Annotated in this window: 43 protein-coding genes; 11 read left to right on the forward strand and 32 right to left on the reverse strand. The window is 42.2% G+C overall.

What is annotated here, in order from left to right; all coding sequences use genetic code 11:
- Positions 1–332: 332 nt before the first annotated feature.
- Both groL and AC1XUD_RS23800 read right to left on the reverse strand, forming a co-directional pair.
- A complete protein-coding gene (gene groL, locus AC1XUD_RS23795) occupies positions 333–1,964 on the reverse strand; it encodes a chaperonin GroEL (RefSeq protein WP_483363537.1) in 1,632 nt (543 codons plus the stop codon).
- Between the two features lie 55 nt (positions 1,965–2,019).
- Positions 2,020–2,316, reverse strand: coding sequence for a co-chaperone GroES (locus AC1XUD_RS23800; protein WP_483363538.1), 297 nt, complete (start codon positions 2,314–2,316; stop codon positions 2,020–2,022).
- A gap of 232 nt (positions 2,317–2,548) precedes the next feature.
- On the opposite strand from AC1XUD_RS23800, the gene AC1XUD_RS23805 reads away from it, so the two are divergent.
- Entirely contained in the window at positions 2,549–3,256 is a 708-nt protein-coding gene (locus tag AC1XUD_RS23805) for a hypothetical protein (protein ID WP_483363539.1), read from the forward strand.
- A gap of 57 nt (positions 3,257–3,313) precedes the next feature.
- Here the strand turns inward: AC1XUD_RS23805 and secG are convergent, their stop codons facing one another.
- The 6 genes from secG to tamL form a co-directional block, all read right to left on the reverse strand.
- Positions 3,314–3,673 (reverse strand): preprotein translocase subunit SecG, encoded by a 360-nt coding sequence (gene secG / locus AC1XUD_RS23810; RefSeq protein WP_483363540.1) that lies wholly within the window; start codon positions 3,671–3,673, stop codon positions 3,314–3,316.
- A 50-nt stretch (positions 3,674–3,723) separates the two neighbouring features.
- Positions 3,724–4,377, reverse strand: a complete 654-nt coding sequence (locus AC1XUD_RS23815) for a hypothetical protein (RefSeq protein ID WP_483363541.1) — start codon at positions 4,375–4,377, stop codon at positions 3,724–3,726.
- A 56-nt stretch (positions 4,378–4,433) separates the two neighbouring features.
- On the reverse strand, positions 4,434–4,970 hold the full coding sequence (lptE, locus tag AC1XUD_RS23820) for an LPS assembly lipoprotein LptE (protein ID WP_483363542.1): 537 nt from the start codon (positions 4,968–4,970) through the stop codon (positions 4,434–4,436).
- Positions 4,971–4,993: 23 nt separating this feature from the next.
- Positions 4,994–6,301, reverse strand: a complete 1,308-nt coding sequence (locus tag AC1XUD_RS23825) for a sigma-54 interaction domain-containing protein (protein ID WP_483363543.1) — start codon at positions 6,299–6,301, stop codon at positions 4,994–4,996.
- Positions 6,302–6,377: 76 nt separating this feature from the next.
- Positions 6,378–7,829 (reverse strand): tRNA (N6-isopentenyl adenosine(37)-C2)-methylthiotransferase MiaB, encoded by a 1,452-nt coding sequence (gene miaB / locus AC1XUD_RS23830; protein ID WP_483363544.1) that lies wholly within the window; start codon positions 7,827–7,829, stop codon positions 6,378–6,380.
- A 168-nt stretch (positions 7,830–7,997) separates the two neighbouring features.
- Entirely contained in the window at positions 7,998–10,463 is a 2,466-nt protein-coding gene (gene tamL / locus AC1XUD_RS23835; protein WP_483363545.1) for a translocation and assembly module lipoprotein TamL, read from the reverse strand.
- Here tamL and AC1XUD_RS23840 point away from each other — a divergent pair.
- A complete protein-coding gene (locus AC1XUD_RS23840; protein ID WP_483363546.1) occupies positions 10,463–11,215 on the forward strand; it encodes a TrmH family RNA methyltransferase in 753 nt (250 codons plus the stop codon). The two genes, tamL and AC1XUD_RS23840, sit on opposite strands and share 1 nt — an antisense overlap.
- A gap of 127 nt (positions 11,216–11,342) precedes the next feature.
- Here AC1XUD_RS23840 and AC1XUD_RS23845 read toward each other — a convergent pair whose 3' ends face one another.
- Entirely contained in the window at positions 11,343–12,128 is a 786-nt protein-coding gene (locus AC1XUD_RS23845) for a queuosine precursor transporter (RefSeq protein ID WP_483363547.1), read from the reverse strand.
- Between the two features lie 35 nt (positions 12,129–12,163).
- Positions 12,164–13,408, reverse strand: coding sequence for a pyridoxal phosphate-dependent aminotransferase (locus AC1XUD_RS23850; RefSeq protein WP_483363548.1), 1,245 nt, complete (start codon positions 13,406–13,408; stop codon positions 12,164–12,166).
- A 200-nt stretch (positions 13,409–13,608) separates the two neighbouring features.
- Between AC1XUD_RS23850 and AC1XUD_RS23855 the strand changes: the two genes are divergently transcribed.
- Together AC1XUD_RS23855 and AC1XUD_RS23860 are read left to right on the forward strand one after the other, a co-directional pair.
- Positions 13,609–13,872 (forward strand): type II toxin-antitoxin system Phd/YefM family antitoxin, encoded by a 264-nt coding sequence (locus AC1XUD_RS23855; RefSeq protein WP_483363549.1) that lies wholly within the window; start codon positions 13,609–13,611, stop codon positions 13,870–13,872.
- Positions 13,869–14,141 (forward strand): Txe/YoeB family addiction module toxin, encoded by a 273-nt coding sequence (locus AC1XUD_RS23860; RefSeq protein ID WP_483363550.1) that lies wholly within the window; start codon positions 13,869–13,871, stop codon positions 14,139–14,141. Before AC1XUD_RS23855 ends, AC1XUD_RS23860 begins: the two co-directional genes overlap by 4 nt.
- A gap of 138 nt (positions 14,142–14,279) precedes the next feature.
- Here the strand turns inward: AC1XUD_RS23860 and AC1XUD_RS23865 are convergent, their stop codons facing one another.
- From AC1XUD_RS23865 to AC1XUD_RS23900, 8 genes are all read right to left on the reverse strand, one after another.
- On the reverse strand, positions 14,280–15,185 hold the full coding sequence (locus tag AC1XUD_RS23865; RefSeq protein ID WP_483363551.1) for a DUF1735 domain-containing protein: 906 nt from the start codon (positions 15,183–15,185) through the stop codon (positions 14,280–14,282).
- Positions 15,186–15,195: 10 nt separating this feature from the next.
- Positions 15,196–16,761 (reverse strand): SusD/RagB family nutrient-binding outer membrane lipoprotein, encoded by a 1,566-nt coding sequence (locus AC1XUD_RS23870; protein WP_483363552.1) that lies wholly within the window; start codon positions 16,759–16,761, stop codon positions 15,196–15,198.
- A gap of 39 nt (positions 16,762–16,800) precedes the next feature.
- A complete protein-coding gene (locus AC1XUD_RS23875) occupies positions 16,801–19,974 on the reverse strand; it encodes a SusC/RagA family TonB-linked outer membrane protein (protein WP_483363553.1) in 3,174 nt (1,057 codons plus the stop codon).
- Positions 19,975–21,090: 1,116 nt separating this feature from the next.
- A complete protein-coding gene (locus AC1XUD_RS23880) occupies positions 21,091–21,942 on the reverse strand; it encodes a hypothetical protein (protein WP_483363554.1) in 852 nt (283 codons plus the stop codon).
- A gap of 29 nt (positions 21,943–21,971) precedes the next feature.
- Positions 21,972–23,690 carry a SusD/RagB family nutrient-binding outer membrane lipoprotein gene (locus tag AC1XUD_RS23885; RefSeq protein WP_483363555.1) on the reverse strand — a complete coding sequence of 573 codons (1,719 nt, stop codon included), beginning with the start codon at positions 23,688–23,690 and terminating at the stop codon, positions 21,972–21,974.
- 18 nt (positions 23,691–23,708) lie between these two features.
- Positions 23,709–26,864, reverse strand: coding sequence for a SusC/RagA family TonB-linked outer membrane protein (locus tag AC1XUD_RS23890; RefSeq protein WP_483363556.1), 3,156 nt, complete (start codon positions 26,862–26,864; stop codon positions 23,709–23,711).
- A 263-nt stretch (positions 26,865–27,127) separates the two neighbouring features.
- The gene (locus tag AC1XUD_RS23895; RefSeq protein WP_483363557.1) at positions 27,128–28,558 is read right to left on the reverse strand and encodes a SusD/RagB family nutrient-binding outer membrane lipoprotein; all 1,431 of its coding nucleotides are present in this window, start codon (positions 28,556–28,558) and stop codon (positions 27,128–27,130) included.
- Between the two features lie 8 nt (positions 28,559–28,566).
- Positions 28,567–31,836: a SusC/RagA family TonB-linked outer membrane protein gene (locus AC1XUD_RS23900; RefSeq protein WP_483363558.1), complete on the reverse strand. Its 3,270-nt coding sequence runs from the start codon at positions 31,834–31,836 to the stop codon at positions 28,567–28,569.
- A 479-nt stretch (positions 31,837–32,315) separates the two neighbouring features.
- Here AC1XUD_RS23900 and AC1XUD_RS23905 point away from each other — a divergent pair, with 479 nt between their 5' ends.
- The 3 genes from AC1XUD_RS23905 (at position 32,316) to AC1XUD_RS23915 (ending at position 35,699) form a co-directional block, all read left to right on the forward strand.
- Positions 32,316–33,575: an amidohydrolase gene (locus tag AC1XUD_RS23905; RefSeq protein WP_483363619.1), complete on the forward strand. Its 1,260-nt coding sequence runs from the start codon at positions 32,316–32,318 to the stop codon at positions 33,573–33,575.
- Positions 33,576–33,691: 116 nt separating this feature from the next.
- A complete protein-coding gene (locus AC1XUD_RS23910; protein ID WP_483363559.1) occupies positions 33,692–34,636 on the forward strand; it encodes a bifunctional helix-turn-helix transcriptional regulator/GNAT family N-acetyltransferase in 945 nt (314 codons plus the stop codon).
- A gap of 229 nt (positions 34,637–34,865) precedes the next feature.
- Entirely contained in the window at positions 34,866–35,699 is an 834-nt protein-coding gene (locus tag AC1XUD_RS23915; protein ID WP_483363560.1) for a hypothetical protein, read from the forward strand.
- A gap of 79 nt (positions 35,700–35,778) precedes the next feature.
- Here the strand turns inward: AC1XUD_RS23915 and AC1XUD_RS23920 are convergent, their stop codons facing one another.
- From AC1XUD_RS23920 to AC1XUD_RS23945, 6 genes are all read right to left on the reverse strand, one after another.
- Positions 35,779–36,945, reverse strand: coding sequence for a PepSY-associated TM helix domain-containing protein (locus AC1XUD_RS23920; protein WP_483363561.1), 1,167 nt, complete (start codon positions 36,943–36,945; stop codon positions 35,779–35,781).
- Between the two features lie 43 nt (positions 36,946–36,988).
- The gene (locus AC1XUD_RS23925) at positions 36,989–38,197 is read right to left on the reverse strand and encodes a hypothetical protein (protein ID WP_483363562.1); all 1,209 of its coding nucleotides are present in this window, start codon (positions 38,195–38,197) and stop codon (positions 36,989–36,991) included.
- 48 nt (positions 38,198–38,245) lie between these two features.
- On the reverse strand, positions 38,246–40,621 hold the full coding sequence (locus AC1XUD_RS23930) for a carboxypeptidase-like regulatory domain-containing protein (RefSeq protein WP_483363563.1): 2,376 nt from the start codon (positions 40,619–40,621) through the stop codon (positions 38,246–38,248).
- 159 nt (positions 40,622–40,780) lie between these two features.
- Entirely contained in the window at positions 40,781–41,983 is a 1,203-nt protein-coding gene (locus tag AC1XUD_RS23935) for a hypothetical protein (protein ID WP_483363564.1), read from the reverse strand.
- Between the two features lie 14 nt (positions 41,984–41,997).
- On the reverse strand, positions 41,998–42,669 hold the full coding sequence (locus AC1XUD_RS23940; protein WP_483363565.1) for a hypothetical protein: 672 nt from the start codon (positions 42,667–42,669) through the stop codon (positions 41,998–42,000).
- Between the two features lie 56 nt (positions 42,670–42,725).
- Entirely contained in the window at positions 42,726–43,295 is a 570-nt protein-coding gene (locus tag AC1XUD_RS23945) for an RNA polymerase sigma-70 factor (protein ID WP_483363566.1), read from the reverse strand.
- A 238-nt stretch (positions 43,296–43,533) separates the two neighbouring features.
- Between AC1XUD_RS23945 and AC1XUD_RS23950 the strand changes: the two genes are divergently transcribed.
- The 4 genes from AC1XUD_RS23950 to AC1XUD_RS23965 all read left to right on the forward strand — a co-directional run bounded on the left by AC1XUD_RS23950 (position 43,534) and on the right by AC1XUD_RS23965 (position 48,618).
- Positions 43,534–43,830, forward strand: a complete 297-nt coding sequence (locus AC1XUD_RS23950) for a Dabb family protein (protein ID WP_483363567.1) — start codon at positions 43,534–43,536, stop codon at positions 43,828–43,830.
- 165 nt (positions 43,831–43,995) lie between these two features.
- Positions 43,996–46,572, forward strand: a complete 2,577-nt coding sequence (locus AC1XUD_RS23955; RefSeq protein ID WP_483363568.1) for a TonB-dependent receptor — start codon at positions 43,996–43,998, stop codon at positions 46,570–46,572.
- 46 nt (positions 46,573–46,618) lie between these two features.
- Entirely contained in the window at positions 46,619–47,332 is a 714-nt protein-coding gene (locus AC1XUD_RS23960) for an outer membrane lipoprotein-sorting protein (RefSeq protein ID WP_483363569.1), read from the forward strand.
- An 815-nt stretch (positions 47,333–48,147) separates the two neighbouring features.
- The gene (locus AC1XUD_RS23965) at positions 48,148–48,618 is read left to right on the forward strand and encodes a hypothetical protein (protein ID WP_483363570.1); all 471 of its coding nucleotides are present in this window, start codon (positions 48,148–48,150) and stop codon (positions 48,616–48,618) included.
- Positions 48,619–48,703: 85 nt separating this feature from the next.
- Here the strand turns inward: AC1XUD_RS23965 and rfbD are convergent, their stop codons facing one another.
- The 8 genes from rfbD to rfbC form a co-directional block, all read right to left on the reverse strand.
- Complete coding sequence (gene rfbD / locus AC1XUD_RS23970; protein ID WP_483363571.1) at positions 48,704–49,564, reverse strand: dTDP-4-dehydrorhamnose reductase; 861 nt, start codon at positions 49,562–49,564, stop codon at positions 48,704–48,706.
- A gap of 335 nt (positions 49,565–49,899) precedes the next feature.
- Complete coding sequence (locus AC1XUD_RS23975) at positions 49,900–51,030, reverse strand: YjbH domain-containing protein (protein WP_483363572.1); 1,131 nt, start codon at positions 51,028–51,030, stop codon at positions 49,900–49,902.
- Positions 51,020–51,850 (reverse strand): YjbH domain-containing protein, encoded by an 831-nt coding sequence (locus AC1XUD_RS23980; RefSeq protein ID WP_483363573.1) that lies wholly within the window; start codon positions 51,848–51,850, stop codon positions 51,020–51,022. Before AC1XUD_RS23980 ends, AC1XUD_RS23975 begins: the two co-directional genes overlap by 11 nt.
- Positions 51,851–51,856: 6 nt before the next feature.
- The gene (locus tag AC1XUD_RS23985) at positions 51,857–52,888 is read right to left on the reverse strand and encodes a hypothetical protein (protein WP_483363574.1); all 1,032 of its coding nucleotides are present in this window, start codon (positions 52,886–52,888) and stop codon (positions 51,857–51,859) included.
- A 172-nt stretch (positions 52,889–53,060) separates the two neighbouring features.
- Positions 53,061–54,428, reverse strand: a complete 1,368-nt coding sequence (locus tag AC1XUD_RS23990) for a sugar transferase (protein ID WP_483363575.1) — start codon at positions 54,426–54,428, stop codon at positions 53,061–53,063.
- A 508-nt stretch (positions 54,429–54,936) separates the two neighbouring features.
- Positions 54,937–55,794 (reverse strand): glucose-1-phosphate thymidylyltransferase RfbA, encoded by an 858-nt coding sequence (gene rfbA, locus AC1XUD_RS23995; RefSeq protein ID WP_483363576.1) that lies wholly within the window; start codon positions 55,792–55,794, stop codon positions 54,937–54,939.
- A 72-nt stretch (positions 55,795–55,866) separates the two neighbouring features.
- Positions 55,867–56,937, reverse strand: coding sequence for a dTDP-glucose 4,6-dehydratase (gene rfbB, locus AC1XUD_RS24000; RefSeq protein ID WP_483363577.1), 1,071 nt, complete (start codon positions 56,935–56,937; stop codon positions 55,867–55,869).
- A 144-nt stretch (positions 56,938–57,081) separates the two neighbouring features.
- Complete coding sequence (gene rfbC / locus AC1XUD_RS24005; protein WP_483363578.1) at positions 57,082–57,633, reverse strand: dTDP-4-dehydrorhamnose 3,5-epimerase; 552 nt, start codon at positions 57,631–57,633, stop codon at positions 57,082–57,084.
- Positions 57,634–57,671: the final 38 nt, after the last annotated feature.

Consider the following 57,671-nt stretch of genomic DNA (forward strand, 5'->3'; position numbering starts at 1 on the left):
AATTGTATAGTATAATTGTCATTGTTTTGTCAATATTTATCATAACCGAAATATTACATTGATGAAAAACCTTAATTAATTTATCTAAATCAAATGGAAATTTTGACGGAGTATCGGACGGATTTTACGAAGAGATATAGAAGCATTCCGTGAAATAAGAGGCGGGGCAATATCTTATACTTCATTTCTTTTATAGACATTCGGTATTATTGAGCTGGCCCGGAGAAGGTCTTCTTGGGTCGTACTACACCAGGTAAATGGGAGGGGACCTAAAAGTAAAGTCCCGAACCTTTTGAGTCCGGGACTTTACATATTTCAGAAAGCTGAACGAATTACATCATTCCGCCCATTCCGCCGCCGTGGCTGTGACCACCGCCTGCTGGAGCTTCTTCCGGTTCGTCAGCGATAACGCACTCAGTTGTAAGCAACAAGCCTGCAATTGAAGCTGCGTTTTCCAAAGCCAAACGAGAAACTTTCTTAGGATCGATAATACCCGCTTCTAACAAGTCTGTGTAAACATTGTCTTTTGCGTTATATCCATATGCCCCTGTTCCTTCTTTTACTTTCGCAACAACTACAGATGGCTCCTGGCCAGAGTTAGAAACGATTGTTCTCAAAGGAGCTTCAAGAGCTACACGGATGATATTGATACCGGTTGTTTCGTCTTCGTTGTTTCCTGTAAAGCCTTCAAGAGCAGCAGTAGCACGGATATATGCAACACCACCACCAGCTACGATACCTTCTTCAACAGCAGCACGAGTTGCATGCAATGCATCGTCAACGCGGTCTTTTTTCTCTTTCATTTCAACCTCAGTTGCAGCTCCGATATACAGGATAGCTACACCACCTGACAATTTAGCAAGGCGTTCCTGAAGTTTTTCGCGATCGTAATCAGAAGTTGTATTTTCGATCTGCGCTTTGATTTGGTTTACACGGCTCTGGATATCTTCTGTATTGCCTGCTCCGTTTACCAAAGTTGTGTTGTCTTTGTCAATAATTGCTTTTTCGCAAGTACCCAGATAGTCAAGCGTAGCGTTCTCCAATTTGAAACCACGCTCTTCGCTGATAACAGTACCACCAGTGATGATAGCGATGTCTTCAAGCATTGCTTTACGACGGTCACCGAAACCTGGAGCTTTAACAGCTGCAACTTTCAAAGCACCACGGATTTTGTTAACTACCAATGTAGCCAAAGCTTCTCCGTCAACGTCTTCTGCCAGGATAAGCAAAGGACGGCCAGTTTGAGCAACCGCTTCAAGAACTGGAAGAAGTTCTTTCATTGAAGAAACTTTCTTCTCAGAAATCAAGATATATGGACGCTCCAAATCAGCTTCCATTTTCTCAGTGTTTGTTACGAAATATGGAGAAAGGTATCCACGGTCGAACTGCATACCTTCAACAGTTTTAACTTCTGTTTCAGTACCACGAGCTTCTTCAACAGTGATTACACCTTCTTTACCTACTTTTTCCATCGCCTCAGCAATCATGTTACCGATTTCTTCGTCGTGGTTAGCAGAGATAGTTGCAACCTGAGCAATTTCTTTTGAAGTAGAGATATTTTTCTTCTGACCCTCAAGATCTTTAACGATCACAGAAACCGCTTTGTCGATACCGCGTTTCAAATCCATTGGATTTGCACCAGCAGCTACGTTTTTAACACCGATTGAATAGATCGCCTGAGCAAGTACAGTTGCAGTAGTAGTTCCATCACCCGCCGAATCAGCAGTTTTAGAAGCAACTTCTTTTACCAACTGAGCACCCATGTTTTCGATAGGATCTTTCAAATCGATTTCTTTTGCTACAGTAACACCATCTTTAGTGATGCTTGGAGAACCGAATTTTTTGTCGATTACCACGTTACGACCACGAGGTCCCAATGTAACTTTTACGGCGTCAGCCAAAGTGTCCACACCACGTTTTATCTTGTCGCGTGCTTCTGTGTCAAAAAATATTTTCTTAGACATATGAATTAATAATTTGAATTAAACTTTTTAAAATAAAAGGTTGATTGACGGACGATTAACCAATAATGGCATAAATATCCGACTCACGCATAATCAGAACGTCTTTGCCTTCGTACGCAAGCTCTGTTCCTGAATATTTGCCATACAATACGGTATCACCTACTTTAACTGTAAGAGGCTCATCTTTTTTACCCGGGCCTACTGCCAATACAGTACCACGTTGCGGCTTTTCTTTTGCAGTATCAGGAATAATGATACCAAATGCAGTCTTTTCTTCTGCTTGGGCTGGCTCTACAAGAACACGGTCAGCCAAAGGTTGTACGCTCACTTGTATTTCTGCTAAAGTTGACATAGATATTAAACGTTAATTATGAATTGTCAGTAATTTAAGTTGACTGGCTTTTCCGTTAAACAATCTATGCCAGAATAGGCCGTCTGACATTTTTTCACTTCTATTCTGACAAATTTGGATCTATACAGGATCACGTGGTAATATTAAAGTATTAAGTGTGCCAAAAAAGTGACATTATTGACTTTCAGACATATTTTGTCTAACTTTTATTGAGCATCAAATGACTGATACTATGACCCCACTCAATAACGATTGGCTTACAGAAGGTATTTTTGACTTTGAATACAAAAAATATGTGCTGCTTTCCTACTTACAGCACGTTGACCAGCAGTTCACCCGCAACCGCTATTTTCCCCATTTCAACGAACTTCGAATCCATTTTCAGTCCTGTGTGGGTTTGAAAAGCAGCAAAGAAGCCATTAAAACTGCTTTTCCTAAAACTCTGAAAGCTGTGAATTTCCAGCAGATGAAGCTGGAGTATGAAGAAAGCGATCAGGATGGGCAGTATTTAGGTGAATTGAACTACATTCTGGACTTTGCTATCCCATTATTTTCAACCACCCTGGAAAAGGGAGCTGCCGGTATTGCTGAGATCAGCGAAAATATTTCAATTTCGCCAGTGGGAATTGTACCGTTACGGACAGATGAAGGTTATCTTTTATTTCTCAATCCGAGGGAAAAAGTGGTATCGATTTTTCAGTACGGAGTTACATTTTACAATGAGTTCAAGGAGCGACAGATAAAAACCGAGTTTCTTGTGAGAGAGCGCATCGGTTTGGGTAATACTGTTTCGCAATTGAAGGTAGATCTGACAAAGCGAAATAACCAGCTGCCTAATCCTGCTACGTATGTGGTGGAATCAAAATATGAGTATCCTCTGGAGGAGACACTGTTGCCGGTGACCCGTAAAATTATGTTGCAACATCTCAATATAGCCTAAAGAAAAAGCCCTTCATTTTGGCATCCAAAATGAAGGGCTTCAATATCTTTTAGAAAACTACTTTTTAGTTGAATCAGCAGGAGCTGCAGGAGCCGCCTGGTTTTGAGCAGGATTGATGTTTCCGCCCGGAATTACCGTATTTTGAGCCTTCTCGATGTTTACGCTATTGATGCCTTCAACACCAGTGTTGCCACTTACAAGGATGTAGGATCCCAAAGAAATAAGGATAATCGCCGACGCTAGGCCCCAGGTAATTTGTTCCAGTAAATCAGTCGTCTTTTTTACACCGAACATTTGAGCAGAACCCGCTCCACTAAACTCGCTTGACAAACCACCACCTTTTGAATTTTGAACTAAAACTACCAAAATAAGCAGGACGCCAACAATAGCAACTAAAATAATAAGACCCAGGTACATATAATTATATAATAAATGATAAACTCGAAATAGATTTAGAAATGAATGATTTACTTATACAAGTCACTCAATATTTTCGCAAAGTAAATTCTTTTTTCCGGATTCTTCAAAATCAATTTTTGGTATAGATCAATGGCTTTTTCAAGTTTTCCCTGCTTTACCAGTATTTTAGCAAAAGCCTCTGTCTCAATATCTCCTTTCCCTGACTCCGCTAATCTGCCCCTCAGGTCAATTTTTGCCGGTTCGATTGCGTTGTCCTGGCGAATAATACGCGGGTTCTTTTTGATAAAACCTTCAATGATTCTTTGCTGGATTCTTTGTTCTTCCGATTTTTGGGAAATCGCGGCCAGGATATCAATATGCTCGGTATCCATCAACAATTCCTCACCGTCCAGAGGTTGAACCTCTTCAACTACCGAAGTCGATATTGGTTGGGTCAATTCGCTCGCATCGAATCTGTTAACATCGTTTTCAACCAACTGTTGCAATGCTACCCGGCTCAGAGCATATGCCGCTGCCTTAGGTTTAGACTGATCCGTATCGATCGTTCCATTCACTGCGGAAGCCTTGGCAAGCAATGAATAGGCGATCTGGAAAAACGGAAATGTCTTGGTTGTTTCTTCCAGTTGAGCAATAATTTCAGGATTCAGCCGGGCCGGGTTTTTGACAAGGTCGCTGAAAATCTCTTTCTCTACGATTGGCATTAATCGTGCTTTAAATTGTTGGATTGAAACATGAAGTTACGCAAAAGCCGATTCTCTTACCAGTCAGCCGCCGATTTATTAAAAATTTGTTGAACAAGGTTTTCGAGGATAATTGGCAATAGTCTGGCTTCGTTTTGGTTAAGTGTTTCACTCTGAGGGAAGTCGCCATAGTATGTAAAAGATTGGTCGAAATTTTTGGTCTCGTCTTTCGCATTCGTAAAACGCACTTGCACTGTCACGTTCAACCTGTTCAATCCGGCCTGGTCATTAGCTGTCGGAGCAGCTGCAATAACGTCATACCCCGTAATGCTTCCTTCCACAACAAGGTCTCCTCCCGAAGGAAGTTGGGCAAGGCTGGTATTCTTCTGGTAATATTCCTTCAAATTTTCAGTCAATCGTTGCGGCAAATCGGACGGGCCACCCGCGACTCCCGCCGTGAAATTAACTATGCTAAATGTCTTGATATCAGGAGATAAGCTTGTTCCAGTGAATGAATATACTCCGCATCCGGACGTGAAAAGGACGGTGCAGAATAGAAGCGTAAGAAAAGATAACTTCACAACTTTGTTATTGATTTTTTGAATTCCGATCATTCTGTTTTTTGAAATCAAACGCATTATTCCTCGATATCGTATTGTTTTATCTTCCGGTACAACGTCCTTTCTGATATACCAAGTGCGTTGGCGGCGTATTTACGCTTGTTATTATTTTTGCGTAAAGCCTTGATGATCATCTCTTTCTCTTTGTCTTCCAATGACAACGATTCTTCTTCCGCCGATTCATGAATCACGTCTTCAATATTATCTCTTTCGTCGGTATATCGGTCATAACGATCCAGTTCAACAGTCCTCGCAGAGGCCGTTGGTGGCAATAATCTTGTAGGTTCAATAGTTTGCGCAGGAATTACCGTTTCCACGCTGCCAATCGAACTGAATAATTCCTGATGATCTTTGAGGATATCTCCCCCGTACTTTTCATTTTCAAGAACATCTCTAACCAATTTTTTAAGCTCAGTGACGTCCCTGCGCATATCGAAAAGAACCTTATAAAGTAGTTCTCGCTCGGAGAAGGAGGTTGACGATTCGTCAAGTGTACTTACCGGAACGAGCGCTTTACGACCTGCCGGCTGAACCGGATTCAGATAGTGGTTCATCTGAGATGCGTTGATAGGAACGTCTTTATCGGTCTCTAGGATGGTAATTTGCTCTGCAATATTTTTGAGCTGTCGTATATTTCCCGGAAAAGGATATTGTATCAGCAAATCTTTCGCATCGTTATCCAGCTTTACAGGCTTGCTTCTGTACTTTTCTGCAAAGTCGTTCGTGAACTTTCTGAACAATAACAATACATCTTCACCACGATCTCTAAGCGGTGGGACATATATAGGCACCGTATTCAAACGATAAAAAAGGTCTTCTCTGAACTTACCATTGTTGACAGCATCCAGCAAATTAACATTCGTTGCCGCTACAACACGAACGTTGCTCTTCATTACTTTGGATGATCCAACACGGATGTATTCACCGTTTTCCAATACACGCAATAGCCTCGCCTGTGTTCCTAATGGCATTTCACCTACTTCATCCAGAAATATGGTACCACCGTTCGTTGTTTCGAAATATCCCTTTCTGGCGTCAAGGGCACCTGTAAAAGCACCTTTTTCGTGCCCAAAAAGCTCTGAATCAATCGTGCCTTCTGGAATGGCGCCACAGTTGATGGCAATAAAAGGCCCGTGCTTTCTGGCACTAAGGCTATGGATAATTTTGGAAAAAGATTCTTTCCCACTGCCACTTTCTCCGGTGATCATCACGGTCAGATCGGTGGCAGCAACTTGTATTGCCACATTGATGGCATGATTCAAGACTGGCGACGTGCCTATAATCCCGAAGCGGTTTTTAATAGCTTGTATTTCCGAAGGATTCATTAATTTTTCCTTTTGGCTTATGGTCATATCATAAGAGGTCATTTCTGACCTCTATCTATCACTACAACGTATAGACTCAGGCAGTCACTTCCGTAACGGCGTGTCCTAAAAGCGTTGCTGTGTTGCATTCGGTAATCAGCACATTGACGTAAGTTCCAACCTCGAAATTCTCTCTAGGAAAAACGACAACCTTGTTTTGGTCGGTTCTTCCAGAGAAATCCTGATCCGATTTTTTGGATGTTCTTTCGATTAATACGCGCTGCACTGTACCAACTAACCGCTGATTACGCTCCAGTGATAGTTTTTGCTGTAATTCAATTATTTCTGCAAGACGACGCTGTTTTGTTTCAGGATCAATATCATCTTTGTATTTTTTGGCGGCCGGAGTGCCGGGGCGTTCAGAATAAGCGAACATATAGCCATGATCGAACTTGGCATATTCCATCAAACTGAGCGAATCTCTGTGTTCTTCTTCCGTTTCTGTGCAAAATCCGGAGATCATATCATGAGAAATTCCGCACTCATCGCCCAATATTGCTCTGATTCTATCAATTTTACCCAAATACCATTCGCGGTCGTAAGTACGGTTCATTAGGCTTAAAACCCGACTATTACCACTTTGGGCCGGCAAATGGATATAGTTGCAGATATTGTCGTATTTTTTGATGGTATACAACACATCGTCGGTTATATCCTTCGGATGTGAGGTACTGAATCGCACACGCAATTCCGGGCTTACCAATGCTACTTTCTCCAGAAGTTGAGCAAAATTCACTTCAACAGAATCTTCGGATGAATCTTCACTTTTCCACTTGTAGCTATCCACATTCTGGCCAAGCAAAGTCACTTCTTTATATCCATCGGCAAACAAATCTTCCGCTTCTTTCAAGATTGAATAAGGGTCACGGCTGCGTTCCCGTCCTCTTGTATAAGGTACCACGCAAAAGCTGCACATATTGTCACAACCCCGCATGATAGAAATCAAAGCGGTGATTCCATTGGAATTCAACCTTACGGGCGATATGTCTGCATATGTCTCTTCTCTTGAAAGAAACACATTTACACCTTTTTGACCCGTTTCTGCTTCTTCGACTAACCTTGGCAAGTCACGGTAGGCGTCTGGTCCGGTCACGATATCGACCATCTTTTCTTCCTCAAGCAATTTTGCTTTCAAGCGTTCTGCCATACAACCGAGTACGCCAATCAACGTTCCCGGCTTCTTCTTTTTTATGACATTAAGCTGACGCAGACGAGTACGAACTTTCTGCTCGGCATTATCTCGTATGGCACAGGTATTCAGGAAAATCAAGTCGGCATCATTGGCGTCTGACGTGGTAGCAAAGCCTGCATCTTTCATAACTGACGCCACGATTTCACTGTCAGAGTAATTCATCTGGCAGCCGTAACTCTCAATAAATAAACGTTTTTTTTCGGAAACAGGCTCATTTTCAGTTACTTTTACTGTTTCGCAAGCTTCCTTATCGCTGTCTGTTAGTATTTTTAATGTCTCCGCAATCCTGTGCTCCATTGGACAGAGTATTCTTATATATTGAAAAATAATTTCGCTTTCTGTGTTCAACGACTCCCTTAAGGGATGTTGACATTTTACAAAACTACGAAAAATTCGGCAGAAACTGACAAACTGGCAGTGATCAAAGGCTGCATTTGAGGGATAAACGGTTGGGGCGTTTGCCTGTCAGAAAGGATATCCAACGCCAAGGTTTACATTCAAAAAGTTAGGCTGGGAACGTTGGAAGAGGTGCTTAAGATCCAGTTCATCGAGTACAAACCGCTGCAAAGAAGGGTCGTATACTTTCACGCCGAAGTCAAATCTCAACACAAAATAAGAAAGGTCGTAACGGATACCGAATCCGGTTCCGATAGCAAGTTCTTTCAATAACTTCTCTGGGCTGAACTTCTGCGAATTCTCGGTGTAACTTTGTAGCATCCAAACGTTACCCGCATCAATAAACAGCGCATAATTGATATCACCAAAAAGGTGCGTCAAATGCCCGCGGTATTCGAGATTTCCTTCCAGTAAAAATTCTCCCGGCGATTCAACAGACAAGTTGTTGGAGGTAAGCCTAGGTTTAGAAGAACCTGGTCCCAATCGTCGTGGCAACCAAGCACGAACGCTGTTGGAACCTCCTGCAAAAAAGTACTTTTCATATGGAGGTACGTCACTGTCTCCATAACTATAAATAGCCCCGCTGTTGACGCGGGTGATCAATAACGAGTTTTTACCGACGGGCCAATATCTACGGAAATCCACATTAACACGAAGGTATTTGTAAAACTGAAGGCTGTCTCCGAAAACATTTTTGATCAGACTGACTTGTTTTGGAACGAGATTGAGCGAGGTTCCACCAGACTCTAGTCCGATTCTGAAGTAATGAGCGCGACGCGGCGGTCCCGTAAGTGGGTTGGTATTGTATACAAAATTGGCTGAGATGGCGGACACAAAAGATTTCTGAAAGCTGTTTTTTAGATTATTGCCTTGTTTTTGCAAGGTGTTCAGTAAAGCCAGAAAGTCCGGTCGGATATTCTGCGTATTTAGAATATTCAGGTCAACCAGCGACAAGTTGAAAAGCGTGGTGCTCTTTGGCTGCCATGAATATGTCATCAGCATTTTAACGTTCGTCCGGGTATATTCCGGCCGGTTTACATAGTTATAACCTAATCCAACCTGGGTTTTGGGGTTGTTAAACTGCGTTTTCTTTTGAAAATAAGTCCCCGGGAAAAGTAGACGCGGAAATATCAAAGAGGTATTCACTGCAATTTCCTCACTTCGATATACATCTCCATCTGATATGAACCCTGGCACCAGCTCAATTCCCCCCCGTACGTTAGCTTCAAAGTTTTCCAGTCCGTTAAAAACATTTCGAATCTTATACGACAGGTTGGCAAAAGGCCCCGGGGCGCCTTGCAGCTGGATCACGTTAAGACCTACGTCCGTTGAAATCTGGTATTTATCTAATGGAATGGCCTTAAAGTAGCTGTGAAGCCCCGTTCCGGACGAGTCCAGTTTGTAACTGTAGTTGATAAAGCGAAACTGGTCCGTTAGAGCTAATTGTTGCTGAGTTGCCCGTTCTTTATCCTGGCTATATAAGTCGCCAGGTTTCATCAATATTTTGGAATTCAATATTTTCTTCGAAAATCTTTTGTCAGAGAAGACGTACTCTGTTCCGCGATAATTGCTCGTGTCTTTACGAAAAAGGGAATCTGGAACTCCTGAAGGTGGTAGCACTTCAAAATTGACGGACTTGATCGTCAAAGGACGAATGGTATTATCCTTTGCCGGAATATCGACCCGAACTTGTACGTCCACGCGTTTGTAAAGACTGTCAGTTTTTGGATCAGATATCGTATCGTTGATCAGGTAGTTGACATATTTCCTTGAAAAACCATAGTAACCCGAATTTCGCAATATATTTTCAATCCGAATTCGTTCTAGTTCAAAGGCGTCGTCGTCATATCTTTTATCACTGACCAAATATGTATTCTTCTTTTGAGTAATCAACAAACTGTCGATTTGCTGATTTTTGACACGGTATTCAATTTTATTTAAATTGGTAGGTGTTCCCTCAGTAATCTGGTATATGGTTCGAATACGATTTTTCAGCGTGTCCGGTATAAACGTTACCTGACCATCAAAAAAACCGTTATTGCTGAGATAGAGCTTCATTTTCTCAGCATTCTTGACTACGTCTTTTTGATCATAGTACACAGGCTTTTCTCCCAATACACGCATCCAAAAATTTCCCTTGTCCACTCTATCTTGCGCTTTGGAAATTTTTTTGGCGAATTTACGGTCAATCTTTTCGAGCTTTTTGGGATTATTTTCGTTCTGCTGGCGTTCTTTCTGGTACTTTTGTGTCACGCCAAGGTAGTCACGCTGTCGTTCTTCCCGATTGTAAAACAATTCTCCAAAGCGGTACAAGCCCACATATGGAAAGAAGGGGAGACCAAGCAGACGACGATTAGGTTTTTGAGGTATAAGGGCCTCTAATTCACTATTCTTAATGGCTACATTGCCACGGAAAGCAGAGTTTCCGAGGAAGTAGTTTTTTTGTTTATTGGTTGACTTGCGGGCACACGAAAACGTCCCTGCTAAAAGGCCTGCAATTAATAAGAAGTATACGAAACTATATTTGATATTCAATGCTCTCTAAGAACCGGATAAAATACATTAACTCTTTAAAAATCAAGAAGTACAGACAGCTCTACCAGACTTTCGTCGTGGAAGGAGCAAAAAGCGTTCTCGAACTAGTCGACTCCGATTTTGAAATAGAACATATACTTGCCACCACTGATTTTCAGCAAAAGTACTCAACAAATTTAAGCAAGCATAGCGCCAACGTTGAAACAGTAACATTGAATGAGTTGGAAGGACTAGGCTCCTTCCAAACCAATGACTCCTGCCTTGCTGTGGCCCGGATGAAACCCAATGAGTTTACTTCCAAACGAAAAGGAGAATATATCATTGTTCTGGATGATATCCGCGACCCGGGAAATCTGGGTGCAATTATCCGTATTGCAGATTGGTATGGCATTAAAAATATCATTTGCTCCCCCGATACTACGGATTGGTATAATCCCAAGGTAGTTGCAGCCAGCAAAGGCTCATTTACACGAGTAAAACCTTATTATACTTCTTTACCCACGTATCTAGCTGAACACGCTCAAAACCAGATGATTGCCGGCGCATTTTTGGGCGGTAAATCGCTGTACACTTTTGAGTTTGCGAAGGAAGGTGGATTCATTGTCATGGGCAACGAATCGAATGGTATCGGTGATGAAGTAGGAAAATTGGTAACCGATCGAATTACTATCCCGCGATTCGGAGAGGCAGAATCGTTAAATGTTGGCATTGCCACAGCTGTGATTTTGGATAATTTGAGGAGAGGAGCGTAAAGTAGGTGTTTTTGATATGACAAGCACTTTGGCATAACTCGCACTAAAAATTCAACACCCAACATCTTTCATCAAAAAACCAATGACCGCTTCCTGACCACCCATTACAACAAAACCCTGACCACTCCTAATTATTATGCGCAGCATCATGCATCAGCTCTTCGGCATATTCTTTTCCAAGGTACTGGTCAATGAAATAATGAGCCACATACAGCAGAGGGGTCATTAATATAGCCACAATACCTTTATATAGATAGTTGATCGTTCCCACTGAAAATACCTGGCTTAGCTCCCAGTTCCCGAATACGTAAAAGGCTATTCCAATTACAACGAAACTGTCGACTAGCTGCGAGAATAGGGTAGAGCCTGTTGCCCGCAGCCAAATGAATTTGTTTCCAGTCCTTTTCCGCAGCCAGGAGAAAACGAAGATATCGAGAAATTGTCCGAGCAAAAATGCAGTGATAGAACCGATCATAATCCCAAGCCCCTGGTTGAAAATTTTGCCAAAAGCGAAGTTGATATCAAATTTTTGGCCATGGTCGTCAGTACCATTCACGTCCAGCCAGAACTGTGCCGGAGGGAGCTTGGTAGCGATAAATATCGTGATGAAAGTATAGACAATAAAAACGGCGGTAAGGTATGAGATACGCTTCACACCTTTCCGGCCGAAATATTCATTAATGATATCCGAAGTCAGGAAAACAATGGGCCAGTTCACTACACCAGCCGTCATGTTGAAATCCATTTTCTGACCGCCAATCGGAATCTGCACCGGGGCAATCCCAAGGAGCGCCTCTACTGAGAATATTTTCGCGCCCACAATTTCAGCGATCAGGGCGTTGGTCAAAAAGATACCACACAATACTAAAAAAAGGCGTTGTCTTTTTCTCTCAGTAACAGGGAGCTCCAGCATATGACGTTGATCAGAGGATATCTTTATGGTTTAAATTAGACAATTACATCTTCAATCATTCTGTTTGACAGCACTTTACGGTTTTCGAGGAACAGTTGGATCTTGTTCATCGCCATATTAAGTTCGTCAACAGTAGGTAATATTACGATCCGGAAGTGATCATCCGATATATAGTTAAAGCCTGTTCCAGCCACAACCAATACCTTTTGTTCGGCTAAGAGATCATATACAAATTGCTCGTCGGTATGGAGGCCGAATTTCTTCAGATCAATTTTCGGGAAGACGTAAAGTGCGCCTTTGGGTTTAACGCAGGTTATTCCCGGAATCGCAGTCAGCCTGTCATATATCAAATTCATTTGCTGGTGCAGTCTTCCACCTGGAACTACCAACTCGTTGATACTCTGATATCCACCTAACGCAGTTTGAATACCGTATTGAGTTGGAACGTTTGCGCAAAGTCGCATACTGGCCAGCAAAAGAATGCCTTCAATATATGACTTCGCTTTTTGCTTTGCTCCGCTTAAAATCATCCATCCTCCTCGGAAACCGGCAGAACGATAATTTTTAGACAAACCTCCGTAAGTCACACAAAGCGTATCGTTTACCAGCGTGCCCATTGGATAATGAACTGCGCCGTCGAACAATATCTTATCATATATCTCATCAGAAAAAATGATGAGTTTATGCGCTTCCGCGATCCTTGCCAACTTTTCTAGCACATCTTTTTCGTAGACAGCTCCTGTTGGGTTGTTAGGATTGATAATAACAATGCCTTTTGTTTTGGAAGTTATTTTACTTTCTAAATCTTCCAGATCCGGGTTCCAGTCTGATTGCTCGTCACAAATATAATGGACTGGTTTCCCGCCACTTAGAGCAATCGAAGCCGTCCATAAAGGATAGTCTGGAGAAGGAACAAGAATCTCGTCGCCCGGATTGAGCAACGCCTGCATGGAAAGCAATATCAGCTCACTTACGCCATTCCCGATGAAGATATCGCCGATTTCAACATTTTGAATACCGCGGTTCTGCGAATAATGCATCACCGCCTTTCTGGCCGCGAAAAGTCCTCTGGAATCAGAATAACCCTGCGCATTGCGGAGGTTCATAATGATGTCGTGAACAATCTCATCAGGGGAGTCAAAACCGAACGGTGCCGGATTGCCAATATTCAGATTATGAATCTTATACCCCTGACTTTCAAGCTCTAGAGCTTTTTCGTACGTAGCGCCCCTAATTTCATATCTCAAATTATTGAGGCGCTGGCTTTTCAGAAATTCCATATCAAAATTGGATAGTAATGATTTCCAAAGTTAAAATAAAATCGGCGTATATGTCGCGATGAGGGCTTTTTAGGGAATAATTTTGATATGAATGTGCCCTCGAATCTGAACTGACTTTAAATGAGGATACAGTAATCGCTGAAATTCACAATACTTTTTGAACTATCCGATATATATTTGTGTACCATTTTGGTACACAAATGAAAAACGTCATGTTGGTAATCAGTTCAAGAGAATTCAGAGAAAATCAGAAAAAGTATATGGATTTGGTGGATCAAAACGAACAGGTGATCATTAAACGGGGAAAAGGAAAGGCATATGCTTTAACTCCTGTTGGTGAGAACGATAAGTATTTTATGGATCCCGGCGTAATGGCTGATATTCAGGAGGGTATCGCGCAATACAAAGCCGGAAAAACGACAAAAGTAGAAAAAGAGGATTTTGATAAATTGCTCGGATTATGAGTTATTCCATTGAATTCACGGACAAGGCTTTGGAAGGAATTGGAAAACTTAAAAAATCTGGGAATAGGCCTGTGCTTAGAAAAGTCCGAAAACTATTGGATGAATTAAGCGAACATCCTTACACAGGGACAGGTCAGCCCGAGCAGCTTAAACACAACTTAACTGGATTCTGGTCAAGAAGAATAAATCAGCAACATCGATTGGTTTATTCTGTTGACGAAACACGAATAGTAGTGACAGTTATTTCGGCGGGGGGACATTATCAGTAAACCCAACTCCACCTACTTTCGAAGATTAGATTCAAATTGCTGTGCCCTCCAAAAAAAGGTCCGGTAACGATTTATCATGACTTTTTAAGATCAATCAAAACCGAAACCGGAGTGGACCACTAGATTTTTAAAAATGGACTATTTGTAAAATATGTCTGTTATGTTTCGATATGCAGAACCATTGTACACCACATAATTGATGGTAAACTTGGTATTATTCTCACTAACGGTTAGTGTTGGCCCGCTTACGACTGTTATACCATCATTGGTGAATGCAGCAGTAATTTCTTCCGGATTGATAACCGCCTTGAAATCTGACAGGACACCATCTGTATTCGTGAAAGTAATCAGATAATTTGGCTGAGTATAATAGCCGGTTGCTACTTTTACCGTTGTCGGATTCACTGGTGACAGAATTGTGTGATCCGCAATCCATGTGGTACTTGGCACCGACTGATCCTGACTATTATATCTGAAAAAGTCCCATTTGTAGCTACCTGCGATCGGATTACCAATTGAATGGAAATAGATTTTTCCAAAATTGGCACTGGTGGTGATATTGGCGCTATTCGTAGCACTTACAGGCAGGTTGTAATTCTGGGTTGCATCGATTTTATTCGGATAAAAAATCACTTTGAATTCCGCTGACCTCTCTCCAGCCTTGATGACAGCCGTTTCGCTAATGAAGTCATACAGACTGTCCGGCATTAGTTGATAGTCTATTTCATCTTTTGCGATATTATCGTTAACTGCTTCAGGATCAACGGTCAGGTTTATGGTAACGTCACTGCCCAACACCTCAGCGCCCTGTAAAGAGACGACGAAAGTTGCAGTGTCGGCCACGTGATCACCAGGATAGGTGAGAGCCGCTCCGGCGAAGTAGTTTAGCCCCGAATTGATGGTCGTTCCTCCAGGTTGAACGTAGAGCATCTCGATGATGGAGCCTTTTGCGTCCGGTGGGATATTTGAATCTCCTTCTTTTAGACAAGAGGTCATCGTCAGCACAGCCGCTACAAAGTATATTGATCTGATAGTTCTTTTCATAATTCAAATATTATTTTGCCCAGAAAATAAGAGAAGTAAATGGACTGATAGTGGTTGGCACATTGTCTGGGTTATATGCAGCTTCCGAAACCGGATACTGAATCCTCGCAGGCAATCTGTCAGGTCTTGTACTTTGAGAAACCAGGGATGCGAATGTGGTGGTAGCACTTGTTCCACTTACAGTTGGATATCCCGTGCGACGGTATTCGTTCCATGCTTCATGGCTGTTCACCATGTTTAGTGCGATATACTTCTGGGTAATGATGGCCTCCAATTGCTTCGCAGGAGTATTTGCCAGTGTGAAATTGGCCAGATAATTGTTGGCGTTGTGGGTGATATAAGCTTTTGCATCAGCAGCTGCATCACCAGCTAAGGTTTTATCAGGAAGTTGGTAGAGATAATCAAAAGAGGCTGCAATTCCCTTTTCAAACAAATCCTTTGCGGTTTCGGTCGTAATCATACCTTTCATCGCTGCTTCTGCCTGCAGGAAGTAGCTTTCTGCCGCGGTGAAAACCGGATATCCCGCGTTTGGTCCTTTCAGAATTCCTGTTACTCCACCAGCTGTTGTTCCGGTACGGTTCGTGCCTACATACCAAAAGCTTCCGGTCGGGCATGCAGGTATCCCGTTGCCTTCGAAACCAAGCTGGTTTGTGCCTGTTGCAGGAAACTGATAGAATATCGCTTCTCCTCTTCCATCATCGCTCAACTTCGAACCGTCGTAAAGGCTCATGACGAACTTGCTTGGTATCCACGACTTCGTCGCAGCAGATCCGGTGTACCCATATGCCCAGCTATTCCAGGCAGGATTTTGCCTGCTGTTGTCTCTTGTATAACCTGGGTTGATCAGCACGTCTTCGTCCAGGAAACCGATCGCGTCAAATGTCGTGTTCGCAAATGTTGCTTTTCCATCTGCTCTGATCATTAATCTTAGTTTGATCGTGTTTGCGAATTTTTTCCACAAATCCATATCGCCTCCAAAGATTACGTCAGTAGCACCAAGCAGTTTCAACGTGGTTCCACCGGCGGCAACACCTGGAGCGTCATTGATCTGCTTGATCGCAACATCCAATTGATTGGCAAGATCCACATAAACCGCAGCCGCGTCATCATATTTCGGTGTTAACAATGCTGCACCTTTCAATGCCTCCGAGTATGGAACGCTGTTATAGGCATCCACCAGAAGCTGGAAGTTGTACGCCTTCATGATCTTGGCAGCCGCATTGAAATAGGTATACGACGGATCTGCTTCGCTGTTATCAATTACATATTGATAATCTTCCAGGTTGTCGTAAGTGTTCGGCCACAAATCAGCGTAATTCCCCGATGTATATGCGTATGTAAAGGTTTCATTGAAACCGCCATATCCTCCAGCATTGGCAGCATAGCCACCAACTTGCATACCGTATGTGTTGTAGCGGTTAAGGGTTAGGGCAGTGGCGGTAATTGCTTGCGGCATTACCAGTTCAGGTGACACAGCAGTGGCCTGGTTGGTGTTGGTATTGATATCAAGGTAGTCGCTGCATGAAGAAGCCAGTATCGACAGCGACAGAAGACCTATTAGATGTATTTTTTTCATGTGTTAAATGTTTTTGATGATCTCTGAATTCAGTCAGTCTTAAAACTTGAATGATAAAGAACCTCCGTAGTAACGTGATGGTGGAGTTTGGTTCAAGCTGTTCAACCCGCCGCCATTGTTTCCAGCCCCGGCCGAGCTATATTCAGGATCGGTATAAAGATTGTCTTTCGTCATCCAGAGGAACAGGTTACGACCGTGAACGCCGATCGTTACATCTTTGATGAAGCTTGTTGATTGGAACAAATGCTTCGGCAAGGAATAGGTCAGGGATATCTCTCTAAGCTTTACAAAGTTTCCTGAAGTGATGTAGTTCGAGGTCACATTACGGTTGATCCCGTCAGACCAGAATCCGTTATTTCCATTACCATTGGCAATCGTAACGTCTTTGTTTTCAATATATTCTCCGTCGGAATTTTGATATACCGAGTTTGGAAACACAAAGCTTTTGCGATCATATACGGCAGTACGGTATCCTGTTCCAGACCAGTCAAGTTCTGTTCCGATACCGTTAAATATCTTGTATCCGGCACGGTATTCGAACAATGCAGAGAAATGGAGTCCTTTGTAGCTGGCCGCGGCATCAAAACCGAGACGGTGTTTTGGGGTGGCATTTCCAAGCACAGATACCGTTGCTGATTGAGTTGGTAAACCGCTTGTTGCATTGACAATCACACGACCTTGAGGATCTCTCACGTAGTCATACCCCATAAGTACAGGGAATGCTTTTCCTGCAACAGCAGCAGAGTTACCAGTCCCTTCTGTCGCCAGGTATAAGGTCGTCAAATCCGCCGAAATCGAGTTAACCGTATTGTTCAGGTAGGTGTAATTTCCACCAACCGTGACCTCCCAGTCGTTTGCTCTGATAGGTGTGAAATGCAAAGTGGCTTCCAAACCTTTGCTTTGCGTTTGTCCTACGTTGGTGAGCAATGAGCTGAAACCTGTTGTATTTGAAAGGCTGGTCGTAACTGTCTGATCGTTGGTTTTGGTATCGAACCAGGTTACATTGGTAGTGATGCGGTCATTGAACATGTTCATGTCAAAACCAACCTCATATCCTGTGGTAAGCTCTGGTTTCAAGTTTTTGGAAACCAATGTGTTGCTCAAAGAATATCCTGCAAGGCTTCCATAAGGGAATCCGTTTGAGTTTCCGTTGCTCGTGTTACTTGAGAATGTCGGAAGTAGCTGATATGCACCAAAGTTGTTAGGATCTGAATTGTTCCCAAGGTTAACCTGACCAACTTTCGACCAGCCTGCCCGCAATTTCAAGAAGTTGATCGCATTGCTTTCACGAATCAATGGAATCACTTCACTTGCTACAAATGCAAGGTCAACAGATGGATAGAAGAAAGAGCGGTTGTCTTTTGCCAATCTTGAATCCCAGTCATTTCTTCCGGTAGCATTCAGGAACAAAAAGTCCTTATATGCAACGGTCAGTTTTCCGTAGGCACCCATCTGTCTGGTTTTCAAATCCGCTTCAGAATAAGTAGGAGAACCAGTACCGTTGCTCAGGTTGAACAAATCTTTTACGATCAAACCACCGATGCTGGTTGTCATGTATTTGGCTTCGTTCTGAGTCAGCTGCAAACCACCGATAATGTTGAAATCGAAAGCGCCTTTTTTGAAGCTATATTGAGTCAAAAGATCTGTCAGTGACTGCGATGTAAAGTTGCTTGATTCTGATACAGAAGCAGTTATATCGGTCTTGGAACTTGCCTCTGTGTTTTTAGCATAGTCAGTATAAGTGAATGCGCCGGTCGTTTTCTTCGTCGAATAGTTTTTGTTCGACAACCCCTGACGTGCCACGATATCCCAGCCAGCGATTGGCGTGATTTTTATCTCAATACTTCCAGTCAAAAAGTCGTTACGATCTTTTTGTCTGTTGTTGTCAGCTGTGAAATATGGGTTCGCATACCACGGGTTATAAAAGCCATTCGGGTTGGCAAATTTGTCAGTTTGCCAGTTTTTGTATTTTGTGATATCCACGTTAGACGGCATGTTCAGCATGCTACCGTAGATTGATCCGGTTTGTGATGTGATATCATAACGGTTTGGTGCAAAGGAAGTGGAATATGCAACGTTTACATACTTGCCTATTTTTCTAGAACCATTCACCCGAACATTCCCTCTTGTAAATTCATCACCAGGCGTAGTTCCAGTGGTTTTTACAAATTGTCCTGATACATATAAACTTGATTTTTCATCACCAGAGGTCAGAGAGAAATTAGTTTGGCTGGTCATACCAGTTACCCAGAACTTGTCGTGACCGTCTTTGTAAGAATAAGCAGTAGAATCCTGGCTACCGTCTTCCAAAGGTGAACCGATAGGGCGAACTACGCCGTCAAAGGCTGGCCCATATGACTGGTTTTCAAGGTAGCTGTAAGTAGGATTGCCGAACGCATCGATGCCATATCCCGTACCACCCGCGCCAAATTTCTTCTGGATTTTTGGCAAAAATGCCACCTGCTGAGCCTCAACCGTCTGAGAAAGCGAAATCTCTGTTTTTCCGTTTTTACCTCTTTTGGTAGTGACGATCATCGCTCCGTTGGAAGCCTGAGACCCATATAGTGCTGCCGCACCTGACCCATTCAAGATTACTACCTGATCAATATCAGAGGGGTTCAGGTTGCTCAAAACTGTCGAGGGCACAATTACATTGTCCAGTACTACAAGGGCCTGGTTATTACCAGTTAAAGAACGCTGACCTCGCAATACCAGACGATATTCCGGGTTTACGCCGCTACTGGTTCCACTGATCTGTAAACCAGCTACTTTTCCCTGAAGACCACTGGCGATGTTGACAGCTTTCCCATTATTTAATACCTCCGTTGTAACTAATGAGGTGGCTGTACCCATTGACTTGGTTTTGGTCTGAAAACCACCCGCACCAGTGATTACAACCTCCGCAAGGTTGTTGAAGTCAGGGACTAACGATACATCTATACGAGACCTGCTGCCTGCTATAATCTCGTTTGTTTTAAAACCGACAAATGAAAATACCAAAGTACTAGTTGCAGAGGGTGCACTAATGGTGTAGCTTCCTTTTGAGTCCGTCACCGTCCCCACGTTGCTCCCTTTGATCAGGATGTTCACACCGGGCAGGACAGATCCATCTTCGCTCGATGTGACACTACCTGTAATTTGTTTGTCCTGGGCCCATAGGAGTGTCGGGCAGGAGCATAGCCAGAGGATGCTCCACAGTAAGAGTTTCTTCATTCACATTCATTAGTTAAGTTATTGAACAATTTTTTCTTGGTATTTGCCAGGAGGTGATCAATGGTGACATGCGATTTTGGGCAAAGTAATCCCAAGCAGCTCCGACTGCCGAAGTCTGTTAATACTGGAAAAATAATCTGAATATGAGATGCGTTTCGCCCCGGTACCCAGACCGCCACGCAATCACATGTCGTAGTGTGTAGATGGAAAACTTGGCTAAAATTTCTGAACGAGAAATCGGTTAGCCTTTAAAAAATTCAGCTGGTTTGAGCTCCTTAATTGATGTTTGCTAAATTGTTTTAGTCCGACGGCTGAAAAAATACATTTCCTTCTGACTTTGCTTACATGCCAAGTCTTAAAAATGTGGTTATTTCAATATGATAAAAAAGATGCCGGCTAACTTTAGCTTGTCATCAGGAGCATGCCTGTCGGGCACATGTAGGGGATGTGTTATTAGAGAATTTCAACTGTCGGACTTGTCCGTTAGATTGTAGAGAAATTTTCATCGTTAGATTTTAATTAGGTTTGTCATAGGTATTGGTATACAAATCTAATTATTGTTTTCTCTAAAACAAGTAGTCTTGTTGAAATACTCCAAAAAATAAATTGCCATATAGCCTTGAATACCAAATAAAATATTACTCAATCCTATTATTCTAAAATAAAATTATATTTCTAAAATTGTACTAAAACACCTTTTTTTTTGAAAATCTGTCAATTAATTGAAAAGCTAAACAAAAATTAGCGACGTCAGAGTGGTTGTGCTTGAAATAACTAACCATCGGTGATCTTGGAAATTTAATATGCTAAACAGTTGTTGATAATGATTATAAATAGCAGAAGTTGCAATAGAGGTGGTTCTAGGTAATTTGTAATATATTTATATCTAGAGGAAGATTTGTATATTTTTCATAGGGTTCTGGATGGCCGAATTTTACCGGTAAAATGAAACGCGCAATGACGTGCTTTTAGCGACATTGTTGACAGGTAAAAAGCTTCGTCCCCCATAATTGAAGAGCCATTCAAACTGACTGACTTTATAACTGAAAAGGGCCGGTTCAATGGCAGAACCGACCCTTTTACGACATGGAAGAATATTTCGATTTTCTTCTTTAACTATTTCGATATAGTCAAACCAAACGTACCAAAACTTCCTTCGTCGACGGTGTATTCAAGGTTCAAGGTGATCGTTTTATTACAGGCGACTATTTCCCCGGCTCCTTCCACCGCTCCGTTAGTATAACCAAATAATTCCGGCGTAAAGACTTGATGTGGCACATCCACACCTGTGGTTTGAGGATTGATAGTTAGCTTTATAAAAGCATCGGGATCTCCAAGGAAACCTGAAACTACCAGAATATTCTCACCTTCACGAGTGATTTCGACTGGATAGGTTCCTTCGAAAACGTCAGGATCGTCCACGTTGAATGTCCCCACAAAGTCATCCAGATCAAGCGGGCAAACCACCGAGTATTTGATGCTCAGGCTGGAGCCAGGGAAGTTTACAATATCAGCCGAGAATTGATTGGACAAATCGCTGAAAGCGGGTATTGTGAGTCCGCTCTGGGTTATCACTGTCGCACCGATTTCAAAGTAATCGCCCGGTAAGATATCATCTAACGCAAGACCGAAAAGTGAACCCAATTTTGCAGCATCGACCTCAATGTTGGTTGGAAAGCTTGTTACACCTGCCTGAAGTACCTGAAGATTCTTGTAGTCTCCATTTCGTGTGACCACGATATCAAATTGCTTTGGAGCCGTATCGTCTTTAAACAACATATCAATGGTGAACTTCCCCTGAAACGTGGATGGATCCTGAATGAGGATGTCTGAGTTATCTACCAGTGCTATAACTGGTATCGGAACTCTCTCAATCTCAGGAAGATTGCCGTTTCCGTTTTCGCTACAAGAGGTAGCGAGCACGGACATCATACTCATAAGCGCTAATATTATTCTTATATTTTTCATGTTGATTTTCTTTATCGTTTATGATCAACTCAGTTATCCCAGAATACTTTGAAAGTTGACGGGACTTTTTGCGCAGGGGCAGAAGGGTTAACCTGAAGCTCATCGTTTGGCCACGGTAACGAAACAGGGTAGTCCCGCGAGAGTTGAACAGGAACGGCAGGTTGCGCGCCGGGCGTCAGGTAATTACCATTGAGTGGTGGCTGGACAAGACCTCCGGGAGCCATGTTCGGGTCATTAGGATTGAACAAAATCGGATATCCTGTTCTGCGATAGTCAGTGTATTGATCAATGCTAAAGCCAAAACTGGTAATCCATTTCTGCGTCATGATCATCTCTAGTTGTTTGGCTGGCGTCGCTGCCTTGAAAGCTGTGTTGATGCTTGCCATATACTTCGTTGCAGCATCAGATCCCAATAGTTTAGGGGCTGTACCCGCTTTACCAACAACATAATCGACAAGATTTAGCGATTCGGTTAATGCCTTTGCGAATACTGCTGAAGCGTCTCCCGTTGCAAGTCCGGCGTTGACCAGCTCTGCCTCAATATATAGCCGATCAGCGTAGGTCAATAGTTTCAGCGGAGCCGCTCCTGTTCCACTCGTAGCCGTTACAGGATTTCCTGAACCATCATCATATTTACCTCCTGCCGGATATAAACCTAAAAGCGTCATTGTCGCGTCCTGCGACCAATCGCGGTTTCTTCCCACTGACCCAAAATAGATCGATACAAACCCGCCGTCCCGATATTCAGTCGTATTTTGTGGAGCTTCGGAAGGTTCTACCTGCTTGTAAAAGTAATATGGGATTCTGGGGTCTTCTATTCCGGTGAAAACCGACGTGTTGTAGCCTTTTAGTGTGGAATAAAACCAAGGACTGATATAATTCGATTTCTGTCCAGCCGGATAGTCGGCATATGCAGGGTTACGGTTATCAGGAGATAACGACGGCCCGTAATTGAACATCAATCCGTCGGCAGTGGCGCTCATCAGCTTTCCTGAACTCAATAGTGCCTGTACATCAGCCGATACATCTTCTGTCAACCGCAACTGGTTATACAATTTCAGTTTGATTGTATTGGCGGCCTTTTCCCATTTAGCGACGCTTCCTCCGTAAAAAAAGTCGTCACCTGCAGGTTTCAAAAGGTTGGTTGCTGTTGTATTGTTAATATCTGCTATACCCTCGTCCAGAAGTGTAAAAAGCTGGGGATAGATTTCTGATCCCGTGTCGAATTTGGGGTACCTGATGGCCTGCTCTGTCGCAAATTTATTGGCTTCCGAGAATGGCACATCTCCATATATATCTACCATGAGGCTGAAAGCATATGCCTTGATAATCTTTCCAATTCCTGCATATATCAAATTGTTGTCAGCTTCGGCCTTGGAGATCATGATTTCGAGGTTCTGGAGGCACCCGACGAAATCGGGAGAGTTTTGAGAAGCCTGAGGACTGTACATCCCTTCCCATGATCCGTTGATATTGAACTCTGACCCGGTGGCCCCATATTGATCAGGGGTTTCGCGGACTACGATCTGATGCATATATACCGATAAAACAGTGCTGATTCCACGCGCTCCTCTTGCATCGTTAGTATAACCCACTACGGCTGTGAGTCCACGTTCTGCACTTGGAAGCAATTTGTCGATAGATATATCGGTTGGATCATTTGGGTTGTCATTCACATCCAGAAAATCCTTGGTACATCCTGAAGCTATGAGTAATATACCTATGAGGTATGTTGTTATCTTTTTCATAGTGTAGCTATAGTAGAATTAAAAACTTACCCTTAGATTAACTCCAAATCTCTTGGTGGTGGGGGCAGACGAGAGTTCTATTCCCGATATGTTGGTAGAACCAAAACTTGCCGACTCCGGATTGAAATTGGTGTATTTTGGCATATTAGGCGCAAAATACCAAAGGTTACGACCACTGACAGAAAGGTTGACACCCCCAACCGGAGTTTTGGTAAAGAAGCGTTTCGGGAATTCGTAGCTTAAAGCGACTTCCCTCAATGTCCATACAGTGGCATCATATATCTGCATATCGGTTGTTGAATTGATCGCAAATGTCTGGCCGAAATACAAGCCATTGGTACTAACGGCCGTTGTGTTTCTCACTTTTTGTCCATCAACCAATAGAGGCTGCGCTGTATTCGCATCGCCATAATATCCTGGAATTACCCAGCTCGTCTCGCGGATTTCCGTATCCTTTGTAACGCCACGACCAAGTAGTGAGGTCACTGTTACCGAATACATATCGCCACCATGGGTATAATCAAGCAAAGCGTTTAAGGATAAACCCTTATACCGAATACCAGTGCTGAAACCCATTTTGTAGTCAGGATTTGGATTGCCTACCACGCCAGATTCCAATGCGGGGATTAGTTCTCCGGTAGTAGGGTTGATAAGCAGATTACCTTGATCGTCCCGCGCGGCCTTGGTTCCGTAAAGTGCGCCATATGGCTGCCCTTTCATGGCTACTGGTTTGATGTCTGTCAGCACAGCAGCGAGTTCTATGAGCTGGATTTCGTCTTTGTCATCAAGTTTCTCTACAATACTTTTGTTCTTCGTGAATATGACGTGGAAGTTCCATTCAAGCTCTTTGAATTGTACAGGGATGAATTTCAAGTCAACTTCAATACCCTTGTTAGAGATCTCACCGAAGTTATCATAGGTTTCGGCGAATCCGCTGGAGGCGGGCAGAGTGATGGGCGCTATCTGATTTTTTGAAAGTCTTTTGTATAAAGCCAGATCCAGGCCAACCCTTCTTTTCAGTACCCATAGTTCCGCTCCGATTTCCTGGTCGGTTGTAAATTCAGGCTTAAGATTCGGGTTTGCTGCCGAAGGATTGATCGAGGCGCTGGATACTCCATTGAATGGCGTATTAACCTGATAGGTATTCTGTAGGTAGTAAGGTGAGGCATCTCGTCCAACTTTCGACCAACTGGCTTTCAGTTTACCATAAACCGTTTCCTCGGTTATATTGAATAGTTTAGACACATTGACAGCCAACGAAGCACTTGGATAAAAATAGCTTCTATTATTTACGGGCAGGGTGGAAGACCAGTCATTTCTACCAGTCAGGGTAAGAAAGGCGATATCGTCATATCCTACACTGACTTCTCCGAAAATACCCCAAAGCCGACGGCGAGTATAATAGGAATCGTCGGCAACCTGTGACTGCGTATTGGTGATGGTATATATGCCAGGAGCAACGATTTGGTTACCTGTCGTCAACTGGTCGCGGTTATCACGATGGTTCACGTTGTGTCCCACAAAAGCTTTCAGGTCAAATTTGCCAATTGGAGCTGGATTGAAATTAACAAGGAAGATGGATTCAATTTCCTTGTTATTGTAATTTTGTTCCTTAATCTGACCAAGCCCGCCAGCACCACGAGAATAAAGATCTACCACCTCTCTGCGGAACAGGTTATAATTATTGATACCTATCCGATAACTGGCACTCAACCACTTCGTGATATCGTACGCAAGACTGATATTACCAGTAACCCGGTCGTTTTTAGAATCCACTGTATTATGTTTCCACGCCCAGAATGGGTTATCAAATTGAGCAGGTATAGGTCCAATCGGTTTTCCATTCACGTCTTCAAATGGAAGGCCTGCCAAATTCCATGTTCTGCCAAGGAAAAGGTTTCTTGCGAAAGAGGAAGAGGCTCCGTCAACCTGGTTTTCCCCAAAAACACCGCCGAGCTGATTAGTATGGGAATAGCTAAAATTACCAGCAACCGTTACGCCGTTTTCAAGTTTCGTACTTCCACCCATACCCAGACTGCCCCGATTGAAACTGGAATTAGGTACGTAGCCGGAGTGTTTAAGAAAGGAAAGCGTTGCGCTGATAGAAGATTTACCGTTTCCGCCAGCCACGTTAACTGAATTATCCCACACCTGTCCGGTGTTAAAGAGGTCCTTTACATTGTTCGGGACAGCCTCATATGCCATGTTTCCGCTCGCCGGAAAAAGATTAGGAAAAGCTTCCAAATAGCTTGGCCATACCGGTATGGAGTCACGTGAGTCAAATCTTGGCCCCCAGCTACCATTGGAGTTGGCGTAATTAAACGAACTACCCGTTCCATAGGTGTTCTGATAATCTGGCAGATTCGCTATTTTTTCAACTGCAAAGGAACCCGAGTAGGTAATTTCAAGGCCTTTTCTACTGGCGCTAGAGCTTCCCGACTTGGTGGTAATGATGATCGCCCCGTTTGAAGCTCTTGAGCCATACAGCGCAGCTGCTGCGGCTCCTTTCAGCACGTTCATGCTTGCGATATCATTTGGATCCAGACTGGAGAGACCGTTGGAGTACGCTCCACCACCTGAAGTCTGACTTGATGTAGTAACCTGGGTATTGTTGTAGGGAATCCCATCGACTACGATCAACGGCTCATTTGATCCGAAGAATGAAGTATTACCTCTGATGCTGATTTTTGTTGCCGCTCCAGGTGTTCCCTGCGACGTTCTGATATCCACACCCGCAACTTTTCCCTGTAGCGATTTCAAGGGGTCCGGCTCACTTTTTCTAACTAATTCGGCCCCGTCAACTCTGGCAACCGAATATCCCAGTGCCCTGGACTCGCGCTTTATTCCTAGAGCAGTAACGACAACCTCCTGCAATAGGTTGATGTCATTTTTCAATGAAACGTTGATGACTGACTGACCTCCGATTACAATTTCCTGTGTCTGGAAGCCGATAAAACTAAAAAATAACGTTCCGCTGGTTGGTGCCTTCAAGGAATATTTCCCATCAGCATCTGTTGTGGTTCCGGTTGTCGTCCCTTTAACCGCAATGCTCACACCCGGGAGGGTAGATCCGTCTTCTGCCGTGACTTTTCCAGTCACAGTGACGTCTTGCCCATGGCTCATGATGCTAATCATCATAAATGCCATAAGGCAGATAGTAAATCTGTTTTTCATAGAAATGTGTAAGATGTGTTAAGATATACATGGCATTAATTTGTATTTAAGTCTTTAGTTACCAATTATATACGATAATTCCAAATTAGTTTTTACGATATATTGAAGTTTTAAATCCATCTGGATTGCAGAAATGCTACAAGAATATGTGCCTCATGTAGATAATATGTGACCGTATTAAGAATTTGGCTAAAAACAGAAAGCCCCGGATCGAGTAGCAATGCTTTCGATCCGGGGCTTCTTATTTCTCTTGACGAGGTTAATTATTTAACATCCCACCAAAGTTTAGTAGTTGCTAAGTCACCACCAATGGCGGTAGCTGCAAGTTTGTAATTATCGCCGTTCAAATTTTGCTCAACAATCGGGTAGATCAAACGTACCGGCAACTTCAGATCAAGACCTGTAACAACAGGAGCTTTAATTTGCGGATAATCCAGTTTTTTCCATGCGATCCACGATTCCCATCCTCTATTGTAAAGAGCTAACCAAAGTTGTTTTCCGATTTTCTCTTTGAAGTCAGCACCTGCAGTTGCGTATGCAACGGTCGGCTGAGCCAAATATGCAGTTGCGTCGGCCTCAGATCCACCCCAGTAAATGATAGAAGCGGTTACACCGGCGTCATAATGGGCTTTTGCATCACCTGTTATAAAACCTCTTTCAACTGCCTCAGCCAACATAAACTCAACTTCCGAATAATCCATGATCAAGCCTTCAAGTGTTGGATCAATGATTTTATCCGATGGGTGCGAGAATGCAGAATAAGTGTTCGTAAAACCATATTCTCCTCCTTTGTATACGCCATTAATGGTCGTAAAAAATGCTGGGCGACGTGGGTCGTTGACAGCGTTCATTACATCAATGATCGTAGACGCTGGAATGAAATCCTGGCGTGCAGTGAAAAGACTGTTCAGGTTTTGAGCGACAGGGTTGTAGTTTGGTGGACCAGCAATATATGGGAAGGCAGCGTTGTCATCATTCGATGTAAATACGTTTGCAGCTGCTGCTGCCACGATAGACTTTGCTTTGGCTTCGTCTGTATCTGCAATAACCAATGCCATTTTGAGGAGCAGGGAATTCCCGAATTTACTCCATTTGCTCATGTCGCCGCTGTAAAAAAGGTCTCCGTTACCAAAACCTCCAACTCCTGGCTTAATTGAACCAACCGCAGCCGACAAGCGAGTAAGAAGGTCATAATAAACCGTCTTTGCATCGTCATATTTCGGAAGCGAATTATTCGCATTCAGAGCCTCAGTGTAAGGTATATCACCGAATGTATTTACCAAGCTAGCCCAAGCCATTACCTCGGTAATTTCCAAGGTGGCCAATTGGTTAGCCTTTACGTCAGCTGCCAAAAGTTGATCTGCTGTTACCAGTCTTTTGGCTTCGTTTACATCAGATATTACGTCTCTATACAATGCATCCCAAAATGACTGAGGAATAATCCGCGCAGTCATGTTGTAGCGAGGCTCGTCCAGATAGGTAGTCGTAGTCCATTGCTGAACATACAATCTGAAGTTATTCTCATTTACGCTTGGAGTCGTCACTATATCGGCGTACTCCTTTTGTGCATTACTCAAAAGAGTCACTGCAGGTACGCTGCTCGCCTGCTTCTCGTCTATGTTATAGTCGTCGAGGCTATCCACACATGCTGTTAAAAGCATGATAGGTAATATTAAAAGTGATATTTTTTTCATGTTATTTTTTAGAATCTCAATTTCACATTAAAACCATAGTTCTTCACCGCTGGATAAGCTCCACTTTGGTATCCGCCGGCAGCACTTAGTGTACCAGAGCTAAGACCTTCTTCCGGGTCAGAAAACTCCATGTTTTTGTGGATGATCCAAAGGTTACGACCGATCAAAGAAACATCGATACCTTTAAATGCTTTTAACTTTCCAATGATTGATTGCGGAAGGCTGTACGTTAAAGCGAGCTCTCTCAATTTTACATAGCTGGCATCGTAAACATACATTGCTCTAGGGCCGCCAGCGGAGTATCCGTAGGCAGAGTGTGTATTTCCGTCGTAGTTTTCAGCTCTCACTGTATTAGGAGAACCGTCGGCCTGAACACCTGGCCACAAAACACCTCCACCATTAGCAACAAGATCTCTCTTGTCTTTTCCAAGCTCATTAAGGCCTGCAGTTACAGGATAAAGACCTGTACCTTCTCCATAATATTGATCAAGGGAGAAAATATCACCACCATGACGTACATCAATCAGGAAGTTAAGGGACAATGACTTGTATTTGATAGTGTTGGATAAGCCACCGATCCAATCCGGATTTGGGTTACCAATGATTTCTGCAGAGCTCGCCGTAGCCTGATAGATACCATTAGATTTTACTACTTTCTCCCCTGTACCTTCATGATATACATAGTTCGTTCCTCTCAGGATACCGTATGGCTGTCCTTCTGCGGCGTTCAAACTTACACTTGCCTGAAGATTCGTGATTTGGATATTGGTTACTCTGCTATCTCCTTCACCATATAGGCTAATCACCTTGTTACGATTTCTTGAGAAGTTAACATTCATCGTCCATGAGAAATCTTGCAACTTAATTGGTGTTACGTAGGCAGAAATCTCTATACCCTTGTTTTGCATTTCACCCGAGTTAACATAAATTCTCCCGTAACCGGTTGCAGTAGTTACTGAAACTGGTAGGATTTGATCCAAAGTTCTCGATTTGTAATGTGTGAAAGTCAAGCCCACACGGTCATTGAAGAATGCAGTTTCCAATGAAAACTCCAAATTCTTAGTTCTTTCCGACTTAAGATTTGCGTTATTCTTTGTAGTCGGCAACGAGAAGTATGGTATCGAACCAATTGCGGTCGGTTTGAAATATATGTCATTAACACTTCCCCAAGGAGCATCATTACCAACTTCCGCGTAGTTAGCACTAACTTTTGCCAACGTCAGCCAGTTAGACTGAAGGGCTTTCAGCTCAGAAAGAACAAAGTTTGCACCAACAGATGGGTAGAAGTAAGAATTTGTTCCTGACGGTAACGTGGTCGACTTGTCATTACGAGCAGCTAATTCAACGTTTACAAGTTCTTTGTATCCAAAGTTAGCCTGACCATAGATACCGTCAACACCGATTCTTTGATATTGTTCTGTCGGAGGTTCAACTGGGTTCAATGAATTGGACAGAGAGAAAAGATTAGGTACAACCAATCCTCCGTTTGTGCTTGCTCTGATAGAAGTCAATTTTGATCTTCTCATGTTACTTCCCAACATACCGCTAAAGTTGATGTCTTTAGTGATTTGTTTGCGGAAATTTAAGAAAAGGTCAAGGTTGGTTTCGTTGAACGAACGGTTGAATCTCTTATATTCTGCTGGATCTGCGCTACCATTTGCTATTCTTTCCTCCTGCATATCCTGAGTTCCGTTATATGCATAGCGGCCAGTGAAGTCTACCCAAGGAGCAATTTTATAATGAACTTGAGTAAATCCGAAGAAGTTATCACGTGAGTCATTAGAGTAATTTTTATATCGGGAGAAATACGGGTTTTCTGAATAGATAGGTCCGTTTTCCGATATAGGAGCAGTAGGGTCTCCCCAGTTCCATGTAACATCCTGTCCGTTGCGGAAATACGCTTCTTTTTGCTCAACAAGATCAACATTTGTCTGGAACCATTGTCTGAACTGCTGGTTAGGGTTTTTACCCTGATATCCTGTTCCGTAACGGCCAAGACCTTTAACCTGAGAGTAGTTAGCGTTTCCGGAAACGGTCAGATTTTTTGTCAAATCGAAAGAAGCTGAAAAGTTGAATAGGTTTTTACCCAATTTGCTATTTGGAAGAACACCTTTCTCGTCACTTCTTGCATAACCAATTTTATAAGTTGAGTTAGAACCACCACCACTAATGTTAATGCTTTGGTTAGAAGTAACCCCTGTTTCGTAGAAAGAAGCTGGGCCGTTTTTAGCAGCTACCCATGGGCGCATTTTTTGATAATTCGGAGAGAATGGATCCAAAGCATCCCACTGATAAACCATTCGGTTTGGATCAAACTTCGCACCAAAGGAAGCATCTGCATCGAATAACGCGATATCGCCTTCGCCAGATCCCAAATCTCCTCTATAAAATGCTTTTGACTGAGCAGCACCGGTGGATGTAATTGATCCATCATAACCAGCACCATATTGGTCCTGATATTTTACAAAAGTCTTTTTATTGATCTTTCCCCAGGTAACGCCTGAGTTCACGGTCACGTCGAAGCTGTTTTTCTTACCACTTTTGGTTGTGATCATGATCACACCGTTAGACGCTCTTGAACCGTAAAGGGCAGTTGCAGCAGCACCTTTCAATACGTTAATTGAAGCGATGTTGTCGGGGTTGATATCCGAAGCTGCATTACCGTAGTCAGTACCAGCTCTACCTGTCTGTTGGTCAGTAGTGTTGGTGTTGGCATTAGAGATTGGTACACCGTCAATCACGTATAAAGCCTGGTTGTTACCTGTAATGGACTTGAAACCACGAATGATTGTACTGGTTGAGCCTCCCATGGTGTTATTGGTTTTGATATCAAGACCAGCAACTTTACCAGACAAGGCATTCATTACGTTCGTTCCACGCGCCTGAGTAATCTGTTCAGCACTTACTTGTTGTGCTGCATACACAAGTTCGTTTCTTTTTCTTTCCTGACCCATTGCTGTTACAACAACTTCCTGCAACTGGCTTACGTCGTTTTTCAGTGTGACGTCAATTACACTTTGTCCGCCAACCGGGACTTCCTGAGATTGAAATCCGATGAAGCTGAACACCAAAACGGATCCCTGAGGTGTTGAGATTGAATAGGAGCCATCAGCACTTGTAGTAGTACCTTTAGTTGTACCTTTCAAGGCGATGTTTACACCGGGCAGGTCCGACCCGTCGTCGGCTTTTACCTTTCCAGTCACGGTCTGATCTTGAGCAAACGCATGTGCCGAAAGCAACATGATAAACCCAAGGAGAGTTAATAGAGTCTTCCTCATATTTTAATAGAAAGTTAGGTTTGTTATAAAAACATTTGTCGCAAAATTAAATATTGTTTCAACCATTACAACTTGTCAGTTGCTATATTTTCAAAATATCCTATGGTGCAACTAATCAATTTGAAAAATTTAATTGTTTTTATGGGCAGATTTTGCCATTTTTCTAATGGGTCGCGAATTGCGAATTTGACAACACTATTAATGATATGTTGTTAGCGTAGCACTAATTTTAACGATTTTTTAACTTTTGAGAAAAGTATGCGATATGTTTGATAACTTGTACATAAGCGAAACGTATAGTAAACGAAGCTACTTGTTTAAAAACATTCTAAATTATAGAGGTACTCGAAACGTTAATTTAGGATGTGCCCATACTGGCAAAAAGATAACCTTAAAATTGTACTTAACTAATAAAGAACTATCTTCAGATTATGAGAGTATTTGTAACTGTGCTGGTCACACTTCTTGCTGGGGGTGCGATGGAAGGTCATGCGCAAATCCAGCAAAAAATTGAAAGCAAGGCGGCTTCTTTAACAGACAAAGTTGTAGGCTGGCGAAGAGATTTTCACCAGAATCCGGAATTAGGAAATCGGGAGTTTAAAACTGCTGAAAAGATTACTGCCCACCTCAAAAGTTTGGGACTGGAAGTGCAGACGGGTGTAGCGCATACCGGTGTCGTTGCGCTGTTGAAAGGTGGAAAACCTGGGCCTGTGGTTGCCTTAAGAGCGGATATGGACGGTTTGCCCGTGACAGAGCGGGTGGACGTGCCGTTCAAATCGTCAGTTAAAACGGAGTATAATGGTCAAAATACTGGCGTGATGCATGCTTGTGGGCATGATACGCATGTGGCCATACTGATGGGTGTCGCCGAAGTATTGGCGAGTGCAAAAGCGGATATCAAAGGAACTGTTAAGTTTATTTTCCAGCCTGCCGAAGAAGGTGCTCCGGCAGGGGAAGAAGGTGGCGCAAAGCTGATGGTGCAACAAGGGGTGCTTGAAAACCCGAAAGTGGATGCGATTTTTGGCCTTCATATCAATTCACAAACGGAGGTAAACAAGATTGCCTATAAGCCGGGCGCTACTATGGCAGCTGTCGATTTCTTTAGTATTGATGTGAAAGGAAAACAAACGCATGGCGCATATCCCTGGTCGGGTGTCGACCCGATTGTTACATCTTCTCAGATCGTGACAGCATTGCAGACAATTGTGAGCCGAAATCTGGATATCACAAAAGCGCCGGCTGTGGTTACAATTGGAGCCATTCATGGCGGAATAAGACAGAATATTATCCCGGAAGATGTGAAAATGATAGGGACAATCAGAACCTTTGATGAAGATATGCATGCGTATGTTCATAAGCGGGTGACTGACATTTCGACCAACATCGCCGAAAGTGCAGGCGCGAAAGCGGAGGTAAAAATCGATGTTTTGTATCCTGTTACCTTTAATAATGAAGCATTGACCGCAAAAATGTTGCCAACTTTGGAAATAGTAGCAGGAAAAGACAACGTAATACTGACGACCGCCAAAACTGGGGCGGAAGATTTTTCATATTACCAGCAAAAAGTACCGGGCTTCTTCTTCTTCTTAGGCGGGATGCGAAAAGGCAAAGATCCACTAACGGCCGCACCTCATCATACTCCCGATTTTTACATTGACGAAAGTGGTCTGATGCTTGGTGTGCGTTCTCTAAGTCGCCTTGCAGTAGATTATTTGGAAATGGCTTCAGGAGGCAAATAAAATATAGAAATCAAACGTGTCGAGCACCTCAGGACCGAAAATCTTGAGGTGTTTTTTACTTATATATTTTTTATGTATATATTTGCGTAGTCAACTACATAAATAATCCTTCGAATATGAACATCTTCAAAGAAGCCGGTGGACTGGCGATATCCACTCGTTTGCAACAATTAAGCGACCGGTTCAGAAAGGACGGCGCATTGATATATGAGTCGCAGAACATTCAATTTCAGCCAAAATGGTTTCCCATCATTTACACGCTTCATATAAGAGGCCCGTTGAGCATCAATGGATTGTCAGAAGAGATCAGTTACTCACATCCATCCACAATCGTTTTGCTGAGAGAGTTGGAAAAGGAGGGACTTATACGTTCTTATAAAGATGAGAAGGATGAGCGGAAAAGAATGGTAGATATGACGGATACTGCCCGGACATTAGTAAGAGAAATGGAGCCGGTCTGGGAAAGGATCGGAAGGGTAGTTGAGGTGATTGCGGATAATGCGAACAATCTTTTAATGGCTCTGGAAGAAGCTGAATATCAATTAAATAAGAGAGGATTTTTAGATCGGTATATGGAACTGACTAAGACTGAGCTGGCAAACGAAATAGAGGTGGTTCACTACAGCCCAGCGTTTTCAAAGGCTTTTTATGATTTGAATTTTGAATGGATTTCGGAGATATATGAAGTAGAGCCAGAGGACGAAAAAGTTCTCTCTGATCCTGAACAATATTATCTGAAAGAAGGAGGCGCCATACTGATGGCTTTGTATGACGGTATTCCCGTAGGAACCTGTGCTTTGAAAAAGTCGGGGGAGGGGATATTTGAATTGAGTAAGATGGCTGTAACCAAAGCCATGCGCGGAAAAAGGATTGGCGAGTTGTTGGGAAGGGCAACGTTGACTGAAGCGAATCGATTGGGTGCCAGGAAGGTGATCTTATATTCAAATCGCCAGGGATCTGCAACGGGCATTAACTTATATAAAAAATTAGGCTTCAGAGAAGTAGAATTAACCGGGCAGAATTTTAAACGAGCCGATATCAAAATGGAAATAGATATGTAGCAATAAATCGCTGCTGAATATTTTTATGTCCTGAAATAATATAATATATCTCACTTTTGAGATGAATTAATTTAAATTTAATTCATCTCGGAAATCTTATTTTCTACTTTTGGGTTTGTAACCGTATAGTATACGTACTCGTTATAATTTCAATTTCTTAGGTCTTCAAATTTGAAATTTTGAGATTCTCTCAGGTTTCGGATTTGGGTCCAGGCAGTCCCTTTTATCAATGAAGAAAATTTTTATTTTTACTTGCATTTTGGCAATAAGGTCTCTTTTTGCCTATTCTCAATCAGGACCCAATTCATATAGTTTTAATAACAAGGGTAAAATATTTGTCTCATGGGGCTGGAACAGATCGGCTTACACGAAATCGGATATTCATTTTGAGGGAGACGATTACAAATTTGTTTTAAAAGGGGTTGTTGCGAAAGACAGGCCAACCCATGTTACCTTGCGATATTTGAATCCGTCGAAGATCACAATTCCGCAGTACAATTTTAGAATTGGATATTATTTCAATCCTAAGTACAGTATTTCATTTGGATTTGATCACATGAAATATGTAATGCAGCAGGATCAGACGGTTAATATATCAGGGAATATTGGTGGAACCGGAACGGATTATGATAAGAATTACAACAACGAGCCAATTAAATTAACCCCCGATTTTTTGAAATTTGAACATACAAACGGGTTAAATTATCTTAATCTCGAGCTGCGGAGAATGGATCATTTGTTCAATCCTGATTTCTTTCATATCAAAAATGTTGACATCAATTTAATGGAAGGGGTGGGAGCAGGGCTCTTATATCCAAAATCGGATGTGACGTTGATGAACTATCAAAGAAACGATCAGTGGCATGTGGCGGGATATGGTCTCAGTTTAGTGGGCGGCTTGAATGTTACTTTTTTCAAACATTTCTTTATTCAGGGAGAGGTAAAAGGCGGGTACATCAATATGCCAAACATCATCACCACGAATTTCGCCGCCGACAAGGCATCACAGCACTTCTTTTTCACGCAGGCGAATGCAAGCCTTGGGTTCATGGTGCAGCTATAAGATCAGGTTTCAATGAAAATACCCTCTGATTTCAATCGAGAAAGCAGAGGGTATTATATTTAGCTATTAAATGACTAAGCTATGTTGACGCAATATTGCCGCTGAATCGTACCGTTTTTGCAGCCTTGCGTGTACTTTTCTTCCGCTTACCCCACCAAACGTAAAAACCGGTAATGGGCAGTGTCGCACATATAAAGCTGACCAGGAAAAATAATATCTTGGTCGTTATGCCACCGATGGATCCAACATGCAGTCCATAATTGACGCGTTTAAGCCAGTCGGCAAAAGCCAGCTTGTCTATATGTGTCTGAGTTGAAGGAAGTTCTTTCAACGTATGTTGATCGAGGTTCACATATCGCCACGAGCCATTTCTCATATCAACGCACAGCTCGATCGGATCAGATGGCTTTTTCGGAAACGAAACAATTACCGCATCTTTATTATAAGTCCCAATATCTGAAGTAGCCATTTTCCATGCGACATCAACATTTTTCATTTCGGCAACCCGATATATGGAGGTTGTGTCCGTGAAAGCATCGATATATGCAGGCGGCGTTCTCCCCGCAGAAGCGAGCCAGTATACGGATTTGGAAAACCAGGCGAATCCCATCGTAAGTCCGGTGATTGTGATGATAAGGGCGACCAGCAAGGAGTAAAAACCAAGGACGTTGTGCAGATCATAATTGACCCGTTTGAATTTCGCCTTCCATTTGATCTTGAAACTTCTGTCTCGCGTTGATTGTGTCCATTTCTTTGGCCACCAGAGAATGAGGCCGGTGATCAATAGTACAAAAAAAGTAAGTGTGGCATAGCTTATAATTCCCTGTCCAAATTTATTTTCCAGCCATAAACTTGTATGGCCTTCCAGGATAAAATGGAAGAAATCCTCTTCACCGACCATCGCCAGAATTTGGCCAGTGTATGGATTTACATATAGTGCAGAATCCGAATCGACACTCACTTTTGCAGTTTGATCGACACCATAGTACCAGACACTGTATATCTCTTTGTCTGGAATGGCGTTTGTCACTTTCCGGAAAATCGTGGACGGAGGCAAAACTTCAGCATTGCCCGGGCGCCTGACGTGAAGCCAGGGCTGGGTTAAACTTTTTATTTCCTGCTCAAATACTAATATGCAGCCTGTCAAACTGACGATCACGACTATAATTCCGGAGGCTAGTCCAAACCATAAATGTATCCAGGCGTTAATTTTTTTAAGGGTCATCAGGCCTTTTACTAAAGCCACCTGACTCCGGTTTGAAATCAGTTGGCTGGTTATAAGGAATTTACTATCTCATTTTGTCCAGACGGAGGATATAATCATATCCGCCGATCATTTCCATTCCGGTTTTTACGGTGCCTGCCGCTATATCGTAGATATACACGAAATCTTTCCCCGTTTCAGCATTGGTTACCAGATATACCTTCCCGTCTTCGACGATGATATTCTGGATATAGTCAGAATTGTCCATCGGGATTTCGGGCAATTTTCTTGTGATTTTCCCGGTTTCCAGATTCATCACAGCAAATGCGTAGTAATGTGTTGCACCCTCCTTTGACTTTTCTGTTGGATCGATGTATTTATATATCGCCAGATTTCCGCCGATATACCATAAGCCAACACCTTGATATCCAAGCGTTGTCTGGTTAACGTTATAAGATGCTTCAAACTCTGTGGTACCTTTCTTGATTCGATAGATGGCAGTATGTTGCTCCTTCAAATTACTCCACTCAACGTGGGTTCCGAAATAAGTATCACCGCTTTCCGTCACAAATGAAGAGGAAAGCCAGAGTTTGTTCGTTCCGGGGCCGGCCGAATTCGTGTCCTCCAGTGTTTTTTCATACTTCAAGGTTGCGTAGTCAACTACGCCCATATACACTTCATTTTTCCAGGGCGCAGGCCAGTCGCCCGAGAAACCATATTGAATGAACACTTTTCCGTTGGTGTATTCTACATTTCCCAGATTATAATATTTAGCATCGGAAGGAACGGCAGGGGCGTCTAAAACTCCGTTAGTCATTTTCAGGGTTTCAACATTGACTACAGAATAGTGAATATGTTTTTGATCTCCGTCTGTTCCTACCAGGAAAAGCGTTTTGTCATCAATCCAGGTAAATCCGCCAACGTCTGACAGGTGGGTATAAGGAACCTCCAAAACGGTGTTGTACAAATCATTTTCATATTTGAATTTGGAAAAACGGCCCGTTGTGGTGTTGTAGAAATAGTAGAAACCATCTTTTGTAATAATTCCATAAGCCGAACGGCCCGTTACTTCCGCACCCATTCCCTCCAGATTAATCGATCCTTCGGTGAGTGAATTTGTTCCCAATATATACTGGGTGGTATTTGGCCAGCTACCAATTTGCAGCCAGACAGCGTATTTATCCTGCGTGTTTTCAACAGGATCTGGCCTCTTTTCATCGTCGGAGCAGGAAGTCAGCAGTGTTGCCGAAATGAAAAGAACGAGGAAGGAATAAAAGTGAAATCGCTTAAACATAGTTTCAAAAGCAAAAGGTATATATTAGTTAAAGTATTGTATATAAATTCATTGTTGAATAAAATAGCGCAGTTTTACAGCAAAAGATCTTCCTGGTTTTTGTAATCGGAAATTGTCGTAGGCCAGGTTATCAGTAAAGTTTCTGCATTCCAGCGACAAATTATATCGTCCGTTTTTCCAGGAATTGGAGATCGATGCGTTGTGGATATATTGGTTTGGGATCGTGCTTTTTCCGGCTTTGTTGCCATATGCTTCCCAAGTCAGGTAAAACCAGTGCACATATTGGGTTCCAAGATTGAATTGCAGCCTTGTATCTTTTCCGAGGACATTGTTCTTTCCGATGCTCAAGTCGGCGTTTGCGAACAGCCAGGGCTGGTTTGGAATTTTATTGAGATAAGTGGCCTCAGTGGTGGCACCCGACGAATTCGGCGAGTATCTGGTATTATTAATCGCATTTTGATAACTCGCATTCGCGATGAAATTAAGCCAGTCGGCGTAACCATATCTCATCTCAGCTTCAAGTCCGGTTACCTTTACTTTGGAGGTATTCTCATACCGGCTTACGCTTGAATTGGATTGATATACAACGTTGTATATGAAGTCGTTGGCGTTTCGGTAAAACCATGACCCTTCGATAAACAGCCGATGCTTTTCCATACGCCAGCCATAATATGCTCCTATATTGAAGTTTTTGCTCGACTCGGGTTTAAGATCCAGATTGGCCACGATGGTATATCCATTTCCAAACATTTCACCCACTTCCTGAAGCCTAAAAGCTTTTTCATATGACACCTTGACTCCGAGCTCGTCAAGGATTTTGAATCTCGAAGCGACACCATATCCATAATACGTTTTGGACTCATTGGCTTGGGAATATTCACCTGACGCCGACACATATCTAGACTGCTGTATTCCGATTCCGTAGATTTTTCCAAAAAAGGTATTGGTTAATCGTTCCGACAGAAGGTTTTGTTGATATGCGCCGCCAAGAATCTGTTTTTTGAGTATACCCGGTATATCCGCGCGGTCGGTTATGAGTTCGTCATAATTCTCATTTTGGAGGTGATCAAAAGTGTAGTTAAGATTGAAGGAATGTATCTTGGAAAGCTCATATCCTGCGTTTGCCCGCACAAAAGTGCGCGGTCTGTTAATATTGGTAATGGACTTGGTAGCATTAATCTCAGCAAGACTGGTTTTGACGCGAGATCCATCCCAGTAATATTTATAGCTGGATGTGTCGGTCACAACGTAATTATCAACCGAGCGGGATGCAAAGAGGTTGACATTCAATCCTTTGGTGAAAAGATTGTCTTTTCGGTAGCGCAAAGAAGTGTTGTAAGCGTGTCCACCTTTGGTAACCGCACCATACACTACGTCCTGGCGTGTTCCGGTTTGAATATCCTGATTAACGCCGGAGTATGAAAAGCCCACAAAGAGCACGTCTGCCCATTTTTTATTTGCAATTCCCAGCTCCACCTGACCCATAGCCGACTGATACTGATCGTGGAATCGTTTGAAGTCACGGTTCACATACTTATATTGATCTTCGTCCCATATCTCCATTCCCTTCATCAGGTAATTATTATCGGAGAAATTGTAAAAAGCACTGGCCTTGGCGATGAGGCCGCTTTTGAAAGTGTACTGACCGATCAGCGCCGCACGGTGACTATTAAATGAGCCGTAACTATAGCTGGCGTCTAGATAATTTGTAATTCGTTGATTAGTAATGATATTGACGGCTCCACCCAACGCATCCGCACCGAGATTTACCGGAACAACACCTTTGTAAACTTCCATTCGTTCTGCCAGATTGACCGGCACATTATTGAGCGACATTGTGCTGCCCATCAGTTCCAAGGGCACACCGTCGAGAAAGAACTTGACCGCTTTTCCGGAAAGTCCGTTGATTGAAAAGTTGAAATCCGAGCCCATTCCCCCTTCCTCACGGACTTTTACACCGGCGGTCCTGTTGAGTACCTGATTTAGATCGGCTGTCGTATTTGCCAATTGTTTTGTTTCGATCGCGTTGACGCTAAATGCCTGTTCTTTAAGCTCTTGAGTTTCTGATTTTCCATGAACCGTCACCTCCCTCATCGTTTTCAGGTCAGATCTGAGGTTGAAATCCAGTTTGATCTGCTCGCCTTTTTTCAGATTAAACTGTTTATGCTCAGATATATATCCGACCGAGGATGCTGATATGGTATGGTTTCCTGATTTGGAAATAGTTAGTTTGTAGTAACCATTATTGTCTGTAACGGAGCCAATAGATGTCCCTTTGAGCTGCACGCTTGCACCCGGAAGCCTGGTACCGTCTTCGCCTGAAACAGTGCCTGATATGGACGCAGTCGACTGTCCCCACGTTTGGAGTGAAATAGATAGTAAAAAATAACTCACGAGCGTGAGCCATAACCTGCCTGAGTGCATTATGATATCTTATAATGTTGGGAAATTCAGGAAGGCATATCTCTACCACCCTCCGAAGGAAGTAGTAGCATAAAGCGGGACTGACCGAATGTCGGATGGAAGAAAAATTAAAAAAAAATCAAGAATATTATGTCGAGAGACTTTTTTACGGATTTCGCCTTAATTCAGGCGTTCCATGCGTAGGATATAGTCGAGATCTCCCGCGAGATGTAAGGCCCTTTTGACTTCGCCTGATTTTGGATTTAACGTCCAGATGAAATTGTCGTTCTTGCCATTAACAGATATATAGACCTTGCCGTTGTCCAACAATACGCAACTTCTGGAGGTGCCTTTATCAAGCGGTAAATCCAGTTTGGTGACCTTTTTTGACGATATATCGAACATGAAAAAGTCAAACTGGTACACTTTGTAATGATCTGACATTCCTTTAAACTGCTCTTTTCTTTCGCTTCGAATGATCGCCTTTCCATTACCGATATACCACATTCCGTATGCATGATTGTGAATAGGAGAATCTGAAATGTTAAAGAAAAAGGTGCTGTCTATAACGTTTTGCCCGTCTTTAATTCGGTATATCGCTGTAGGTTTTTCGGGTTTGTTGCCCAACGCAATACCGGGGCTTGCCATAAAATAGAAATCCTTTTTTTCGTCGGAAAAGGTATTTGGTTGCTCGGTATTCAGACTTCCGGGATAAGTCGAGCGGGTGTCTTTGCTGGTGCGAATCGGTTTTAGGCTGTTGTAATCCAGGGTGGTGACGTACAGTGTGTCGCTGCTGGTAAAGTCATTTGGTTTGAGTATATGATAAGTATATCCCAGGTAAAGCAGATTGTCCCGGACGAGTGAAAAGCCAATCGACATGGAGTTAAAACCATTTCGCGGTAATGGAAGTGGCAGAAGGCCCTTCTCGGCCTTCATCGTTTCGGACTGCACTTTGGCGTAATTCAGTTTGTTGATTTTTTGATTATAACTTATTAATAGAATTTCATTATTATTAATCCAGTTGAAATTGTCAAGAAAATTAAATCCGTCAAGCTTTACAGAATCTACTGGAGTAAATTTTTGATTTTCAATAGTATACTTTACAAAATGAGCTGACTTCCGGTTTAATTGATAGTAAAAGTTATCCTTCACAATCAGGTCATACCAGATTGGTTTGGCGAAAAGTTTCACTCCTGTGTCTATTGGTCTGATTGCGCCGGTATCTAATTGATCGACCTGATTGATATATTCACGGCCATCCTTGGCCATGGAAAGTAAACTATATTTATTTTTTTCGGTTGAAGATTTGTCCCGGCATGCTGAGAAGATGACGAGAGAGAAGAGGAAGAATATATAAGTAACGTGCAGACTTTTTGATGGCATGAATTGGAAAATTATCAAATGTTGAACTGATCCATTAATTGCCTTTTCAGCAACGGTGGTAACTCCATCAGTGCATTTTCATTCATAATGATCAGTTCGTTTTTTTGCTCATTCAAATAGTTTAGGGCAATATAAGTTTCGCCTTTCTTGAACCCAATTTGTTTGGAGTTAACTGTTTTGCTGGTACATATATCCTTGAACGACAGTTTGATATCTTTGCTCGGGCTAAATTTCATCGTACCACAAAAATTGACTACGCCGGTGGACGAGTTAACACGGACATTGCTTTCAGGACCGAGTGAAATTGTGAAATCGCGCGCCAGAATTTCCTGATTAGCTGTGGCAGAATGATTGGTGGAATTGATAATGGATGCGGCAGTTTTTTGATACCCGTTATCTTCATTATTCAATACATAATACGAGAGACAAACTAAAAACGACGCCGCGACGGCTCCGCTCCAGATAAATTTCCTTGAGATTAGATTAGCCCAGTGTTTCTGGTTAGAAGGCAAAATCGATGAAACTTCCTGCCACATATCCTCTTTTAACGCATCTTTATCAAGATTTTCGGGAAATTTATTGGCGGGGATATCATCATTCATCAGCCAATGTTCCACCTGCACCATTTCTGTTGGTGTACATTTTCCATCATGATATTTTTCGATAAGCTCCTTGCTTACAGGCATACAGCTGGCTGACTATGAATAATTGTGGCTCGTAAATGTAAAAGTAGCACAACTAATCAAAACCCGAAGTAGGAGGAAAGTAAAATCATTAAAGAATATTCCGTTAAGCCGGATTTGAGTGAAGTGAGGGCGCGTGAAATGTGGTATTCAACAGCTCTTTCCGATATCATCAGCGAGCCTGCGATTTCTTTATTTGAAAGGCCTTGTTCACGGCTCATTTTGAATACTTTCCGACATTGTGTCGGCAAGATCTCGACGAGCGAGCCCAGTTTATCCAATAATCCATTGAAGCTGACATCATTTTCCGTAACATTCAGATGCCTCGGCTGTGTATTACCAATTTCGGTGAGGTGAAGCTGGCGTGTCTTTTTGTTACGGATATATTCAAAAACCTTCAGTTTTGCAGATCGTAATAAATAATGTTCAACGGATTGTGTGATTTCCAGTTCATCTTTGCGTTCCCACAGGGATTTGAATATTTCCTGTACCATGCCTTTGCTCACTTCCACGTCTCTCAAGTTGGCATAACAAACACCGTATACCTTGTCCCAGTAGGCATTATAAATTTCCTTGAACGAGCTTTCGCTGATTTTAAACGAATGGCTAGGTTTTTCCTGGTTGTACATACACTTGTCCTACCTAAGATTGAGCTGGCAAATATAAGTTTTTATTTATATCTAGTCCAAATAATACTAAAATATCACGAGAAAGGATGTGATCTGCTTAGAAGGATATCGCTATTTTTTTCGTGGAAATGTTGTTAGCGCGTATTTATGAAAAGGAAATTGTCTGGAATGTTCGTTGAAATAGATTGCAAATCCGAAAACTGTATATATTTGATATCAACAACTACTCACATTCAACATGATATTCCATTCTGTTTTTTTCAAATTGAATCACGCACAAGGGTCGCAGGAAGAATCGAGCTTTTTCGAGGCGGCCAGAAATTTATCCTCTCTTCCCGGCGTTCTGAATTTTCAGGTATTGAAGCAAACCAGTTTAAAAAACAACTTTGAATATGGTTTACTGATGGTATTTGCGGACCAGCAACAGTATGACGAGTATTCAACTCATCCAGATCATATACGATTCATTGATGAGTTCTGGCTCAAAGATGTGGCAGACTTTTTGGAAATTGATTATGAGAAGCTGAGTGCTTAATGATCATAATGCTGAATCTATGCCCGATGAAATAGTGGAAGGGACTTTTACGTCCATCTTGTAATACCTTGTATCCATCCTTAGTATTTCTCCCTTTATCATATTTCCTTTTAAATAAATAGAATTTCGTAACAGTTTTGGGACGTTAATTATAATCCCATGACGATGAGAACAATTCTCCTAACTATTATTTTTTTGGTATCCTGCACCCTGGGGAGTGCATATGCACAGTTTCCTGGCGTATCGGGAGCAGCCAAACCCAAAGCTCTTCCAGGCACGGCAGGTGATCAGACTCCAAAGGGAAATGGAAAAATTTCCGGTACAATCACCGATTCAACATCTTCAAAGGGAATCGAATTTGCCAGTATAGCACTTTTTAACAAAACTACCGGCCAAGCTGTCGACGGAACTGTCGCTGATGACAAAGGGAAATTTGAACTTAATAAAGTAGCCGATGGCAAATTTAAGCTTCTGATTTCTTTCATCGGATATAACGACAAAACAATCGATAACATCGAAATCCAAAAGGGTCAGAAGATTGACCTTGGAAATGTATTGCTCGGCTCCAACGTGAAACAGTTGAATGAGGTAACGGTAACCGGCCAATCTTCATTGATTGAGGAAAAGGTGGACAGATTGGTATACAATGCAGAAAAGGACATTACGGCTAAAGGTGGTGATGCGACCGATATTTTACGTAAAGTACCGCTTTTGACGGTCGATCTGGATGGAAATGTTTCTTTACGAGGAAGTCAGAGCATCAAGGTATTGATCAATAATAAGCCTAGTACGATTCTTGCCAATAGTGTTGCCGATGCGTTGAAGCAGATTCCGGCCGATCAGATTAAGTCAGTTGAGGTAATTACCAGCCCGTCTGCGAAATATGATGCAGAAGGTTCGGGCGGTATTATCAATATCATAACCAAAAAGAACAGCTTGCAGGGATTAAATCTTAACGTGGATGCCGGTGTTGGAAACCGTGGCTCAATGCTCTCGCTGAACGGAAGTTACAGAAAGGGTAAAGCGGGTTTTAATATTGGAGGATTCGGAAGAGGAATATACAATACAAGGACCTTGACGACTTTGGATCAAACAAGTACTGCTTTCGATACAGAGACAAACAAGGATGTGACCACACTGACACAACAGGTAGGTGATGGCAAAAGTCATGGTCTTTTTGGGAACTACAATCTGGGTTTCGATTATGATATTTCAAAAAAGCAAAGTTTGACGGCAGGTGTAAAATACGGTGTACGGAATTTTACAAACCAACAGGATCTGGTTACCAGAATGTATAACAACGGCACCCTGGGTAGTACAAGCGGCAGAAATGTAGATACGGACAACCTTTCGGGAACTGTCGATGTCAATGTTGATTACTTGCATACATTCAAGCCGCAACAAGAGTGGAGTATCTCGACGCTTTACAGTCGCACAGATCTTACAAATGATTTTGATGCAGCCATTATGGGTGGGAGCGGAATTATGAATAGTCGCCAGAGAAATTTGAATGGGAACCTGAATCAGGAATTTACAATTCAAACCGATTATCAGACTCCGATCAAGAAAAACCAGTTGCTGGAATTTGGTGCCAAAGCTATTTTGAGGAAGGTAGATAGCGATTATAGCTATTTGATCGCGGAACCAACGGGGGATTATAAACCGGATGCGAATCAACCTGCCGGCGATTTATTATACCATCAGAATATCGCGGCTGCTTATACCTCATACACCTATACAACCAAGAAACGGCTGACGTTAAAAGGTGGTTTGCGTTACGAGCATACTTTTATTGACGCGAGTTCAAAGGCAGGTGGAAATCTTGGTGTAGGCAATTACCCTGTATTGGTTCCAAGTATTAATGCATCCAAAACAATCAAAGGAACGACCTTTAAATTGGGTTATAACCGCCGAATTCAAAGACCGGGGTTGCAGCAATTGAACCCGAACGTTAACCAGTCGAATCCGCAAAATATTTCGGTAGGTAACCCTGAATTGAAACCGGAACTGACCAACAATTTTGAATTGGGATTGAGTAAAAATATAAAGAAGGCATATGTAAATGCGACATTTTTTGGCAGGATAACAAACAATGCAATCAGCCAGGTAAGGATGCCATCTGACACCATAGTGGGTGCAATTGTTACCAAATTTGAAAACATCGGAAAGCAGCATGCATATGGTGTGAATTTGTTCACTAATATTGCGGCGACTTCGAAAATTAATGTCGGTGTTTTTGCCAATGTATTTTATTCAAGATTGACCGGCCAAGGCACTAATAAGGAAGGGTTGTCGGAGGAAATAACACACGCGGGGATGAACGTAAGTGGCGGTGTATTCTCGCAGGCAACTTTCAAAAACGGTTGGGGAGCACAGGCTTTTGGTTTTATGCAGGGAAATACCATTCAGCTGCAGGGTAATCAGGGAGGTTTTGGCTTTTATACAGTTGGGGTTAAAAAGGAGTTTAAAAACAAAAAAGGAAGTGTAGGACTTGCGGGTGAAAATTTCTTCAGTGCGAGATATAAGATAAAAACGGAACTCAACTCTGCCCAATTTAACCAGATTAATAATGTATATCTTTATAATAGAGGTGTTAGGTTGACATTCACCTATAAAATTGGAAAGATGACGATGGATGCGCCGAAGAGAAAGGCGAAAGGGGTGAATAATGACGATGTGAAGAGCGACGGAGGGCAGCAGCAAACAGGTGGCGGAGGAGGAGGAGCGCCCGCAAGACAATAATTCTATTGAACTCTGTATAAATCTTAAAACTAAATCAACCAAACAAATGAGAAGAAATAAAGTAATGCTCATGGCCGTCGCTGGCTTGTTTTCCCTAAATTCTTTTGGGCAAACTGTTGACGAAATTGTCGAAAAAAATATCGCCGCGACAGGTGGTGTAGAAAAGCTTAAGTCTGTCACAAATATTGTAACAGAGCGATCGCTTAGTGTCTCCGGAATGGAAATACCTACTGTAACTACCCTCGTAGTTGGCAAACAACTAAGGACCGAATCTACTGTAATGGGTAATTCGATGGTGCAGGTTGTAGATGGAACAACAGGATGGATGATTATGCCAACCATGATGGGAGGAACGGGAGAACCCGCTGATATGCCGGAGGATCAGGTTAAACAACAGCTTGGCCAAATGGATCCGTTTCCAATGGTGGATTATAAATCCAAAGGAAGTTCTATCGAACTAGTAGGTAAAGAGCTTTTGGATAAAAAAGATGTTTTTCATCTTAAATTTAAAGATAAAGACGGTAAAGTAGCAGACGAATATCTGGACGCGAATACCTACCTTCTGACAAAAATTAAAATGGACGTAGGTGGTCAGGAAGCAGAGATCAATTTTTCAGATTATAAAGCGGTGGATGGCATTCAGCTTCCTTACTCAATGGATATGACAAATCCGCAAATGGGTGTGCTTACGTTTGTTACAACAAGTGTAAAAGTAAATACAAAAGTAGACGATAATATATTTCAGAGACCTAAGAAATAATGTCTGTCTTTATATTGAGAAGGGAGCAAGAAATTGCTCCCTTTTTTTGTTGATATAGTTTGCGCAGCGCGAAAGTAGCACAATCTAATGTCAGAAAAAGACGTCGTATAAGGCGGGTAGAGCCGACGGTAAGATAGAGCGCAGCGATATGATTGCGCTTAAATTGAAATTATACCGGACTTCAGTTTTTTGGCAGAGGTTGATTGGATCCTAAGTATCTCAATGTTAACAGTATAACTACCCTAATGTTAATTGAATATTTTCGCTATGTAACCGTTAATTTGTTTTTTTATCGGTAGGGTAAGTCTCTTGTCTATTCAATTAGATCTTAATTCTTTAGCGAGGGAAATTTAAATCAGATGTAAAAGGAAATCGTATATTGCTTAATATTAATGCGACATTTTTTCTCAATAAGTGGTGACAAATTAGGGAGCAATTAATTAAAATTTATAGGTGAAATTAGTCGCTCAGAGGTTTATTAATATGTGTGTCCATTGCTATTTAGCCTTGTTTTTGAACTTAATTGTCGTCAATTTTTTAAATAATTGCCTCAATATTTAAATTATCTGTGCTTTTTAGACATATATGCGATTGCTCTGCAAAAGACCTTGAAAAGTTATAATTGTTTGAAAATCAATTATATATTTGTAATATTGTCCCTCTGATTTGCCAGAGTTGCCTAAGTTCTGTGCATTGGTTATATATAAAAAGAGAATTGTTGATAATTGAACAACAAATTGCACTACTCTATATAATTTCATTTGTTAAATTATTACTAAGTTTGTAAAAATTTAGTATAACCCATTTTACTTATTATGAAAACTAAGGCAATAAGATTTTTCTCTCCTGAGGAAAATCTGGAAAAAACGGAGAAGGTTGCTGAAAAAGCTAAACCAACTGGCTATATTTCCGTAAGCGGAAAAATAGTTCTTCCAACAAAAACGTTGGAGGAAACTGGAATTAACCCGGAGAATACCAAGTTCAGAATTGGTACTCAGGAGGGGAAAAGAAAGTTGAAAGCACTTTATCTGGTACCAGATAGCTCAGATGCTGGTGACACATTTGAAGTTGTAAGGAGTGGTCGGGGATACGTGATTCCTCTTGCGCTTATTCTAAAAAAAGGTGGAATTGATTTTAGCAATTCTAAAGTGATCTTCACTATTGCTTCTTTTGAATATGCTGAAGGTGTCACAGGCTTCGAACTTGAATTTACCAATTCCGAAGAAAAGCCGGAATACACTGGTAAGAAAAGAGGCCGGAAACCCAAGGCGGTTTTGGCTGAATAGTAAAGCCCTGAGAACATAAAGAACCCCGGATGTATCTATCAAGGATATTCCGGGGTTCTTTCTTATGAAATCTAAGGAAATTCTCTTACACCGTAGTAAGATTGCCAATGCAAGTTTCCAGGCTGTCGCGCCAGTACGGAATCTGAATAGCGAATGTGCTTTTGAGTTTGGACTTATCCATCACGGAATAAGCCGGTCTTACCGCTTTCGTGATATACTCCGAGGTTTTTACAGGATTTAACTTCACAGTCGTATTGCTTATATCAAATACGGCTTTGGCGAAGTCATACCAACTGGTAACACCTTCGTTGCTGTAATGATAAACACCATATGCTGTGCTGCCAGATTCGATAATTTCGAGCACAGCGTCGGCTAAGTCGATCGCGTAGGTAGGTGAACCGGTTTGGTCAATAATAACACCTAATTCATCGCGCTCTTTACCCAATCTCAACATCGTTTTTACAAAGTTGTTCCCATGTTCGGAGTATAACCAGCTGGTGCGTACAATAAAATGCTCGGGAAGGATGGAGGCAATTGCCTGCTCGCCTTCCAGCTTTGTTAATCCATATATATTTTCAGGTGTCGCTTCATCTGTTTCTTTCAACAAGGCAGGAACGTTACCTTTAAAAACAAAGTCCGTGGATATATGGACGAACGCAGCTCCGTGATTTTTGCATGCTTCGGCCACGTACGCGGCTCCGTCTCTGTTAACTTTTCTACAGATATCCTGCTCGTCCTCTGCTTTGTCTACAGCGGTATATGCGGCGCAGTTAATCACATAATTCGGAAGCGTTTCTTTGAAAAGCGTATCAAGCTTTTGTGGGTCCAATATATTCCCGTCTTGCTCTGACGGAAACAGGATTTCGAGATTGGGTCTTGACTCAGCAACTATTTTCAGGCATGTTCCCAACTGCCCGGATGCACCTAGAACTACAACTTTGGTCATATAGTGATAATGATGATATATGTCAAATATAGCGACATATCTGAATGAGTAACAAATAAAAGAGGTCTGCCGACGTACGAGCCAGCAGACCTCTTATTTATAAATAGCGTTGAGTAAATTTATTTGCCAAATTTCTTAGATTATATGTCTATTACTCACTCAAGAGTCCGACCCATAGGTCTTACAGGATAAAATATGTATAGTGCAAAAAAAGCTAATTAATTTGGTTTTACAATATTTTCTCTAAATTAAATTTGTACTAATTGACAAAAAGGGGAAGCAGTCTTCTGTTTGAGTGATTTTTACCAAATTTAGCTTTAAAAAAGCGTATTATTTTACAAATCCTTGGCCTGCGAATTCAAATAAGCTTGATGATACTGTCGAAGCTTTTGGTCCAGCTGGTACCCAACACGGTACCTTTCGCCAATATTGTATCCCCGTGTATAGGTATATTCCCATTTGAATTCATCCGTAGTCCTCAGCCGCGCATTGTTTCCCTGCAATATTTTCCCGGGCGGGATGGGTATGGCAAAGTTGAAACCCACAGTTGAACCGTTTACAGTCTTCGTAGCATAAACCCCCACTTCGATGTTTGTGAATTGACGTATCATTTCAAATCGCGCGCCTTTGTCCTTCCAGAGGAACTGGCCTCCCGACAATTTTAACGTAATGTTATGCTTGTCAAGACGATAAGCGACGTCGCCCAATAATAACAATTGGTTGATGTCTTCATAATATATGCCGCCCTTGGGATAGTAGTAGAAACCAGTCATCCCTGCTTCGAGCCCATACGACCATTTTTTTGAAAGATCAGCATGGCGGTACTGCACGTTAATACCATATTGATCATTGCTAAAGAAGCCTAAAGATGCACTCAGGAAGTTGTTGCCAGATGCGTAAAACTGATTCAGGAATGATGGTGCGGGGCGAATGTTCTTTGGCCGACCATCCAGATCATTTGTTATTGGGAATAATATACCTGTCTGAAATGTGAGTCCGGGAAGGATATATAATTTCGTTTCTATCGCTACACTGGTATTGCTTTCGACCGGCTTGTCCAGATTCCCAAACTGCGCGGCAAAATAGGGCTGGATCCATAAATCAAGCTTATACTTGTTGAAATGCATCGGAAAGCGATTCGATTTGAAATAGTCCTTCAACTCTTTCCGGGATAGCGGGGAATAACGGACTTCCTCATTATAGTCATATTTCCCGACCGGTGTTCCCTGGAAAAGCGGAACGTAAGCAAGACTGGTGTCTGGCGCCACCATTCGTTTTGCTTCGAATATGCCTATAAACGGATTTCTGTAGATTCTTTGTTCATAAAATACATTTCCTCCAATTACTTTAAAATTTTCAACGCTTTTTCTGATCCTTTCGGGAGCATGGCGGTCATCTTTTTTTTGTCCAAGGCATGTGCTGAAACAGAGGATTGTCAGCATTCCGGAAATTATACTATTTCTCATTTGATTGCTGCTTAATACGTCGCGAAGGTTTCAGCAACGAAAATGAATAAGATGTTCCAAACGTGATCTGGTCAAAGTTCAAGAGCCCGGCCTGGACTGTCCAACTCTTAAACAAAGTGCCGAATAAACCAACATTGATGTTTTGGGAATCGTATTCTGCCATAATCCCTCCCCAATTTTTGTAACGGATTAATGCTCCGCCGAAAGGTCCCTGTAGATAGTGGTTATGGTATTCGTCGTCGCTTTTGTGCTGCCATTTAAAGTTTGAAAGGATACTCGAATTGGCATTGTTTTTTTCGTCGCGGTAGAGGTAATATGGGCTTCCATATCCAATATTCGCTTCTAACTTAAGGTTGCTGCTAAGTTGAAAAGATTTGGTAGCAACCAGCGCATGCGTGAGCATCGCTCCATCGATCGTGAAAGGTGTTGTGATAATGACGGCGAGAGATGGTGCATATTTCTTCTCTTTAAGAATCAGATACCGCAGGTCCAACTGGCGATCACCAATTCCACTTTTGACCTTGCGTCTATCGGTGCTGATGGGTTGTAAAAGGTTTACATTCAGTTCCAGGCGAGGCAGTATTGTGACTGTTGCAAATAGCACTCTCTCCGGGTTACGAGTTCTCCTCCTAAGCGAATAGTCAATAGGCACGTAATTATAACCAAACCGGAATAGACCATCGTCCACGGCAATTGCATTAGGCGTGAAAATCAGACCTGGTTTTCCGGAGTTATTGACCTGTGAAAAGGTCTCGGACGCATATAACAGCAAAAGGAAGGATAGCAACACGCTACCCTTCCAATTATCAATAAATGTCATCACTTATTAGTTACCGCTTCCTTGGTTGTGGCAACTTAGGATAAGCGCTTCCTTTATTTCTGTTGCTGAAGCAAGCGCAGTTGCATAAGCTGCTTCAACTTTTGCAGTGTTTGATGCTTTGGCAGCAGCAGCAGCATTAGTATATGCTGTAGTTTTTGCAGCACAAGCAGCAGTATCAGCTATTTGCAGATTGTTAATTGTGCTTAGGTAACCAAGCAACTGAATATTAACCAATGCTTTTAATAGAGCATAACGAGCACCTAATAACCCTTGAGCAGCATCAAGTACAGAATTTGCAGTTGCAGCGATTTGCATTGCAGCAGTACGAAGCGCATCATATTTAGGGCCGACAGCTGCAACACATTGTGTTTCCTGAACAGCAAGAGGCGCAACAGCGTCTGTGTAAGCCTGGTTAATTTTAGTGATGAAACCAGCTTTGGTTGCATCCAGTTTCGCTTTAGAAGTTGCGAAAGCAGCCTCGGCTTTTGCAATACAGTTATCATCAACTGTAATTCCTTCAACAGCCTCAACTGATTTACCTGATCCTGTACGAGCACCGGAGATTTGTACGCCTCCCACTGATGGAAGAGTAAACGTAGGCAAGTAAGCTTTAAGGGCAGGATCGTTTGCGACCTTGTCCAGAATGGCTTTGAGGCCAGCAGGCAATGCACCACCTTCAGATACATTAGCAATCGTTTCGGCAGAAACACTGTTCAGTGTTGCAATTTCTGACGCAGAGAGAGCAGCGGAAACTTCGTCAGCAGAAGCTGAGACGGCTGGAGTTACAGTTCCACTAGCCAATTGACTTAATCCGGAGGTTACTTCTGCGCTCTTTGCAGAAACCTCAACAGATGATTCTTTTACTTCCACCGCTGCAGGCTGGTCATAAGTAGGTTCTACTACGTCCAGGTTCTTCAGTTCTTCGGTCTTTTCTGTGTCCGGTTCTGACGGGAACTTGTCATCGTCATCCTTGCAGTTAAACATAACCGCAGACAGGAGCATACAGAGTGTCAAAACTCTTAGTGTACTTTTTTTCATTGTTAGTAATGGAAAATTGAATAATAGTTGTTAAAATTTTATTATGTGGATTGTTATCCGGATGAAGGGTTTTAAATAAACTGTGCCGAGACGGCACAGTCTATTTTTTAGCTTGTTTCAATTTCTAGTATGAATAAGACAGTTGATTTCTATTGTATTGTAAATGGTATGCTCATTGACCGCGACCTAACACCATTACCTGAACAGTTTTGAAGATTAGCATTACATCATCCATCACGCTGTAAGATTTGAGATACTGGAGGTCATATTTAAGTCTTTCGACGTTTTTTGCCACTGTATCTGCATATCCAACATTGATCTGGCCAATTGAAGTAATACCTGGTTTGACGGTTAACAATCTTTGGAAGTCATGTGGTTCAGCTTCCATCAGCATGTCCACATCGTATTTGAAAAGGGGACGAGGGCCAACTACTGACATATCTCCTTTGATTACATTATAAAATTGAGGCAACTCATCGAGGCGTGTTTTTCTCAAAATACGGCCTATTGAAGTGATGCGCGGATCATTGTCTCCTTGTGAATGCTGAAGACCCATTTTATCTGCATCTTGCACCATTGTTCTGAATTTGTAAATCTCAAATATTTGACCCCATCTTCCAGATCTTTTCTGGCGAAAGAAAACTGGGCCTGGCGATGAAATCTTAATGATAAGAATCAATAAAAGGAATAAAGGTGCACCAAGAATCATAACCGTACTTGAGAAAATCAAATCAAAAGCTCTCTTGAAAGTTTGCTCATTAACATTCGAGAATGGTTTCGTATTTACCTGGATAACCGGATATGCGTCATGGTATTCAATGGTCGCTTTGTTGGTCATAAAGCCACGGAAATCAGGTACCAATCTAATCTGGGTCCGTTGTCTCTCTCCCATACGGATCAGGTTTCTCACTTGATCATCGCTTAAATCAGACATGCAGCAATACACATAATCCAAGTTCTGTTGTCTCACCATCTGCTCCAGTCTTGTAATCTGGTCGCTACTGTTGCCAAAGCTCATGGCACCGCAGAAACGATAGCCAAGCTCTTTATGTGTGCTGTAAAATTCTCTAATCATGGTGGCCAGTTCACCGTGACCTACGATTGCGTAGCGATGAAAATTGTAACCTGCCTGACGATACATTTGCAGACCTATCACCGTTGCTGCCCGCGACAAAGTCGAGGCTGTTATAAAAAAGGTGTAAGTCAAAAGAAGTTGTGTTCTCGAATAATTCTCTCCCTGTTGAGTCAGATATAGAAACGCCATTACCATCGCTGCATGTAACACAGATGACTTTAATAGCTTCGCTATCTGAATATTGAATTGATAAGAAATTCTCGTGAACATATAAGTTTTCAGAGAATTCGTACACAATACCCATAGAAGGTTGGCGATCAGCAGCATATTGGTATATGCATTGCCCATCAAGCCAGGAAGTTCTTCGAATCTAAGATAATGTGCGGCGAGAAAGGAGACGTTCAGTAGGACGAGGTCTGTCCAGAGATGTACCTTCGGAAGAAGGCCTGCGAAACGATTTTTCATGTTTTAATAACGTTGAGTAAGGTACTACGATCTCCTGTTCGTTACAACAGAAGTGGAATTTTAGTGTTCTTTCCCATCTACTGCTGATCTTCTACAAGGATTGTCAAAATCGAAATTGTTGTAATCTGACTTGTAGAATATAAACTACGCAATATTAAGGTAAATCTTTTTAATAGACAAGTGAATTTAGTTCAAAAAAATGAATTTGTCACTAAATCATGCAAATTTATATAACATTTTTTTTGAAAGTACTAAATTATCTTCTTTTAGTTACATAACGAAGTTGTGCCATCGCATAAATTAATTACATAGAAATCATTTGAAGCACATTCTCTTATGGGATTAATATATTACATATTGGCTTAATCATATTCTTCATTTTGAGTAGATTAATCGATATCAATACTACACACTGAATAAAATAAGATCAAAGAAAATCCTTCTACTTAGAATAATAATAAAATAACTACAAATATGTAGGTGTTTTTAATTCGAAATTTCGAGTTCGTCAGACAAGTTTTTGAAGATATTTGCCATATCCACTTTTAATCAGTGGCTGGGCAATTTCCTGCAATTTTTCCTTCGAAATAAAGCCCATTCTGTATGCTACTTCTTCTACACAGCCGATCTTAAGTCCTTGTCGTTCTTCTATTACCTGAACGAATTGACCTGCTTGCATAAGCGATTCAAAAGTGCCCGTATCCAGCCATGCAGTACCTCTGTTAAGTACACCAACTTTGAGCTTGCCAGCTTCCAGATATTTTCTGTTGATATCTGTAATTTCCAATTCGCCTCGAGGTGAAGGTTCAATATTCCGCGCGATTTCGACTACGTCGTTATCATAGAAATATAAACCGGGAACCGCATAATTGGACTTGGGATTTAAGGGCTTCTCTTCTATCGACATGGCATTGAAATCTGCATCAAACTCTACCACTCCGTATCTCTCCGGATCGTGAACCTGATATGCATAAACTATGCCGCCATCCGGATCGTTGTTTTGCTGCAACAGCTTGGACAGTCCCGAACCATAAAAGATATTGTCGCCAAGGACAAGTGCTACCTTGTCTTTTCCTATAAAATCCGCGCCAATGATGAATGCCTGTGCCAGTCCATCGGGGCTCGGTTGTACAGCATAACTGAATTTGCAGCCTAACCGGGTTCCATCTCCCAACAATTTCTCAAAATGAGGGAGATCGTGAGGAGTTGATATAATTAATATCTCGTTGATACCAGCCAGCATTAATATGGAAAGCGGGTAATAAATCATCGGTTTGTCGTATACCGGCATCAGCTGCTTGCTCACAGCGAGGGTCAATGGATGCAAACGTGTGCCAGATCCTCCGGCCAATATAATTCCTTTCATTTTAAGTCGGATTGTTTGAATTTAACGTAAACGGCGGGCATTTGAGTTGGACCCGAAAATCGGCAACACCCGTTATCTCTCGGTATACATGCCCTCATAATATTTTTGATAGGCTCCTGATGTGACATTCTGAAGCCATTCCGTATTAGACAGGTACCACTCAACGGTTTTTTCCAATCCTTCCGCAAATTGCAGGGATGGCGTCCAGCCCAGCTCCTCTTTTAGTTTTGTCGCATCAATTGCATATCTGAGATCGTGCCCAGCCCGGTCGGTCACATAATGGATCAACTTTTCTGATGTGCCTGCCTCACGTCCCAATTTTTCGTCCATCGTTTTGCATAACAAAAGCACTAGGTCGATGTTTTTCCATTCATTGTGGCCACCGATATTATAAGTGTCGCCATTTTTACCATTGTGGAAAATGACGTCAATAGCTCTTGCATGATCTTCCACAAAAAGCCAGTCCCGGATATTTTCACCTTTACCATAAACAGGAAGAGGCTTGTTTTGAATGATATTATGGATCATCAACGGAATCAACTTTTCCGGGAAATGATTAGGCCCATAGTTATTTGAGCAATTTGATATCACAACAGGTAGCCGATACGTATTGTGGTAAGCACGTACGAAATGGTCAGACGAGGCCTTCGATGCGCTATATGGCGATCGCGGGTCGTACTTTGTGGTTTCCAGGAAAAACTCACCAGGGTCATGAAGTTCGCCATATACTTCATCCGTAGAAACGTGATAGAAGCGTTTTTCGGAAACACCATCGGCGTCTATAGCGTCTCGCCACGCCGTCTTTGTAGCATTCAAAAGATTTACGGTTCCGATGACATTGGTCAGCACAAAGGACATCGGATCGCTGATCGATCGGTCGACATGCGACTCGGCGGCGAGGTGAATGACACCGTCGAAATCATTTTCCGAGAATAATTGATATACAAAATCAGAGTCTGTGATATCGCCTTTAATGAATGAATAATTTGGCGCGTCCTCTATATCCAATAAGTTTTCGAGGTTGCCTGCGTAAGTAAGCGCGTCCAGATTACAGATCTGATATTGCGGATATTGTGTCACGAACCTGCGAACCACATGAGAGCCTATAAACCCGGCTCCGCCAGTAATAAGAATTTTTTTCATAAGAATTATATAATCGGGCCTTAGACATGAAGAGCCCCTATGAATGACAGTGACCAATTAAGTTAGAACATGCAAATGCATCTGCAGGAGCAAGTTGTCCTGTACGATAAGATGAGCATGATCTGTTGTTGTGGATGCAGTATATCAGATGCTTTTCAACACATCTTTATATAGCTCGCTGAATGTGGGAAGAATTTCGTCCTTCTCCGAAACAATCGGATTAGTAACTCCCCAGGGAATATTCAGAAAAGGATCGTTCCAATGAAGTCCACCTTCCGACGCTTTGTGATAAGGTGCCGTGCATTTATAGTGGAAAATGCTGTCTTCAATGGCCGTAAAACCGTGTGCAAAGCCAGCAGGAATATATACCATTGTGCCGCTTTCTGAATCCAGATCAAACAACTCATATTGGCCGAAAGTAGGGGAGTCTTCCCGCAAATCGAGAGCAATATCCACAACTCTTCCCTGGATCACGCGTACTAGTTTACCCTGGGCGTATGGCGCACGTTGAAAATGAAGACCGCGCACAACACCTTTCAAAGAGAAAGACTGATTGTCTTGTACAAATTCTTCTTCAAATCCCTGATTCTTCCAGGTTTGAGCATTAAAAGATTCGAAAAAATGACCCCGATCGTCGTAGAAGACATTAGGCGTAATCAGGACAACGTCCTTTAAAGTTGTGTTTGTAAATTTCATGATTCGTTGAGTAATACGTTAGATAGAATAGGGAGTTA

The organism is Dyadobacter sp. HNCC25DJ184 (assembly GCF_056895215.1).

Bases quoted from the DNA above. Each gene is read 5' to 3' on its own strand.
- groL (WP_483363537.1), bottom strand. From the start codon at position 1,964: ATGTCTAAGAAAATATTTTTTGACACAGAAGCACGCGACAAGATAAAA.
- AC1XUD_RS23800 (WP_483363538.1), bottom strand. From the start codon at position 2,316: ATGTCAACTTTAGCAGAAATACAAGTGAGCGTACAACCTTTGGCTGAC.
- AC1XUD_RS23805 (WP_483363539.1), top strand. From the start codon at position 2,549: ATGACCCCACTCAATAACGATTGGCTTACAGAAGGTATTTTTGACTTT.
- secG (WP_483363540.1), bottom strand. From the start codon at position 3,673: ATGTACCTGGGTCTTATTATTTTAGTTGCTATTGTTGGCGTCCTGCTT.
- AC1XUD_RS23815 (WP_483363541.1), bottom strand. From the start codon at position 4,377: ATGCCAATCGTAGAGAAAGAGATTTTCAGCGACCTTGTCAAAAACCCG.
- lptE (WP_483363542.1), bottom strand. From the start codon at position 4,970: ATGATCGGAATTCAAAAAATCAATAACAAAGTTGTGAAGTTATCTTTT.
- AC1XUD_RS23825 (WP_483363543.1), bottom strand. From the start codon at position 6,301: ATGAATCCTTCGGAAATACAAGCTATTAAAAACCGCTTCGGGATTATA.
- miaB (WP_483363544.1), bottom strand. From the start codon at position 7,829: ATGGAGCACAGGATTGCGGAGACATTAAAAATACTAACAGACAGCGAT.
- AC1XUD_RS23840 (WP_483363546.1), top strand. From the start codon at position 10,463: ATGCTCTCTAAGAACCGGATAAAATACATTAACTCTTTAAAAATCAAG.
- AC1XUD_RS23845 (WP_483363547.1), bottom strand. From the start codon at position 12,128: ATGCTGGAGCTCCCTGTTACTGAGAGAAAAAGACAACGCCTTTTTTTA.
- AC1XUD_RS23850 (WP_483363548.1), bottom strand. From the start codon at position 13,408: ATGGAATTTCTGAAAAGCCAGCGCCTCAATAATTTGAGATATGAAATT.
- AC1XUD_RS23855 (WP_483363549.1), top strand. From the start codon at position 13,609: ATGAAAAACGTCATGTTGGTAATCAGTTCAAGAGAATTCAGAGAAAAT.
- AC1XUD_RS23860 (WP_483363550.1), top strand. From the start codon at position 13,869: ATGAGTTATTCCATTGAATTCACGGACAAGGCTTTGGAAGGAATTGGA.
- AC1XUD_RS23865 (WP_483363551.1), bottom strand. From the start codon at position 15,185: ATGAAAAGAACTATCAGATCAATATACTTTGTAGCGGCTGTGCTGACG.
- AC1XUD_RS23870 (WP_483363552.1), bottom strand. From the start codon at position 16,761: ATGAAAAAAATACATCTAATAGGTCTTCTGTCGCTGTCGATACTGGCT.
- AC1XUD_RS23875 (WP_483363553.1), bottom strand. From the start codon at position 19,974: ATGAAGAAACTCTTACTGTGGAGCATCCTCTGGCTATGCTCCTGCCCG.
- AC1XUD_RS23880 (WP_483363554.1), bottom strand. From the start codon at position 21,942: ATGAAAAATATAAGAATAATATTAGCGCTTATGAGTATGATGTCCGTG.
- AC1XUD_RS23885 (WP_483363555.1), bottom strand. From the start codon at position 23,690: ATGAAAAAGATAACAACATACCTCATAGGTATATTACTCATAGCTTCA.
- AC1XUD_RS23890 (WP_483363556.1), bottom strand. From the start codon at position 26,864: ATGAAAAACAGATTTACTATCTGCCTTATGGCATTTATGATGATTAGC.
- AC1XUD_RS23895 (WP_483363557.1), bottom strand. From the start codon at position 28,558: ATGAAAAAAATATCACTTTTAATATTACCTATCATGCTTTTAACAGCA.
- AC1XUD_RS23900 (WP_483363558.1), bottom strand. From the start codon at position 31,836: ATGAGGAAGACTCTATTAACTCTCCTTGGGTTTATCATGTTGCTTTCG.
- AC1XUD_RS23905 (WP_483363619.1), top strand. From the start codon at position 32,316: ATGGAAGGTCATGCGCAAATCCAGCAAAAAATTGAAAGCAAGGCGGCT.
- AC1XUD_RS23910 (WP_483363559.1), top strand. From the start codon at position 33,692: ATGAACATCTTCAAAGAAGCCGGTGGACTGGCGATATCCACTCGTTTG.
- AC1XUD_RS23915 (WP_483363560.1), top strand. From the start codon at position 34,866: ATGAAGAAAATTTTTATTTTTACTTGCATTTTGGCAATAAGGTCTCTT.
- AC1XUD_RS23925 (WP_483363562.1), bottom strand. From the start codon at position 38,197: ATGTTTAAGCGATTTCACTTTTATTCCTTCCTCGTTCTTTTCATTTCG.
- AC1XUD_RS23930 (WP_483363563.1), bottom strand. From the start codon at position 40,621: ATGCACTCAGGCAGGTTATGGCTCACGCTCGTGAGTTATTTTTTACTA.
- AC1XUD_RS23935 (WP_483363564.1), bottom strand. From the start codon at position 41,983: ATGCCATCAAAAAGTCTGCACGTTACTTATATATTCTTCCTCTTCTCT.
- AC1XUD_RS23940 (WP_483363565.1), bottom strand. From the start codon at position 42,669: ATGCCTGTAAGCAAGGAGCTTATCGAAAAATATCATGATGGAAAATGT.
- AC1XUD_RS23945 (WP_483363566.1), bottom strand. From the start codon at position 43,295: ATGTACAACCAGGAAAAACCTAGCCATTCGTTTAAAATCAGCGAAAGC.
- AC1XUD_RS23950 (WP_483363567.1), top strand. From the start codon at position 43,534: ATGATATTCCATTCTGTTTTTTTCAAATTGAATCACGCACAAGGGTCG.
- AC1XUD_RS23955 (WP_483363568.1), top strand. From the start codon at position 43,996: ATGAGAACAATTCTCCTAACTATTATTTTTTTGGTATCCTGCACCCTG.
- AC1XUD_RS23960 (WP_483363569.1), top strand. From the start codon at position 46,619: ATGAGAAGAAATAAAGTAATGCTCATGGCCGTCGCTGGCTTGTTTTCC.
- AC1XUD_RS23965 (WP_483363570.1), top strand. From the start codon at position 48,148: ATGAAAACTAAGGCAATAAGATTTTTCTCTCCTGAGGAAAATCTGGAA.
- rfbD (WP_483363571.1), bottom strand. From the start codon at position 49,564: ATGACCAAAGTTGTAGTTCTAGGTGCATCCGGGCAGTTGGGAACATGC.
- AC1XUD_RS23975 (WP_483363572.1), bottom strand. From the start codon at position 51,030: ATGAGAAATAGTATAATTTCCGGAATGCTGACAATCCTCTGTTTCAGC.
- AC1XUD_RS23980 (WP_483363573.1), bottom strand. From the start codon at position 51,850: ATGACATTTATTGATAATTGGAAGGGTAGCGTGTTGCTATCCTTCCTT.
- AC1XUD_RS23985 (WP_483363574.1), bottom strand. From the start codon at position 52,888: ATGAAAAAAAGTACACTAAGAGTTTTGACACTCTGTATGCTCCTGTCT.
- AC1XUD_RS23990 (WP_483363575.1), bottom strand. From the start codon at position 54,428: ATGAAAAATCGTTTCGCAGGCCTTCTTCCGAAGGTACATCTCTGGACA.
- rfbA (WP_483363576.1), bottom strand. From the start codon at position 55,794: ATGAAAGGAATTATATTGGCCGGAGGATCTGGCACACGTTTGCATCCA.
- rfbB (WP_483363577.1), bottom strand. From the start codon at position 56,937: ATGAAAAAAATTCTTATTACTGGCGGAGCCGGGTTTATAGGCTCTCAT.
- rfbC (WP_483363578.1), bottom strand. From the start codon at position 57,633: ATGAAATTTACAAACACAACTTTAAAGGACGTTGTCCTGATTACGCCT.